At 61.0% G+C, this 52,757-nt stretch carries 41 protein-coding genes, 3 tRNA genes, 1 pseudogene and 1 riboswitch (1 of these 46 running past the window's edge); of the genes and pseudogenes, 23 read left to right on the top strand and 22 right to left on the bottom strand.

Features of this window, described 5'->3' with window-relative positions; all coding sequences use genetic code 11:
* Positions 1–265 precede the first annotated feature (265 nt).
* Positions 266–476: riboswitch (cobalamin riboswitch) on the top strand.
* 98 nt (positions 477–574) lie between these two features.
* The 6 genes from cobW to K5E37_RS21190 all read left to right on the top strand — a co-directional run bounded on the left by cobW (position 575) and on the right by K5E37_RS21190 (position 10,754).
* On the top strand, positions 575–1,648 hold the full coding sequence (gene cobW / locus K5E37_RS21215; RefSeq protein ID WP_007960272.1) for a cobalamin biosynthesis protein CobW: 1,074 nt from the start codon (positions 575–577) through the stop codon (positions 1,646–1,648).
* 3 nt (positions 1,649–1,651) lie between these two features.
* Positions 1,652–5,500, top strand: coding sequence for a cobaltochelatase subunit CobN (cobN, locus tag K5E37_RS21210; RefSeq protein WP_221535054.1), 3,849 nt, complete (start codon positions 1,652–1,654; stop codon positions 5,498–5,500).
* Between the two features lie 8 nt (positions 5,501–5,508).
* Positions 5,509–6,510, top strand: a complete 1,002-nt coding sequence (locus K5E37_RS21205) for an ATP-binding protein (RefSeq protein WP_221535053.1) — start codon at positions 5,509–5,511, stop codon at positions 6,508–6,510.
* Positions 6,511–6,512: 2 nt separating this feature from the next.
* Positions 6,513–7,175: a VWA domain-containing protein gene (locus tag K5E37_RS21200; protein ID WP_311776190.1), complete on the top strand. Its 663-nt coding sequence runs from the start codon at positions 6,513–6,515 to the stop codon at positions 7,173–7,175.
* Positions 7,176–7,215: 40 nt separating this feature from the next.
* Complete coding sequence (locus K5E37_RS21195; RefSeq protein WP_221535052.1) at positions 7,216–8,862, top strand: phospholipase D-like domain-containing protein; 1,647 nt, start codon at positions 7,216–7,218, stop codon at positions 8,860–8,862.
* 335 nt (positions 8,863–9,197) lie between these two features.
* Positions 9,198–10,754, top strand: coding sequence for a TerC family protein (locus K5E37_RS21190; RefSeq protein WP_179694738.1), 1,557 nt, complete (start codon positions 9,198–9,200; stop codon positions 10,752–10,754).
* Positions 10,755–10,759: 5 nt separating this feature from the next.
* Here the strand turns inward: K5E37_RS21190 and K5E37_RS21185 are convergent, their stop codons facing one another.
* From K5E37_RS21185 to K5E37_RS21160, 6 genes are all read right to left on the bottom strand, one after another.
* Complete coding sequence (locus K5E37_RS21185; protein WP_007960261.1) at positions 10,760–11,836, bottom strand: GGDEF domain-containing protein; 1,077 nt, start codon at positions 11,834–11,836, stop codon at positions 10,760–10,762.
* On the bottom strand, positions 11,820–12,698 hold the full coding sequence (locus tag K5E37_RS21180; RefSeq protein ID WP_221535051.1) for a DUF4434 family protein: 879 nt from the start codon (positions 12,696–12,698) through the stop codon (positions 11,820–11,822). Before K5E37_RS21180 ends, K5E37_RS21185 begins: the two co-directional genes overlap by 17 nt.
* Positions 12,698–15,856: an NfrA family protein gene (locus tag K5E37_RS21175; RefSeq protein ID WP_221535050.1), complete on the bottom strand. Its 3,159-nt coding sequence runs from the start codon at positions 15,854–15,856 to the stop codon at positions 12,698–12,700. Before K5E37_RS21175 ends, K5E37_RS21180 begins: the two co-directional genes overlap by 1 nt.
* Positions 15,853–18,027: a cyclic di-3',5'-guanylate-activated glycosyltransferase NrfB gene (nrfB, locus tag K5E37_RS21170; protein WP_221535049.1), complete on the bottom strand. Its 2,175-nt coding sequence runs from the start codon at positions 18,025–18,027 to the stop codon at positions 15,853–15,855. The genes K5E37_RS21175 and nrfB overlap by 4 nt, the downstream gene beginning before the upstream one ends.
* Positions 18,024–19,178, bottom strand: coding sequence for a non-hydrolyzing UDP-N-acetylglucosamine 2-epimerase (gene wecB, locus K5E37_RS21165; RefSeq protein WP_221535048.1), 1,155 nt, complete (start codon positions 19,176–19,178; stop codon positions 18,024–18,026). Before wecB ends, nrfB begins: the two co-directional genes overlap by 4 nt.
* A gap of 174 nt (positions 19,179–19,352) precedes the next feature.
* Positions 19,353–19,784: a co-chaperone YbbN gene (locus tag K5E37_RS21160; protein WP_221535047.1), complete on the bottom strand. Its 432-nt coding sequence runs from the start codon at positions 19,782–19,784 to the stop codon at positions 19,353–19,355.
* Positions 19,785–20,122: 338 nt separating this feature from the next.
* Here K5E37_RS21160 and K5E37_RS21155 point away from each other — a divergent pair, with 338 nt between their 5' ends.
* From K5E37_RS21155 to K5E37_RS21120, 8 genes are all read left to right on the top strand, one after another.
* Complete coding sequence (locus tag K5E37_RS21155) at positions 20,123–20,971, top strand: transporter substrate-binding domain-containing protein (RefSeq protein WP_085603277.1); 849 nt, start codon at positions 20,123–20,125, stop codon at positions 20,969–20,971.
* Between the two features lie 51 nt (positions 20,972–21,022).
* Positions 21,023–21,685 carry an amino acid ABC transporter permease gene (locus K5E37_RS21150; protein WP_221535046.1) on the top strand — a complete coding sequence of 221 codons (663 nt, stop codon included), beginning with the start codon at positions 21,023–21,025 and terminating at the stop codon, positions 21,683–21,685.
* 9 nt (positions 21,686–21,694) lie between these two features.
* On the top strand, positions 21,695–22,357 hold the full coding sequence (locus K5E37_RS21145) for an amino acid ABC transporter permease (RefSeq protein ID WP_007960241.1): 663 nt from the start codon (positions 21,695–21,697) through the stop codon (positions 22,355–22,357).
* Positions 22,354–23,151, top strand: a complete 798-nt coding sequence (locus K5E37_RS21140) for an amino acid ABC transporter ATP-binding protein (RefSeq protein WP_007960239.1) — start codon at positions 22,354–22,356, stop codon at positions 23,149–23,151. Before K5E37_RS21145 ends, K5E37_RS21140 begins: the two co-directional genes overlap by 4 nt.
* A gap of 31 nt (positions 23,152–23,182) precedes the next feature.
* A complete protein-coding gene (locus tag K5E37_RS21135; RefSeq protein WP_007912330.1) occupies positions 23,183–23,572 on the top strand; it encodes a RidA family protein in 390 nt (129 codons plus the stop codon).
* A 78-nt stretch (positions 23,573–23,650) separates the two neighbouring features.
* Entirely contained in the window at positions 23,651–24,415 is a 765-nt protein-coding gene (locus K5E37_RS21130; protein WP_085603279.1) for an IclR family transcriptional regulator, read from the top strand.
* Between the two features lie 39 nt (positions 24,416–24,454).
* On the top strand, positions 24,455–25,675 hold the full coding sequence (locus tag K5E37_RS21125) for an amino acid deaminase (protein ID WP_085603281.1): 1,221 nt from the start codon (positions 24,455–24,457) through the stop codon (positions 25,673–25,675).
* Entirely contained in the window at positions 25,675–26,607 is a 933-nt protein-coding gene (locus tag K5E37_RS21120) for a sugar kinase (protein ID WP_085603283.1), read from the top strand. Before K5E37_RS21125 ends, K5E37_RS21120 begins: the two co-directional genes overlap by 1 nt.
* A gap of 157 nt (positions 26,608–26,764) precedes the next feature.
* On the opposite strand, the gene K5E37_RS21115 is transcribed toward K5E37_RS21120, so the two are convergent.
* Both K5E37_RS21115 and K5E37_RS21110 read right to left on the bottom strand, forming a co-directional pair.
* Positions 26,765–27,040 carry a peptidylprolyl isomerase gene (locus K5E37_RS21115; RefSeq protein WP_007952044.1) on the bottom strand — a complete coding sequence of 92 codons (276 nt, stop codon included), beginning with the start codon at positions 27,038–27,040 and terminating at the stop codon, positions 26,765–26,767.
* Between the two features lie 50 nt (positions 27,041–27,090).
* Positions 27,091–29,628 (bottom strand): PAS domain-containing protein, encoded by a 2,538-nt coding sequence (locus tag K5E37_RS21110; RefSeq protein WP_221535045.1) that lies wholly within the window; start codon positions 29,626–29,628, stop codon positions 27,091–27,093.
* Positions 29,629–29,755: 127 nt separating this feature from the next.
* On the opposite strand from K5E37_RS21110, the gene K5E37_RS21105 reads away from it, so the two are divergent.
* On the top strand, positions 29,756–30,865 hold the full coding sequence (locus K5E37_RS21105; protein WP_221535044.1) for a PilT/PilU family type 4a pilus ATPase: 1,110 nt from the start codon (positions 29,756–29,758) through the stop codon (positions 30,863–30,865).
* A gap of 6 nt (positions 30,866–30,871) precedes the next feature.
* Here K5E37_RS21105 and K5E37_RS21100 read toward each other — a convergent pair whose 3' ends face one another.
* The 10 genes from K5E37_RS21100 to K5E37_RS21055 all read right to left on the bottom strand — a co-directional run bounded on the left by K5E37_RS21100 (position 30,872) and on the right by K5E37_RS21055 (position 43,716).
* Complete coding sequence (locus tag K5E37_RS21100) at positions 30,872–32,827, bottom strand: acetoacetate--CoA ligase (RefSeq protein ID WP_221535043.1); 1,956 nt, start codon at positions 32,825–32,827, stop codon at positions 30,872–30,874.
* A 63-nt stretch (positions 32,828–32,890) separates the two neighbouring features.
* Positions 32,891–33,664, bottom strand: a complete 774-nt coding sequence (hbdH, locus tag K5E37_RS21095) for a 3-hydroxybutyrate dehydrogenase (protein WP_085603292.1) — start codon at positions 33,662–33,664, stop codon at positions 32,891–32,893.
* A gap of 7 nt (positions 33,665–33,671) precedes the next feature.
* A complete protein-coding gene (locus K5E37_RS21090) occupies positions 33,672–35,063 on the bottom strand; it encodes a GntP family permease (protein ID WP_085603294.1) in 1,392 nt (463 codons plus the stop codon).
* Positions 35,064–35,336: 273 nt separating this feature from the next.
* Positions 35,337–36,752, bottom strand: coding sequence for a sigma-54-dependent Fis family transcriptional regulator (locus K5E37_RS21085; protein WP_221535042.1), 1,416 nt, complete (start codon positions 36,750–36,752; stop codon positions 35,337–35,339).
* Positions 36,753–36,792: 40 nt separating this feature from the next.
* On the bottom strand, positions 36,793–38,367 hold the full coding sequence (locus tag K5E37_RS21080) for an ABC transporter ATP-binding protein (protein WP_221535041.1): 1,575 nt from the start codon (positions 38,365–38,367) through the stop codon (positions 36,793–36,795).
* 13 nt (positions 38,368–38,380) lie between these two features.
* The gene (locus K5E37_RS21075; protein WP_007952058.1) at positions 38,381–39,403 is read right to left on the bottom strand and encodes an ABC transporter permease; all 1,023 of its coding nucleotides are present in this window, start codon (positions 39,401–39,403) and stop codon (positions 38,381–38,383) included.
* Entirely contained in the window at positions 39,403–40,464 is a 1,062-nt protein-coding gene (locus tag K5E37_RS21070; protein WP_007952064.1) for a microcin C ABC transporter permease YejB, read from the bottom strand. Before K5E37_RS21070 ends, K5E37_RS21075 begins: the two co-directional genes overlap by 1 nt.
* On the bottom strand, positions 40,464–42,332 hold the full coding sequence (locus K5E37_RS21065; protein WP_221535040.1) for an extracellular solute-binding protein: 1,869 nt from the start codon (positions 42,330–42,332) through the stop codon (positions 40,464–40,466). Before K5E37_RS21065 ends, K5E37_RS21070 begins: the two co-directional genes overlap by 1 nt.
* A 135-nt stretch (positions 42,333–42,467) precedes the next feature.
* On the bottom strand, positions 42,468–42,749 hold the full coding sequence (locus K5E37_RS21060) for a peptidylprolyl isomerase (RefSeq protein WP_007952068.1): 282 nt from the start codon (positions 42,747–42,749) through the stop codon (positions 42,468–42,470).
* A gap of 97 nt (positions 42,750–42,846) precedes the next feature.
* Positions 42,847–43,716 carry a triacylglycerol lipase gene (locus tag K5E37_RS21055; protein WP_221535039.1) on the bottom strand — a complete coding sequence of 290 codons (870 nt, stop codon included), beginning with the start codon at positions 43,714–43,716 and terminating at the stop codon, positions 42,847–42,849.
* Positions 43,717–44,050: 334 nt separating this feature from the next.
* Here K5E37_RS21055 and K5E37_RS21050 point away from each other — a divergent pair, with 334 nt between their 5' ends.
* Positions 44,051–45,172 carry a hypothetical protein gene (locus K5E37_RS21050; protein WP_221535038.1) on the top strand — a complete coding sequence of 374 codons (1,122 nt, stop codon included), beginning with the start codon at positions 44,051–44,053 and terminating at the stop codon, positions 45,170–45,172.
* A 64-nt stretch (positions 45,173–45,236) separates the two neighbouring features.
* Here K5E37_RS21050 and K5E37_RS21045 read toward each other — a convergent pair whose 3' ends face one another.
* Positions 45,237–46,307 (bottom strand): 3-deoxy-7-phosphoheptulonate synthase, encoded by a 1,071-nt coding sequence (locus K5E37_RS21045; protein WP_221535037.1) that lies wholly within the window; start codon positions 46,305–46,307, stop codon positions 45,237–45,239.
* A 649-nt stretch (positions 46,308–46,956) separates the two neighbouring features.
* Between K5E37_RS21045 and K5E37_RS21040 the strand changes: the two genes are divergently transcribed.
* The 7 genes from K5E37_RS21040 (at position 46,957) to K5E37_RS21010 (ending at position 51,127) form a co-directional block, all read left to right on the top strand.
* Positions 46,957–47,400 carry an N-acetyltransferase gene (locus tag K5E37_RS21040; RefSeq protein ID WP_221535056.1) on the top strand — a complete coding sequence of 148 codons (444 nt, stop codon included), beginning with the start codon at positions 46,957–46,959 and terminating at the stop codon, positions 47,398–47,400.
* Positions 47,401–47,527: 127 nt separating this feature from the next.
* Positions 47,528–48,169: a UvrY/SirA/GacA family response regulator transcription factor gene (gene uvrY / locus K5E37_RS21035; protein WP_032829778.1), complete on the top strand. Its 642-nt coding sequence runs from the start codon at positions 47,528–47,530 to the stop codon at positions 48,167–48,169.
* 2 nt (positions 48,170–48,171) lie between these two features.
* The gene (gene uvrC, locus K5E37_RS21030) at positions 48,172–49,995 is read left to right on the top strand and encodes an excinuclease ABC subunit UvrC (protein ID WP_085603310.1); all 1,824 of its coding nucleotides are present in this window, start codon (positions 48,172–48,174) and stop codon (positions 49,993–49,995) included.
* 32 nt (positions 49,996–50,027) lie between these two features.
* A complete protein-coding gene (gene pgsA / locus K5E37_RS21025; protein WP_007958898.1) occupies positions 50,028–50,588 on the top strand; it encodes a CDP-diacylglycerol--glycerol-3-phosphate 3-phosphatidyltransferase in 561 nt (186 codons plus the stop codon).
* 60 nt (positions 50,589–50,648) lie between these two features.
* Positions 50,649–50,724, top strand: a tRNA-Gly gene (locus tag K5E37_RS21020).
* A gap of 47 nt (positions 50,725–50,771) precedes the next feature.
* A tRNA-Cys gene (locus K5E37_RS21015) sits at positions 50,772–50,845 on the top strand.
* 195 nt (positions 50,846–51,040) lie between these two features.
* A tRNA-Leu gene (locus K5E37_RS21010) sits at positions 51,041–51,127 on the top strand.
* Positions 51,128–51,209: 82 nt separating this feature from the next.
* On the opposite strand, the pseudogene xerC reads toward K5E37_RS21010, so the two are convergent.
* The 3 genes and pseudogenes from xerC to K5E37_RS29495 all read right to left on the bottom strand — a co-directional run.
* Positions 51,210–52,241: pseudogene (gene xerC / locus K5E37_RS21005) on the bottom strand (tyrosine recombinase XerC).
* A 1-nt stretch (position 52,242) separates the two neighbouring features.
* Complete coding sequence (locus K5E37_RS21000; protein ID WP_221535036.1) at positions 52,243–52,449, bottom strand: DUF4224 domain-containing protein; 207 nt, start codon at positions 52,447–52,449, stop codon at positions 52,243–52,245.
* A 209-nt stretch (positions 52,450–52,658) separates the two neighbouring features.
* Positions 52,659–52,757: the 3' portion of a hypothetical protein gene (locus K5E37_RS29495; RefSeq protein WP_258711813.1), read on the bottom strand. 60 nt of this gene lie beyond the right edge of the window; only the last 99 of its 159 coding nucleotides appear in the window; its start codon lies beyond the right edge, outside the window; its stop codon occupies positions 52,659–52,661.

Genomic DNA, 52,757 nt, shown 5'->3' with positions numbered 1-52,757 from the left:
GCAGCGCCGTGCGGCGCAGCCGCATACATCGAGAGGAGGTGCAGCGAAGCAAACCGTAGGCGATGCCCCCTGATGGACACCGTAGCGAGGGAACACTGAGCCTAAGCGAAGTGCCGTACGCCGGGGCAAAAGCCTTTTGGTTCCTTTTTGGCGTTTGAAAAAGGGACTCGCTGTAAGAGCGAAACCATAAGAAGCCGTTACCGCAGCAACGGATATGCCCACAAAACCAAAAAGCACCAACCATTGACCCATCCCCACACCCTGCGTAGCCTTGCGCTTTCGAGGTTCTTCGGCCCACGCCGAAGCTAAGAAGGGAACGCGGTCCAAGCCGCGGCTGCCCCCGCAACTGTGAACGGTGCCGTTCGCTGCCACGCCACTGCCAACTCAATCCAGAGCCAGCGGGAAGGCGCAGCGAATACCGGGCCAAGGCCCGAACACCGTCAGCCAGGAGACCTGCCTCGTCACAGATTCTCACTTTCAACCGGGCGGGGTGATCCGGTGGCGAACTCTCCAGGCACGCACCCGCGTTGCCGGTCTCGTCCCGTATGCCCGCCACCTTGCCAAAGGGCATCCGATGAAAACACTGGCCAAACTCCCCGTCACCATCGTCACCGGCTTCCTCGGCTCGGGCAAAACCACCTTGCTGCGGCACATGCTCGACAACGCTCAGGGCCGCCGCATCGCGGTGATCGTCAACGAGTTTGGCGAGCTGGGCATCGACGGTGAAATCCTCAAACAGTGCACCATCGGCTGCACCGAAGAAGAAGCCACCGGCCGCGTCTACGAACTGGCCAACGGCTGCCTGTGCTGCACGGTTCAGGAAGAGTTCTTCCCGGTGATGCGCGAACTGGTGGCCCGTCGCGGCGACCTCGACCACATCCTGATCGAGACCTCGGGCCTGGCCCTGCCAAAACCGCTGGTGCAAGCCTTCCAGTGGCCGGAAATCCGCAGCGCCTGCACCGTTGACGCGGTGATCACCGTGGTCGACAGCCCGGCCGTGGCCGCCGGTACCTTCGCTGCGTTCCCCGATCAGGTCGATGCCCAGCGCAAACTCGATCCGAACCTGGACCACGAATCGCCGCTGCACGAACTGTTCGCCGACCAACTGGCCAGCGCTGACCTGGTGATCCTCAACAAGGCCGACCAGACCAGCCCTGAAGACCTCGCGCGCGTCCGTCTGGAAGTCGCCGAAGAACTGCCGCCAGCGGTAAAAATCATCGAAGCCAGCAACGGTCGCCTGCCGCTGGACGTGCTGATCGGCCTCGGTGCCGGTTCCGAAGAACACATCGACAGCCGCCACAGCCATCACGATCACCACCACGGTGAAGGCGATGACGATCATGATGACCACGATCACGATGCTTTCGACTCGATCTCCATCGAACTGCCGCAAGCCGACGAAAGCCTGTTGCTCGACGCGCTGACGCAACTGGTGGTTCAGCACGGCATTCTGCGGGTCAAAGGCTTCGCGGCGATCCCGAACAAGCCGATGCGCCTGCTGATCCAGGGCGTGGGTACACGTTTCGACAAGCACTTCGACCGTCAGTGGGGCGCCGATGAGGCGCGCGTGACACGTCTGGTGTTGATCGGTCAGGCACTGGACGCGGCCCAGCTCGAAGCGCAACTGCGCGCCGCGCTCAGCGTTTAAGCCATGCATCTGCTCAGGACCCAGCCCGGCGGTTTTGTGTCGGATGACAACATTGCCGACCTTGGACAAACCCCCGCCGAGCTGGTGATCCTGTGCAGCGGTGATTCCAGCCTCGCGCTGCTCGCCGAAGCGGCGCAGCAACTGCCCGAGGATTACCCGAGCGTGCGGCTGGCCAACCCGATGCAGGTGCAGAACCATGCGTCGGTCGACCTGTACGTCGATGAAGTGCTGCGCCACGCCAAGGTCATTCTGATTTCGCTGCACGGCGGCATCGCTTATTGGCGCTATGGCGTCGAGCGGCTGGTCGAGTTGTCCGAGCGTGGCGTGCAGGTCATTCTGGTGCCGGGCGATGACCGTCCCGACCCGGAGCTCAGCGACCTCAGCACCGTGGGCGCCGAGGATCGCGACCGGCTCTGGCAGTTTTTGCGTCAGGGCGGCATGGGCAATGCGCTGGACTTTTTCCGTTGCCTGGCCAATCGCTGGCTGGCGCGGGATTACGTGTGGGGCGAGCCGCAGACGCTGCCGCGCACGGCGATTTACCACCCGAATAAAAGCACCGCCGCACTGAGTGACTGGCAAGCCGACTGGCTGCCCGGTCAACCGGTCGCGGCGGTGTTGTTTTATCGCTCGCATTTGCAAGCGGCGAACACGGCGTTTATCGACGTGTTCTGCCAACGGTTACAGGCTGCCGGACTCAATCCGCTGCCGATCGCCGTGGCCAGTTTGAAAGAGCCCGGCTGCCTGTCGGTGGTCGAGGACTGGCTGGATGAGGTCGAGGCCTCGGTGATTTTGAACACCACCGGTTTCGCCCAGTCCAGCCCGGAAGCGCCGCATCTGCGGCCGTTTCGTCGCAACATTCCGGTGATTCAGGCGATCTGCGCCCAGGACAATGAACCCGGCTGGCGCGAGAGCGAGCAGGGCCTCGGTCCGCGGGATCTGGCGATGCACATTGCATTGCCGGAGCTTGATGGCCGGATCATCAGCCGGCCGATCAGCTTCAAGGATCTGGCCTGGCGCAGCGAGCGCAGTCAGTCCGACGTGGTGTGTTATCGGGCCCAGCCCGAGCGCATGGATTTCGTCGCCGAACTGGCGCGGCGCTGGGTCGATCTGGCGCGGGTGCCGAACGCTGAAAAGCGCATCGCCCTGATCCTCGCCAACTACCCGACCCGGGACGGGCGCATCGGCAACGGCGTCGGCCTCGACACGCCGGCCGCCGCGCTGAATATCCTGCGAGCGTTGCAGGCTGAAGGTTATCCGTTGCCGGCCGAACTGCCGGACAGCGGCACCGAACTGATCCAGCAATTGCTCGGCGGCGTCAGCAATGACCTCGACACCCTGGATCAGCGCCCGTGCCAGCAAAGCCTGGCGATGGACGATTACCTCGCGATGTTCAACGCATTGCCAGAAGCCAATCGCGCAGCGGTGCTGGAGCGCTGGGGTTCGCCGCAAAACGATCCGATGTGCCGTGACGGGCGAATGATGATCGCCGGCCTGCGGTTTGGCCTGACCTTCGTCGGGATTCAACCGGCGCGGGGTTATCAGGTCGATCCGAGCGCGGTGTATCACGACCCGGATCTGGTGCCGCCGCACGCGTACCTCGCGTTCTATTTCTGGCTGCGCCAGACCTACGGCGCTCACGGCGTGATTCATGTCGGCAAGCACGGCAACCTCGAATGGCTGCCGGGCAAAGGCGTGGGTCTGTCGGAGAACTGCTGGCCGGACGCATTGCTCGGGCCGCTGCCGAATATCTACCCGTTTATCGTCAACGATCCGGGCGAGGGTGCCCAGGCCAAACGTCGCACCCAAGCGGTGATCATCGACCACTTGATGCCGCCGCTGACTCGTGCCGAAACCTACGGTCCGCTGCGCAATCTGGAACTGTTGGCGGACGAGTATTACGAAGCTCAGTTGCTCGATCCGCGCCGTGCCCGTGAGTTGCAGCGCGACATTCTGCAACTGGTGCGTGACACGCAGATCGATCGCGAATTGCAGCTGGATGCCGCCCTCGACAGCGATGCCGATGCGGCGATCTGGCTGCCGCGTCTGGATACTTATCTGTGTGATTTGAAGGAATCGCAGATCCGCGATGGCCTGCATGTTTTCGGTGAGTCGCCGACCGGGCGTTTGCGCATCGACACCTTGCTCGCGTTGCTGCGGATTCCGCGTGGCGATGGCAAAGGTGCGCAGTCGAGTTTGTTGCGGGCGTTGGCCAAGGCGTTTCAGTTGGGGTTCGATCCGCTGGATTGTGCACTTGCCGAACCCTGGACTGGCCTGCGCCCAATGGAACTGCAATCGCTGAGCGATGAAGTCTGGCGCACGGCGGGAGATACCCGCGAGCGCCTGGAGCTGTTCGCCACCCAGTTGATCTCGCAGTCACTGCCATCCCCCTGTGGGAGCGAGCCTGCTCGCGATAGCGGTGGGTCATTCAAAACGGAATGGCCTGACCTGACGCCATCGCGAGCAGGCTCGCTCCCACAGGAGCCGCGCTGGGTTGAAGTCAGCGCGATCATTGAGAACCTGCGCGAAGTGATCGCCCCGCGTCTGGACGCCTGCGGCCCGGCCGAAATGCACGGCTTGCTTGATGCCCTCAGCGGCCGTTTCGTCCCGGCCGGCCCGAGCGGAGCGCCAAGTCGCGGCCGCCTCGACGTACTGCCCACCGGACGCAATTTCTATTCGGTGGACGTGCGCAATCTGCCGACCACCACGGCATGGCGCATCGGCTTCCAGTCGGCAACCCTGATTCTCGAACGACACCTGCAGGACCACGGCGATCACCTGCGCCAACTCGGTCTTTCTGTGTGGGGCACCGCGACCATGCGCACCGGCGGCGATGACATTGCCCAGGCCATGGCGCTGATGGGCGTGCGTCCGGTGTGGGCCACCGGCAGTCAGCGGGTCGATGATTTCGAGATTCTGCCGCTGAGCCTGCTCGACCGGCCTCGGGTGGATGTCACGCTGCGGGTCTCCGGATTTTTCCGCGATGCGTTCGCCAACCTGATCCGCCTGTTCGACGCTGCCGTACAAGCCGTGGCGGAACTGGACGAGCCGGACGATCTCAATCCGCTGGCCGCAAAAGTGCGTGCCGAGCGTGAGGCGTTACTGCAATCGGGTCTGGATGAAGACGCGGCGCGACGTCAGGCTGGCTGGCGGATCTTCGGTGCCAAACCCGGCGCTTATGGCGCCGGCGTACAGGGCGCCATCGACGGACGCCTCTGGCAAACCCGAGAAGATCTGGCCGAGGTCTACCTGAACTGGGGCGCCTACGCTTACGGCGGTTCCGACGAAGGCACCGCCGCCCGCGAGCAATTCGTCCAGCGCCTGAGCCAGGTGCAGGCGGTGCTGCAAAACCAGGACAACCGCGAGCATGACCTGCTCGATTCCAACGACTATTACCAGTTCCAGGGCGGCATGCTCGCCGCCGTGGAAAGCCTGCGCGGCGAAGCAGCGGCCAGTTATCACGGCGATCACAGTCAGCCGGATTTGCCGAAAATCCGCACCTTGAAGGAAGAGCTGAACCGTGTCATCCGCTCAAGGGCGGCGAATCCGAAATGGATCGACGGGGTCAAGCGCCACGGCTATAAAGGCGCGTTCGAACTGGCGGCGACAGTCGATAACCTGTTTGCCTTCGACGCCACCACGCAACTGATCGACGATCACCAGTACGCCTTGCTGGCCGATGCGTATCTGCTGGACCCGGCGACCCGCGACTTTGTGCGCGAGCATAATCCCCACGCCTTGCGCGACATGACCGAACGCATGCTCGAAGCGCAGCAGCGCGGGATGTGGCAGGAACCGGGCGCCTACAAAGAAGCCCTGGAAAACCTGCTGCTGGACATAGAAGAAGAGAGCTGAGACTGAACATGACCGACACCCCGCATTTCCCGCTCTCCGCCGTGGTCGGCGCCGATGACCTGAAACTGGCGCTGTACCTGACGGCCATTGATCCGAAGATCGGCGGCGTGCTGATCGAGGGCCCGCGCGGTATGGCCAAGTCGACGCTGGCCCGGGGTCTGGCGGATCTGTTGGCCAGCGGTCAGTTCGTCACCTTGCCGTTGGGCGCGACTGAAGAACGGCTGGTCGGCACGCTGGATCTGGACGCGGCATTGAGCGATGGGCGCGCGCAGTTTTCTCCGGGTGTGCTGGCCAAGGCTGACGGCGGCGTGTTGTACGTCGATGAAGTGAATCTGTTGCCGGATCATCTGGTGGATCTGCTGCTGGATGTGGCTGCCAGCGGCACCAACCTGATCGAGCGTGACGGGATTTCCCATCGGCATTCGGCGAAGTTCGTATTGATCGGCACGATGAACCCGGAAGAGGGTGAGTTGCGTCCGCAATTGCTGGATCGGTTCGGCCTCAACGTCGCCCTGAGCGGTCATACGGCGCCGGCCGAGCGCGGGCAGATCATTCGTCGTCGGCTGGATTTCGACAGCGATCCGCAGGCGTTCTGTGCGCAGTGGGAGGCTGAGCAGCAAGCTCTGCGTCAGCGCTGCGAGAACGCCCGCAAGGTTTTACCGGGTATTCCGCTGGATGATGCGGCGTTGGCGCAGATCACCGAGCGCTGCTTCGCGGCTGGCGTCGACGGTTTGCGCGCCGATCTGGTCTGGTTGCGTGCCGCGCGGGCGCATGCTGCGTGGCGGGGGGCTGAAGCCATCGCCGAGCAGGACATCGATGCCGTGGCTGAGTTTGCATTGCGTCATCGTCGTCGCGAACAGTCTCCGACCAGTACGCGGCCACCGGCGCAATCGCCGTCCGGCACTAACGCCGAACCGAGCGAAGGGCAGGGGCAGTGGGGTGAAATGCCGGCGCCGGCACTCGCCACCGGTGCCCGCCGCGAAGTGCCTGTCTGGCCAAAAAAGCCCTAGGCATTCGCCCCCGATCCGACGCGGGGGCGAATGCCAGACCCCGCGCCGGACGCCTCGATAATGGTCGCCAGGGGAAGCGTCACGCGGCTCGCAGCGGCTCGGTGAACTGGCCCGGAACCTTGCTCAATGGCCGTCCGAAAACCCGGGCGGATCTACTGTTTCAACTGCGTACCCGCACGCCCCATGAACTGTGGCTGGTGATCGTCGACGCCTCCGCTTCGACCCGTCGCCATCAGGCATTGAGCGATGCCAAGGGCGTGCTCGCGCAACTGTTCGACGACGCTTACCGGCAGCGCGCGCGCCTGGCGTTGTTGACTGCGAGCGGCGCGGCGCCGAAATGGCAGGTGCAAGGGTTGAAGGCCTCCAGCGGTTTGCGCGCGTGGCTCGATGGATTGGGCGCGGGGGGCGGCACGCCTCTGTTGGCAGCGCTGACGGAGGCCGGGCATTGGCTGGCGGTGCGGCGCAAGCGTTTCCCCTCCGAACAACAACGGTTGCTGGTGATCACCGATGGCCGTTTGAAAGACAGTCCGGAACTGCCAGCGCTGGCGTGTCCCGGCCTGTTGATCGATATCGAGCGCGGGCCGATTCGCCTAGGCCGCGCGAAACAATTGGCGACAGCACTGGACGCCGATTACCGGCATATCGACGAGTTGTTGTCGGTCTGAGAGCTATGCTGCAGTGAGGCCAAATCACAGGGAGTGAATCATGCGCGTACTGGTCGCCAATCCGCAGGACGATTTTCGCGTCAAGGCCTACGCCGGCACCAACGGCGTGCTGCTCGCCATGGACCTCGCCGAACCCCGCCGCAAAGGTCTGCTGGGGTTTGCCATCGAAAAGCAGCAGGGCGACAAACCGTGGCTGTTCCTGTTCAACAGCCTGACTTTTCCCGGCAAGGTTCACACCTTCCCGCAGTTTCACGCCACGCCGAGCGACAAGGCGCCGCTGCAGAAATTTCGCTGGGCCGATTACGCGGTCAATCCCGGCATGACGATTCACTATCGCGTGCACCTGGCCTATGGCACGCCGGATGCGCCGCAACTCGGTGAAACGCTGGAACTGACAATCCGCTCCGACGACGGTCATCCCGCCAACCAGGGCGTGATCTTTAACCGTGCCGTGGCCGCCAGTCAGGCGTTTCAGCGCAAGTTTCCCGATCTCGACGCACAGATCAGCGCCAACAAAAACATGCCCATCGAAGCCTGGCCCGATGCGGCGCGTCAGTGGCTGGAGAACGGTCTGCTAGGGCGCCTGCAAGGGTTTATCGAGCGTGCAGTCGACGGCCAGTGGGCGCTGGACATCGCGATCTACGAATACCAGTTGCAAGCCATCATCGACACGGTGAACGCGGCGTTCGATCGAGGTGTTCAGGTGCGTGTGCTGTATCACGCCCGGCCCGACGACGAAGACACGACGATCAACGAAGCAAGCCTTGCGAAACTGCCCGCGACCAGCAAGCGCGGGCGGGTCACTCACAACATTTTCCATAACAAGTTCATCGTCCTCAGCCGCCTGGACGGAGGCGGTGAGCGCCAGCCGCAAGCGGTGCTGTGCGGCAGCACCAACTTCACCGCCAACGGCGTGTACCGCCAGGCCAACGTGGTGCATGTGCTGGACGATTCGGCGGTCAGCGCGAGTTACCTGAAAACCTTCGAACAGATCTGGGCCGAGCCGGCGGACGTCGGCACCACGCGCGACTGGATCACCCAACACAACCCGATGAATCCGGCGCAACCGGTGTTCGCCGGGTTTTCACCGCGTACCGGCGGCGCCGATCTGCGGGAGTTCGTCGATATCATCGAGGGGGCGAAAAAAGACCTGCTGTTCGTCACCGCATTCGCCTTGCCGGACGCGATTCTCAACGCATTGCTCGGCCAGCCCCACGACGACATCCTGCGTTACGGCCTGCAAAACACCGTCAGCCGCATCACCGGGTTTCACGCCGACCGAACTGCCGAATTCGCCGCCACCGCGTTGCTCAACACCGGGCTGGAAGGCTGGCTGCGGGAGAACATGAAGGGCCAGAAAGGCAACCTGCTGGTGCACACCAAAGCGGTGGTCACCGACTTCACCAACGACAGCCCGACCCTCATCAGCGGCAGCCACAACCTCAGTTCCTCGGCCAGCAACGGCAATGACGAGAACTACCTGATCATTCGCGGCGACACCGATCTGGCGGACCGTTATGGCCTGGAACTGCTGCGGTTCTACGAGCATTACCGTTTTCGCTACTTCGCGAAGAAACTGGCGTTGAAGCAGGTACAGCCGTTGGCGGCGGATGACAGCTGGACCAACGACTACTACGTCGAGGGCGATCTGCGCCGGTTGTCTCGCCTCAGGTTTGCCGGGCGTTAGCCCTTACACATCCGTTGGTTGCCGATGCTGACGGGGACGGCGATAAGCTGGCGGCGTACAGATTTTGAAATGATTTCCAGCTTTAGGAAAAGTCATCTGAGCCTGTACGCTTCAAGGCCTTTTTTCATTCAGGATTTGCATGAACACCCTCTCGGAGCCTCCCAGTTCTATTCCAGGAACCCCGTTCCCCTCGCGCCACGGCGCGGTCTTGACGCACTTTCAGCATCCAGTCTTCCGACTACCGACTATCGTTGTTGGCGCAGCCTTCGAGCTTTCGCGCCGCACTTTGCCGTGCCCGGCAGCCTGAATTCACTGACGAGAGATAGAGACAGATTATGGAATGGTTAGCGGATCCCACGGCATGGTTGGGCTTGTTGACACTGATCGTGCTGGAACTGGTACTGGGTATCGACAACCTGGTGTTCATCGCGATCCTGGCGGACAAACTGCCGCCGCATCAGCGCGACCGCGCACGCATCATCGGCTTGAGCCTGGCGCTGATCATGCGTCTTGGCCTGCTGGCGAGTATTTCCTGGCTGGTTACCCTCACGGCACCGTTGTTCGAAGTGTTCGGCAAGAGCTTCTCCGGCCGTGACCTGATCATGCTGTTCGGTGGTGTGTTCCTGTTGTTCAAGGCGACCATGGAGCTGCACGAGCGGCTGGAAGGCCATATCGGCGAGCGCTCGACCAACACCGCTTATGCGCTGTTCTGGCCGATCGTGGCGCAGATCGTCGTGCTCGACGCGGTGTTCTCCCTGGACGCGGTGATTACGGCCGTGGGCATGGTCGATGAACTGGCGGTCATGATGATCGCGGTGGTCGTGTCCATCGGTGTGATGATCGTGGCCAGCAAGCCGCTGACCCGCTTCGTCAACGCCCACCCGACAGTGATCATGCTGTGTCTGGGCTTCCTGATGATGATCGGTTTTGCCCTGACGGCCGAAGGCCTGGGCTTCCACATTCCGAAAGGTTATCTGTACGCCGCCATTGGTTTCTCGATCCTGATCGAGATCTTCAACCAGATCGCCCGCGCTCGTCGCAAGCGCTCGATGCAGGGCTTGCGCCCGATGCGCGAGCGCACGGCTCATGCGGTGATGCGTCTGTTGGGCGGTCGCAAACTGGCGGTGGAAGAGGTCGGCGAGGAGATTTCCGACTTGCTGGATAACGGTGAAGCGCCGAGCGCGGAGCTGTTCGACCGTCGCGAGCGGGTGATGATCAGTGGCGTGCTGCAATTGGCCGAGCGACCGATTCGCGCCTTGATGACGGTACGTGCCGATGTCGATCACATTGATCTGGCGGACGACGCCGAGGCTATTCGTACGCGATTGATGCACTCGTCCTACTCGCGCTTGCCGTTGATTCGTAACGGCGCGGTGGATGAGCCACTGGGCTTTGTGCACAAGAAGGAACTGCTCAAGGAATACCTGGCCGGCAACGAGCCGAACCTTGAACACCTGGCGCGCAAGACCGTCAATCTGCTGGACAGTTATTCGATCCTCAACGCACTGGAACAAATGCGTGCGGCCTCGACCCACATTGCCTTTGTGGTCAACGAGTTCGGCGACTTTGTTGGCGTGTTGACCATGACCGACATTCTCGAATCGATTGCCGGCGAACTGCCGGACGCCAGCGAAATCGCCGGCCCGGACGTGGTCGAGGAGCAGGGCGGGTTCATCGTCAATGGTGCGCTGAACCTGACTCGCATCCGCGAGCACACCGGTTTTCGCGCCGAGCCGACCGAGGATTACCAGACCCTCGCCGGGCTGGTGATGAGCCTGCTGGATCGCCTGCCGATGAAGGGCGATCGACTGGAACATGAAGGTTGGGGCATGACCGTGATGGCAGTCGAAGAGCGTCGCGTGACGCGGGTGTTGCTGGTGCGTGAGGCCTGACGGCCTCACTGATGAAAAGTGTACCGGTCCTTGCCGGTATGCTTTGACTCGTACAGTGCTTCATCGGCCTTGATCAGGGCCTGGTTTAGGGTGTCGCCATCTTCGACCCGGGCCAGACCGATGCTGATGGTCACCGGGTGCCGGGTCGGCTGTTCACGCACCACCCGGCACAATTCCCCGGCCAGCGCCTCGACATCCTCGCGGCGCACACCAGCCAAATAGATTGCAAACTCCTCACCGCCCAATCGTGCGTACTCGAAACGTGACATCACGGTTTTGATGTCCGCCGCGATGCGCTTGAGCACCTCATCGCCGATGTCGTGGCCGTACACATCATTCACTTTCTTGAAGTTGTCGATGTCGATCATCGCTAGGTAATGGTCGTGCTCGCGCGGCACGGCTTGCAGGGTTTTTCCGGCGCGGGTCATGAACGAGCGACGGTTGGGGATTTCGGTGAGGGTGTCGTTGTAGGCCTGGTCCAGCAACAGCTTGGACATGATGTAGTTGTAGAGCTTGGCCTCGCGCAGCTTCAAAAACGTATAGATCGTCAACCCGCAGAGAAACACGGCGTACGCGATGGTCATCACGCCTTTGAGTTCGAAAAGGCCGACTTCGGTACCAAAAAACGGATTGAGCACCAGCCAGATCACCCCTTGCGAGGTGTAAAACGACCAGCGGCTGATGGGCAGAACCGAAATGCTGTAAAGCATGCTCGAGGCGCCCAGCACCAGCCACGCAGGTTGAAAACTGGCGGGCAGGCCGTCGATCAGCAGTCGCACGCCAACGGTCATGGCAACGACGAACAGGATGTTCAGGATGTCGAAATGGGCGGCTTTTCGCGTGAACAGCAGAATGACCGCCTGAATCGAAAACACCGTCAGAAACACCATCGATCGCCAGGTAAAACCTTGCCCGCCCAGGAAACTGACGATCAGATCGAAGACAATCCAGACACTGATGCTTGCCAGATAAATCAGCAGGCAGAATGTGTGCAGCCGCTCGAATTCATGCTGGATGAACTCGCTCCACAGTTCGGCAGGCGCGGTCTTCTTCAGGACTTCGTCTTCAATGGTTTTGTACATTGCTGCCCGGATGCCTGCGTTGGTTATCGAGGATGACCGAGCCCCACGGACGATAGCGCAGGGAAAACACCGCGTTCCGATGGCAGCCGGTCGAGGTCGCATCCGGGTTGGCCGGTTCGGCACGGAAGGGCTCGCCCTCGCGGCTGACCTGCCGGAAGGCTTCGCGCACGATACCCACGGAGCAGGGCAGTGCACTGGCGTAACCGTTGCGCACCAGTGGTGACAAACGACCGGTGCCCGCGCCGTCCTGCCACCAGAGCTGTGCGCCGGCCGCCGTCAGTTCGCCCAGCCATTGACCGTTGATCGCCGGGGCCAGCTTGCCGGCACTGAAGGCGCTGACATGCAGCGGTGCATCCAGCTTCGCGGCGAAGTCCTTCAACTGACGCTCAAGCGTGGCCCGTCGATCTGCTGCCAGAAAGTGCAGGTCGTCCAGTTCCAGCGGCAGATACCAGCCGCTGACCGGCAGCTTCCAGTCCTGGCGCAGCTTCTGCTGCTGAGCCAGTGACTGACCCAGTTGTGCCTGCCAGTAAGCGCCGAGGCCGGCGCTGTCCAGTTCATCGATGCGCTTGTAGTAGGCCGGGTCCATCGCCAGGCCGAGCACCAGTTGCAGACCTTGTCGTTGAGCGAGTTTCAGGCTGTTGGCGAGCCAGCCATTGGCGCCGCCGAAGTCCGAGTCGCCATAGGCCGTCCACTGCACGATCACGGTTCGCGTGCCTTGTTTCGCGGTGTCTTGCCAGACTTTCTGCCACTGCGCCTGAGTCAGGCCGGCATCGACATTCAGCGGCTGATAGAAGACACGCTCATCGGCCTTGGCGACAGTGGCACTCATCAGCAGGCACAAACACAACATCCATCGAGCCATCAGAAATTCCACTCCACGCCCAGCAGCACACCGTTGCCACCTTCATACAGATTGCCGCCCAGCGACTGTTGATATTCGGTGCGAACCGTCAGTTTCGAACGGTAGGCGTTGTAGCGATCCTCGTCGTACCACCATTGCCAGCGCAGACCGACACCGGTGCGCAGGTCCTGGCGCCAGTCGTTGCTCGGGTCCTGGCTGGCAAACTCGAGGAAGCCGTAAGGCATGATCGTCTGGGCGCCACTGTTGGGCAGTTTCCAGGCGTGACCTTGTTGGAAGCGCGACAACCATTGGTGATCGCCGGCCTTGGTCCACCACGCGGCGTCGAGGTAAAGGAAACGCTCGTCCCATTCGTTTTCGTCGACCCGCCAGTCGTTGCGGTATTTGCCCTGATCAAGGAATGAGGCGGTGGCGCGCAGCAGGTAGTCGGTGGTGGTGTGGCCGTCCTTGCGGTGATCGTTGACCTGATCGAACAGCTTTTCCGGCACCAGCATCTGGCCGAGGCTCAGGCTGTGACTGTCGTCATCGTCGAACTGACTCTGCTTGTAGATCTCGCCGTAGAAGTTGATGTTCTGTGTGCCCCACGGTTTGTAGCGCAGGCCGACCCCAGCGGCGAGGGATTCGGCGTAACTGGAGCGACCTTGTCCACCCAGCAGCACGCGACCGTACACCGACAGCGTGCTGCCGGCGCGGCTTGGTTCTTCGCCCAGGGCGTGATCCCACATTGCCAATTGCACATTCTGCGAATCCGAGCGACGGCGCGAGCCTTTACTGTCGTCCGGGCGCACGAAGTCGTTGGTCGAGATCCCGGCCGGCGACCAGGTGCTGGCAATCGTACGGCTGTCGCGACGAGACAAGGTTTCATGGGCACGGCGCTGGCGATAACGGCGGGCCTCCATGCTGCCGTCTTCGTCATCGGCCGCCACCGGGTTCTGCTCCAGATCGATCACCCGACGCAGTTCCTTGCGTGCGGAGGCGCTGTCTTCGACTTCGTCGTAGCGCCAGGCCAGGGTTTCGCCCAAGCGGTAATCCTCGGGGAAATCGCGGGTCGCCTGTTGCAGATACGGAATCGCCGTGGCGCGCTCTTCGCGGGTTTCGGCACCGGACAGACGCATGCCGTAGTCGGCGCGATAACGCGGGTTGTTCGGCTCGCGGCGTACCGCTTCGGCCAGCCACGCGGTGCTTTGTGGCAAGTCTCCGGCCTTTTGCGCGGTGACCGACGCGGCGTAGAATTGTCCGGCATCCGGTGCCTGCTGCAGGGCCTGACGCTGACGTTGCAGTGCCTGGACGTGATCACCCCGCGCGTCGGCGATGGCTGCGCCGAGGGCCCACTCATTGGCGCCGCGAGTGGTGCTTTGTTGCCAGTAGGTTTCGGCGGTCTGGCTGTCGCCGACATTCAGCGCGCTGCGACTGGCCGTCAGGCGTGCGTTGTCGCTGAGTTCGGCGGTCGGGATGCTGCGCCAGATCGTCAGCGCACCGGCAGAATCACCGGCCGCTTCCAGGGCATAGGCCAGCGGCAGACGACTGCCGCGATCACCGAGTTTTTCAGCCTGCTGGTAATAGACGACGGCTTCACCCGGGCGATCAGGCATGGCGCAGCGACCGAGCGCGCGGTAATCGCCAGCCGCTTGCGGGTGGCTGCCGATGGCTTGCTGCACGGCGTCGCACTGGCCGGTCTCCGCGAGTTGCGCGAGCAGTTGGCCGCGCGTGGCGCCGTCCACCCGGTTGAGCAGCAGCGCCATGCGCCGCTGTTGCTCTGGTGTCGTTGTTGGCGCAGCGGCATACAAACCGGCCAGGCGCTGCAACGCCGTCGCTGGCAAACGCCCGTCATGGCGATCGAACGCAGATTCCAGCAACTGTTGAGCGTGCGCGTGATCGCCGGCATTTACCGCCAGGTAAGTGGCCTGATTGAGCGAGGAAAGATTGCCGGTTTGCCGGTAATGCAGTTCCCACAGGGTTTCCGCTTCGATCATTCGCCCCATGCGCTGCGTCAGCTCCGCCCGGCGCTTGACGATATCGGGCGTCTGCTTCTGACCGGCCAGCCAGGCGTTGACCTCGGCGCTGCGACCTTGCTTCTGCCAGATGTCGAGCACCTGCGTTTGCCGACGGCTATCCCAAGGCTCCGGTAGACGGGTACTTTGCAATTGATCCGTGGCTTGCAGGCGCTGGGCGAGTACCAGCCAGGTCTGAGGATCGTCCGTCGGTGTACAGCTGCGCAGTTGCTTGAGCGCCGCTTCCGGATCCTGGCGCGACAGCCATTCGGCGGTTTCCAGGCAAGGCCGTTGCAAATCGTTGCTCAGGCGCTGCACGGTGGGCACGTCTTCGGTCTTGCGCGCCAGTTCCCACAAACGTTGACGTTGCGCCGGGTCGGCGAGGTCGCTCGCCGGTAGCGACTGCATCCAGCGTAGGGCCTGTTGCTCGTGGCCCATGGCGATGGCGCGGTCGACCATCGCCAGGCGAATGTTGCGCGCGGCCTCGGGACTCGGCGCCTGTTGCAGCAGTTGCTGCAGCGGCTTTTCATCGAGGCGCTGCACGTAAGCGTTGGCCAGCCGTTGCCAGCCTTCGGCGTCCAGTTGTTTGCGCGCGGCCAGTGGCGCCAGTTGTTCGATGGTGCCGCTCCAGTCGCGCAGTTGCTCCGACCAGTTGGCGCGGGCCAGGCGCAGGATGTTGTCGTCACCCTTGGGCGCCAGTTGTGCCAGCCAGTCATGGGCCTTGGCCGCGCCGCCGAACTTGGCCAGGCTCAGGCTGTAAGCCTGCCACAGGCGCACGCGGTCATTCAGGTTGCTGGTGGCCATCCAGCTTTCAACTTGCGTGCTGGTTGGCGGATCCTGTTCGATCCAGGTCAGGCGCAGGTCGAGCAGGGCGTCGCTGTTGTCCGGCAACGCTTGCAGCGCTTCCTTGTAACGGCGTTGCTTGGCCAGGGACTCCACCAGCAATGCCCGGGCCTCGTCGTTCTTAGGAACCTTTTCCAGCAAGTGGCGCATCAGTCGTTCGACTTCCTTCCAGTTGCCCTTTTTCGCCTCGCGATAGCTGCGGTCCATGTAGGGGTAGCTGCGGAACTGTTCAAAGTCACTCAGCGGTGCCGCTTGCAGCGGATACGCGGTGCTCAGGCCCAGCAAAAGGCTGCCCATCAGCAGGGTTTGACGATGCACAGGCTTCATGCGACCTCCCGGACGATGCGGTAGGCGGCTTGCTGTTCGCTGGCCTGATCGGCCAGGGCCTGTTCCAGTACTTCCGGGGTAATCATGCCCCGGGAAATCAAATGCTCGCCAAGTGACATGTTCTCGGCATCGAAGTCGATCAGCGCCTGATTGAACAGGGTTGGCGGCACCATGCCGCGCACCTGCAACAGATTGCCCAGCAGCACCTGATGGCGGCTGACCCGTTCCAGCAAGGCTTCATCGTCCTGATGGCGCTCAAGCACTTCGAGCATATGACGCACTTCCTCATTCTGGCGGGGGCTGGCGTACCAGTAACGAATCCCCAATGTGACGCGGCCCTGAGGTGCGAGACGGCTGCGCACCGGGCGTTTCAATTGACGGCTGATGGCGCCCAGCGAGACCTGGCTGACCGGGCCTTCGGAGGCCAGGATCAGGGTGTCGCCTTCTTCGGCCACCGGCAAAATGCCGTAATGGGAGGCGACCCGGCGCGGTACGGCATCGATCAGGCGTTTGTCGAGTTTGAACGGATTCAGTGGCGCCCATTCCAGATCAAGCTGCTCGGCGAGGGTTTGAACCAGTTGAGTGCTGTCGATGTACTCACGCAGCAACAGTTCGCGGCCCAGTCGACGGCGCACGGGGCTGGTGATCGCCGCTTCCAGCTGTTCTTCGGTAAGCAGGCCTTTTTCCACCAGTCGATGGCCGAGCGGAGTACGTTGCGCCTTGGTCAGCGCCGGGAATTCGTGGGTAGTCTTGTCCCAGGCCACGCGTCGTGAATCGCCCATTTCCATGACCTGACGCAGGGCACGCAGGTTGGCGAAGAAGTTGACGAAGTTGCTCCACATCATTCGCGGCGCCGACAGCAGACCTTCGACCAGACCGTAATAACGAGTGACGAACCAGCCGCGCTGGAACAGGCGGTTGAGCAGCATCAGGCCGTTGAGCCACAACAGCACCGAGAGCAGCGAGCTGTCGGCGAGGATCGAGGGATAGCGCCACGAGTCCGGGGAAATGATCGTCACCGCCCACATCGCCAGCAGCACCAGGAACAGCAGGTTCACCAGAAAGCTCAGCAGGTAGGCGATCAGCCCGCGACGATCACGCCACAGGAAGTAGTTGAGCAGACCCTTGCGGCTCCAGCCGAGGTTCTTGGTGCCCTGGAACACGATGCCGACAATCCACCGCGATTTCTGCCGGATTGCGTGTTGCAAGTCACGTGGGAAGTGTTCCCGGACGCAGATCACCTGGGAAAATTCGCGGTTCATGCCGAACACCCAGGGTTGCTCCAGCGCCAGTTTCGGATCGCTGACCGAATAACGGGCGAAGATGCATTTCATGCCTTTCTGCTTGAGGCGGAAACCGATGTCGTAGTCCTCGGTGAGACTCTGCACATCGAAGGCAATGCCGTCGCCGTCTTCCAGCAGGGCGCTGATGGCTTTACGGCTGAAGCAAGTGCCAACGCCGGCGCTGGGCACCTGGCCGGTGAGGGCTTCGCGGACGATGACGTCCTTGCCGTGGTTCTCGGCGAACTCGTCGACGTAGTGCCCGGCGGTGAAGCCTTTCCACTCCGGCGCGTAGGGGTAGACCGGAATCTGGATCAGGTCCTTGTTGGGCAACAGGTAGTTGTAGAGGCGCAATTCCATCGGCGAAATCACGTCTTCGGCGTCGTGCAGGATGAACCCGGCGAACTGGATTTTCGCCTCGCTCTCGAAGCGCAGGATCGCGTCGATGATGTTGTTCAGGCAGTCGGCCTTGCTGGTCGGGCCAGGGCGGGCGCACACCACTTTGTGCACGTTGGGGTAGTGCTGGCAAACCGCGTCGACATCAGCTTGGGTTTCGGCGTCGTTGGGGTAGGTGCCGACGAAAATCTGATAGTTCTCGTAGTCGATGGTCGAGGCGGCCAGACGCGCCATTTCGCCGACCACGCCGACTTCGTTCCACGCCGGCACCATGATTGCCAGCGGCTTCTCGGGAATCGAATACAGACGCTCCTCGTCGGCACGCTTGAATTTCTCGTAGACCCGCCAGCGCCGGATGAACTTGCGGCTCCAGTAGACGAGGTCGATGAACAGGTCATCGAGCCCGAGGATGAACATCAGCAGGGCGAGGGCAATCGCCACATATTTGAGACCGAACAGCACATACGCGAAGAAATCGACCCAACCCAGACTCATACCCCTTTACCCGCCGCCGAGCGTGCGCTCAGCCAGGCGTGGAGGCGGGTGGCGATCAGTTCGCTGGCGTGACCGTCGCCATAGGGGAAGTGCACGCGGCTCATGCGCGCGTAGGTGTCCGGGTCGTCCAGCAGTTGGCGGGCTTCCTTGACGATGCGCGCCTTGTCGGTGCCCACCAGCAGCATCGTGCCGCTCTCGAGCACGGACGGCCGCTCGGTGACGTCGCGCAGTACCAGCAGCGGTTTGCCGATCGCCGGGGCTTCCTCCTGGACGCCGCCGGAGTCGGTCAGGATGAAGTGCGCGCGGCCCATCAGCCAGACGAAATTCGGATAGTCCTGCGGTGGCACCAGATAGATATTGGGTTTGTCGGCCAGCATGCCGTACACCACCTCCTGCACTAGCGGGTTGAGGTGCACCGGATAAACGAATTGCACGTCCGGGTATTGCTCGGCCAGTTCGGCCAGCGCCTGGCAGATATTGCGGAAACCGTCGCCGAGATTTTCCCGTCGATGGCTGGTGACCAGAATCATCCGGCGCTGGTCATCCAGCGCCGCGAGGGGCGAATCGGCAGGCGGATGCCAATCGATCTCCTGCTGGTGCTTGCGCATCCACAGCAAGGCATCGATCACGGTGTTGCCGGTGATTTCAATGTTGTCTTCGGGTACGCCTTCGCGCAGCAGATTGGCGGCGGACTTGGAGGTCGGCGGGAAATGCAGATCGGTAATCACGCCGGTCAGGCGTCGATTCGCTTCCTCGGGCCAGGGCGCGCGCAGGTTGCCGGTACGCAAACCGGCTTCGACATGACCGATGGGTAACTGGCGATTGAAGGCGGCGAGGGCGGCGATGAAGCTGGTGGTGGTGTCGCCGTGCACCAGCACGATGTCCGGTTTGACCCGTTCGTAGGCCTGATCGAGCTGGGCGAGCAGATGTTGCGACAGACTGTTCAGGGTCTGGCCCTGGGTCATGACTTGCAGGTCTTCGTCGACCGTCAGTTCGAACGCTTCCAGCACCTGGGTGAGCATTTCCCGATGCTGGCCGGTCGAGCAGATGTTGAGTGTGATGTCGGGCCACTGACGCAGAACCCGGGCCAGCGGGGCCATTTTGATGGCCTCCGGGCGAGTACCGAAAACCATCATGACATTAAAGGACATTGACCCCTCCTGGGACGAAGCAAGGCCGCGGCCAAAGGCCGGCAGCACTTATCTCTTTCTGAGAAATAAAGAAAAGCAGCCGGATGGGAGCTTGTCCAATCCGGCTTCGAGGCTAGTTGTTACAGATCAATTGGAACTACGGTGCCATTACCTGATGGCTCTTAGGTGGCACTTTCAGGAAAAGTTCCATCGTTTTGCGCGGGGGATGGTGCAGAGGGTGCTGAGGGTGTGGCGCAGCCAGTTCAGATCATGGGTCGGTTTGCACGGTGCAGCGCAGGATCTGGGTTTGCCGAGGTGTTGGGTGAAGTCTTGCAGAAGGGAATCTTCCGTACCGATGCCTTTCAGTATTTTGATCAGAACGCCTTCCTTGTAGAACAGCACCGTCGGTGTGCCCTTGACATCCGGATGCCGACACGACTGTGCGGTATCGAGCATGAAGATATCCATCCAGGGCCGAAAGGGCTTGGCTATCTCGAGAAAAACGGGGCTGGAAAACACGCAGGCACCGCAGTGCTCGTTGAAGAAATACAGGACGACAAGACGCCTGGCTTTCAAGACCTTCCGGTACGTCGGGGGCAGCGCTGAATATCGAGTCGGTGTCGTCATTGGAGCCTCCTTTATTCGATGTGCTGGACAGTACGACGTTAGGGGAGCGGCGGCCATTGCCGCAACTGTCAGAGTTGACAGGTGCAGCCCGCGCCCAATCGTGCATCGCGCACCAGGATGTGGCCCGGCTACCCGCCATGTGTGGCGCAAAGTAGCGAGTTGCGGAATCACTTTTGGTTACACCGCACCATGGGTTACTTCCATCTCTTTGATTCAAAACAAATTTCGATCCATTGCAGATTCCCCGCGAATCCTGTGGCACACTTTCTGCTGTCTATTCCGTAGTAACAAACCGTGTTCCGGTATAGCGGAATAAACAATCCTTTGGAGTGCTTGCCATGCATCGCCGACCTTCCTTGTTCAAAGCGTGTGTTTTTGTTCTCGCGGCTTCGTCCGCTGTCATGGGCATGGCCCAGGCGGCCGACAGCAAGCTCGACAGCGTCCTGGCTCGTGGAAAGCTGATTGTGGGCACCGGCAGCACCAATGCGCCGTGGCACTTCCAGGGCGCGGACGGCAAGTTGCAGGGCTTTGATATCGACATCGCGCGGATAGTGGCCAAAGGTCTGTTCAATGACCCGAGCAAGGTCGAGTTCGTGGTGCAGTCGTCCGATGCGCGGATTCCCAACCTGCTGACCGACAAGGTCGACATGAGCTGCCAGTTCATCACCGTCACCGCCAGCCGTGCACAGCAAGTGGCGTTCACCCTGCCGTACTACCGCGAAGGCGTCGGCCTGCTGCTGCCGAACAACAGCAAGTACAAGGAAATCGAAGACCTGCAGGCCGGTGGTGACGGCGTGACCGTAGCCGTGTTGCAGAACGTGTACGCCGAGGAGCTGGTGCATCAGGCGCTGCCCAAGGCCAAGGTCGATCAGTACGACAGCGTCGATCTGATGTATCAGGCCGTGAACTCGGGCCGTGCCGACGCCGCCGCCACCGACCAGTCTTCGGTCAAATACCTGATGGTGCAGAACCCTGGCCGCTATCGCAGCCCGACGTACGCCTGGAGCCCGCAGACCTACGCGTGCGCCGTCAAACGTGGCGATCAGGACTGGCTGAACTTCGTCAACACTGCGCTGCATGAGGCCATGACCGGCGTGGAGTTCCCGACCTACGCCGCCTCGTTCAAGCAATGGTTCGGCGTCGATCTGCCATCGCCTGCCATCGGTTTCCCTGTCGAATTCAAATGATCCCGTGAGAGTGGGGCGCCCTGATGCGCCCCGCTCAAGGTACTGCCGACCATGAACTATCAGTTGAACTTTGCCGCCGTGTGGCGCGACTTCGACACCTTGCTGACGGGGCTCGGTCTGGGTCTTGAACTGGCGCTGGTGTCGATCGCCATCGGCTGCGTGATCGGCCTGCTGATGGCGTTTGCCTTGCTGTCCAGGCATCGCGCCTTGCGGGTGCTGGCATCGGTGTATGTGACGGTGATCCGTAACACGCCGATTCTGGTGTTGATTCTGTTGATCTACTTTGCGTTGCCGAGCCTGGGGATCCGGCTGGACAAGATCCCGTCGTTCATCATCACCCTGTCGCTGTATGCCGGGGCGTACCTGACCGAAGTGTTCCGCGGCGGTTTGTTGAGCATCCCCAAGGGCCAGCGCGAAGCGGGGTTGGCGATTGGTCTCGGCGAGTGGCAGGTGAAGGCCTACGTCACCGTGCCGGTGATGTTGCGCAACGTGCTGCCGGCGTTGTCGAACAACTTCATTTCGCTGTTCAAGGACACCTCGCTGGCCGCCGCGATCGCGGTGCCGGAGCTGACCTATTACGCGCGCAAGATCAACGTCGAAAGCTACCGGGTGATCGAAACCTGGCTGGTGACCACGGCGTTGTATGTCGCGGCCTGTTACCTCATTGCCATGCTGCTGCGTTACCTCGAGCAGCGTCTGGCAATCCGCCGATAGGAGGCTGCGATGTACGAATCCCCCAGTTGGTTGCATGAGTTGTGGATTGCCCGCGAAGCCTTGTGGCAAGGCTTTCTGACCAGCGTGCAAGTGTCGGCGCTGGCCATTCTGTTCGGCACGGTCATCGGCGTATTCGCCGGGCTGGTGCTGACCTACGGCAAGTTCTGGATGCGCGCGCCGTTCCGCTTTTATGTCGACCTGATTCGCGGCACGCCGGTGTTCGTGCTGGTGCTGGCGTGCTTCTACATGGCACCGGCGCTCGGTTGGCAGATCAGCGCGTTTCAGGCCGGCGCACTCGGGCTGACACTGTTTTGCGGCTCCCACGTTGCCGAGATCGTGCGCGGTGCATTGCAGGCGTTGCCACGCGGGCAGATGGAAGCCGGCAAGGCTATCGGCCTGACGTTCTATCAATCCCTCGGTTACGTGCTGTTGCCTCAGGCGCTGCGGCAGATCCTGCCGACCTGGGTCAATTCGTCCACGGAAATCGTCAAGGCCTCGACCTTGCTGTCGGTGATCGGTGTAGCCGAGCTGTTGCTCAGCACCCAGCAGATCATCGCCCGGACGTTCATGACCCTGGAGTTTTACCTGTTCGCCGGTTTTCTGTTCTTCGTCATCAACTACGGCATCGAATTACTCGGCCGGCACATTGAAAAGCGGGTGGCCCTGCCATGACTCAAGCTCAAGTTTCCAACGTCCAGAACGGTCAGCCCCTGCTGGACATCCGTGGCCTGCACAAACAATACGGCGCGGTCGAAGTGCTCAAAGGCGTCGACCTGAGCATGCAGCGCGGCAACGTAGTCACACTCATCGGCTCCAGCGGCTCGGGCAAGACCACGCTGCTGCGTTGCGTGAACATGCTCGAGGAATTCCAGGGCGGGCAGATCCTGCTCGACGGCGAATCCATCGGCTATGACGAACTCAACGGCAAACGCGTGCGCCACCCGGAAAAAGTCATTGCCCGTCATCGTGCGATGACCGGCATGGCGTTCCAGCAATTCAACCTGTTCCCGCACCTCACCGCGTTGCAGAACGTCACCCTGGGTTTGCTCAAGGTGAAAAAGATGCACAAGGACGAAGCCGTAGTCCTGGCCGAAAAATGGCTGGAGCGGGTCGGCCTGCTGGAGCGGCGCAATCACTTTCCCGGTCAGTTGTCCGGCGGTCAGCAGCAGCGCGTGGCGATTGCCCGGGCGATTGCGATGAACCCGAGCCTGATGCTGTTCGACGAAGTCACCTCGGCCCTCGACCCGGAACTGGTCGGTGAAGTGCTCAACGTGATCAAGGGCCTGGCCGAGGACGGCATGACCATGTTGCTGGTGACCCACGAAATGCGTTTTGCGTTCGAGGTCTCGGACAAGATCGTTTTCATGAATCAGGGGCGCATCGAAGAGCAGGGGCCTCCGAAGGAGCTGTTCGAGCGTCCTCAATCGCCGCGGCTGGCGGAATTTCTCAAAAGCACGCGGTTCTGACTTTTCACTTTTTCAATCAGGAGAAACACCCATGAGCATTACTCGTTACGGCACCGGCAGCACCGCCGCTGGCGGCCAGCCTCGTCCATTCGCCCGCGCCGTTGAAGCCGATGGCTGGCTGCACGTTTCCGGGCAGGTGCCGGCGGTGGATGGCGAGATCATTGTGGGCGGCATCGTCGAGCAGACGCACCAGACCATGAAGAACCTGATCGCGATTCTCGAAGAGGCCGGTTATGGCCTGGAAGACGTGGTACGCGCCGGCGTGTGGCTGGACGATCCGCGGGATTTCAGCAGTTTCAACAAGGTCTTCGGCGAGTACTTCAAGCCCGAACACGCACCGGCCCGGGCCTGTGTGCAGGCAAGCATGATGGTCGACTGCAAGGTCGAGATCGACTGCATTGCGTACAAGAAAAAGGCTTGAGTATCGACCGCTCCCGCGCAGAGCGTGGGAGCGATCTTTCGCGATAAACTCCCGGCACTTTGAATGGGAACCACTGAAATGACCGAAGACACCATCAAGCGCCGGGCACGCGGTCTGGACCGGGCGTTCGATATCCTCGATTTCCTCAAGGAAATCGGCCAGCCACTGCGTCCGAACGACATCGCCAACGGCATAGGCAGCCCGAAATCCACGGTCTACGAACTGGTGGCCTCGTTGCTCGAACGGCGGATTCTGGAGCCGGTGGGCAAGGACGGTCATGTCTATCTCGGTCGTCAGTTGTACTTCCTGGGCCAGGCGCATTTGCGTCACTTCGACCTCAGTCGCGAAGCCGATCACGCCTTGCAGGAGATCGTCAGTCAGACCCGGGAAACCGCGCAGATGTGCCTGCTCAACGGGCGCAAATACACGGTGGCGCTGATGAAGGAGGGCGAGCGGCATTTCCGCATTTCTTCCGATATCGGCGAAAACGCGCCGATCCCGTGGACCGCCTCCGGTCGCCTGCTGCTGGCGCACTTGAGCGATCAGCAGATCAGCGACCTGATCGACCCTGACGACTTCATCCTGCCGGGTGGCGAACGCCTGCCGATGGAGACGTTTCTGGCGGAAATCCGTCAGGCCGGCATCGACGGTTTCTTCTCCTTCGACAGTGTCGCCGACACCTTCACCCATTGCTTCGCCGCCCCGGTCAAAGACCCTCAAGGCGTGGCCATCTGCACCCTGTGCATCGTCGCCCCGCGCGCTGATGCCAAAAACAATTACAACGACTATCGCCGGGTCTTGATCGAGAGCGCCAACAGCCTCGCCCGGCGAATCAACGAATAACCGCGCCCGCGAGCGGGCGCGACTGTGAGGAGTTCGACCATGACGACTGCCAACAACACTGCTGCCGTGGAAAAGGGCGATGCTGCCCTCGGCGCGCAACTGGTGCGTGACATCAGCCTGCCGGCGCTGGTGCTGCATCGCGAAGCGCTGGAACACAACATCCGCTGGATGCAGAAATTCGTCAGCGACAGCGGCGCCGAACTCGCGCCCCACGGCAAGACCAGCATGACCCCGGCGCTGTTTCGTCGTCAGCTCGACGCCGGCGCGTGGGGCATTACCCTGGCCAGCGCCACCCAGACCCGCGCCGCTTACGCCCACGGCGTGCGCCGAGTGTTGATGGCCAACCAACTGGTCGGCACGCCGAACATGGCGCTGATTGCCGATCTGCTGGCGGCCGATTCCGGCTTCGATTTCTATTGCATGGTCGATCACCCGGACAACGTCGCCGATCTGGGCGCTTACTTTGCGTCCCGTGGCGTGCGTCTGAATGTAATGATCGAATACGGCGTGGTCGGCGGCCGTTGCGGTTGCCGCAGCGAGCAGGAAGTCATCGAGCTGGCCAAGGCCATCGGCGCACAACCGGCGCTGGCCCTGACCGGCATCGAAGGTTACGAAGGCGTGATTCATGGCGATCACGCCGTCACCGGTATCCGTGAATTCGCCGCCTCGCTGGTGCGCCTGGCGGTGCAGTTGCAGGACAGTGGCGCGTTCGCCATTGCCAAGCCGATCATCACCGCGTCGGGTTCGGCCTGGTACGACCTGATCGCCGAATCGTTCGAAGCGCAGAACGCAGGCGGGCGTTTCCTCAGCGTGCTGCGTCCTGGCAGTTACGTGGCGCACGACCATGGCATCTATAAAGAGGCGCAGTGCTGCGTGCTCGACCGTCGCAGCGACCTGCACGAAGGCCTGCGTCCGGCGCTGGAAGTCTGGGCTCACGTGCAGTCGATGCCGGAGCCGGGCTTTGCCGTTATTGCCCTGGGCAAGCGTGATGTGGCGTTCGATGCCGGGATGCCGGTGCCATTACTGCGTTACAAGGCCGGTGTGCTGCCGGCGGTGGGCGACGATGTCGGCGCCTGCAAAGTGACGGCGGTGATGGACCAGCACGCGTTCATGACCGTGGCGCCGGGCGTGGAATTGCGCGTTGGCGACATCATTTCCTTTGGCACTTCGCACCCGTGCCTGACCTTCGACAAGTGGCGCGTAGGGCTGCTGGTGGACGAGCAGCTGTCGGTGATCGAAACCATGGAAACCTGTTTCTGATGAACACGCTCAGTCCATTGGGTCCGAACACCCCGCGTATCGCCCTGATCGGCGAATGCATGATCGAACTCCAGCAACGTGCCGATGGCAGCCTGCAACAGAGCTTTGGCGGTGACACGCTGAATACGGCGGTCTATCTGTCCCGCGCCATGGGCGACAAGGCGCAGGTCGATTACGTCACGGCGCTGGGTGACGACAGCTTCAGTGACGCGATGTGCCGCATTTGGGCCGACGAAGGCATTGGTCTGGATCTGGTCCAGCGCTTGCCCGGTCGTTTGCCGGGCCTGTATTGCATCCAGACCGATGCTGCCGGGGAGCGCCGCTTCCTTTACTGGCGCAACGAAGCCGCAGTGCGCGACTGCTTCACTACGCCAGCCGCCGCACCGATTCTGGCGGCGTTGCCGGATTACGACGTGCTGTATTTCAGCGGTATCACGCTGGCGGTACTCGGCGCTCAGGGGCGGAAGAAACTGATTCAGACCTTGATTGAGGCCCGCCAGCGTGATGCGCGGATCGTCTTCGACAACAACTATCGGCCACGCCTGTGGGCTTCAGTGGAGGAGGCGCGGGCCGCTTATCGCAGCGTGTTGCCCCATGTCGATCTGGCGTTGCTGACGGTTGACGACGAGCAGGCGCTGTTCCATTTCGAAGACTGTGACGCGGTGTTTGAAGCGTACGCGCAGATCGGCACGCCGGAAGTGGTGCTCAAGCGCGGGGCGGAAGCGTGTCTGATCCGTTGCGACGGGGAAGCGTTCGAAGTCCCGGCGCAGAAGGTCGAGAAGGTGGTGGACACCACGGCGGCGGGGGATTCGTTCAGTGCGGCGTATCTGGCGAGTCGCTTGTCCGGCGCAAGCCCGACGGAAGCGGCGCAGGCCGGCCATCTGCTAGCGAGCCAGGTTATTCAAGTACCCGGAGCTCTGATTCCGAAGTAATCGGTGAATGGCCGATTGCTGCGCAATCGGTTCGCGGGCAAGCCCGCTCCCACAAGGATGACTGTTGTGAATGCTATCGATGCCACACAGCAGAATCTTGTGGGAGCGGCGGTGCGACGATTCGACTTGCCCGCGAAGAGGCCCTGAAGCCAAACACTTAATCTCGGTAAAACACCTGCACCAGGTGATACCCGAATTTGCTCTTGATCGGCCCGTGCACAGTGCGCAGCGGTTTCTTGAAGATCACCGCGTCGATCGCACCGACCATCTGCCCCGGCCGCACTTCACCCAGATCGCCGCCACGCTTGCCGGACGGGCAGGTCGAAAATTTCTTCGCCAGCACATCGAACGCTTCACCGTTGGCGATGCGTTGCTTGAGTTTTTCAGCCTCTTCGGCGGTCTTCACCAGAATGTGGCGGGCTTGGGCTTTCATCGTGCAATACCTGTAGCGGGGTGACGGCGGGGCGCGGATTATGCCTCAAGTCACGGGTTTTGGCTGATCATCGTGCGGATCTTGCCGGCCAGCTGTTCGATGGAAAACGGCTTGGCGACCATGTCCATGCCGTCTTCGAGAAAGCCCTGGCGCTCGGCGGCTTTCTGCGCGTAACCGGTCATGAACAACACTTTGAGCCCCGGACGATGCTGCCGGGCGATCTCCGCCATTTGCCGGCCGTTCATGCCCGGCAGCCCGACATCGGTCACCAGCAGGTCAACCCGCAGGTCGGACTCCAGCAACGGCAAGGCGCCCTTGGCATCTTCGGCCTCATGGGCGCGATAACCCAACTCCTTGAGCAGGTCCATGACCAGCATGCGCACCGCCGGATCGTCCTCGACCACCACCACGGTTTCGCCGGTGGCGACAGCGGGGGCCTCGGTGACCGTTTCGATGAGCGGCCGCTCCGGTTCCAGTGCATACAAACGCGGCAAGTAGAGGCGCACGCAGGTGCCCTGACCCGGCAGGCTGTCGAGGCTGACGTGCCCGCCCGATTGCTGGGCAAAACCATAAATCATCGACAACCCGAGCCCGGTGCCCTGGCCGATCGGTTTGGTGGTGAAAAACGGATCAAACGCCTTCGAACGTACCGAAGGCGTCATGCCGGTGCCGTTGTCGCTCACCGCGAGCATCAGGTAATCCCCGGCCTTGACCGGTTCAAGGGTGGTGATGTCGTTGCCGTCGAGATAGACGTTGGCCGTTTCGATCAGCAGTTCACCGCCGTCCGGCATGGCATCGCGGGCGTTGATCACCAGGTTGAGCAGGGCGTTTTCCAGTTGGCTGACATCGGTGCTGACCGACCATATGTTGTCGGCCAGGCGCAACTTGAGCTCGATCGGATCACCCTTGGTGCGGCGGATCAGGTCTTCCAGCGAGTGGATCAGCTCGTTGACGTCGATGGTTTTGCGATCCAGCGACTGACGCCGGGAGAACGCCAGCAGACGGTGGGTCAGTGCCGCCGCGCGGTTGGCCGAGGACACCGCCGCGTCGGTGAACCGGCCGATCTCATCGGCGCGGCCACTGGCGATGTAGCGCTGCATCAAATCGAGGCTGCCGATGATGCCGGTCAGCATGTTGTTGAAGTCATGGGCGATGCCGCCAGTGAGCTGGCCGACCGCTTCCATTTTCTGCGCATGTCGCAGAGCGTCTTCGGCGCGTTCGCGTTCGAACATCTCGTTCTGCAAACGCTGGTTGGCCTGGGCCAGTTGTTCGGTGCGCGCGCTCACGCGTTCCTCAAGGGTTTCATTGAGGTTGCGCAGCGCTTCTTCGGTCTTTTTGCGTTCGGTTTCGTCGATCACGAAGATGTAGAAACCGTTCACCGCACCGTCCGCACCGTGGCGCGGCAGGTAGTTCATCAGGGCGTGCCGCTGGCTGCCGTCGCGGTGCGGCGTGTACAGGCTGAACGAGCAGGGACGACCGGCCAGCGCTTCGGCGATGTACGGCGCCCGCAGGAAATAGGCCTCTTCGCCGATGACCTCGCGGATCGTGCGACCGTACAACTCTTGAGGTGTGAGCCCGTACCAATCGAGGTACGCGGCGTTGTTCAGCCGAAAGCGTTCCTCATGGTCGACATAACTGATCAGAATCGGCATGGCGTTGATGATCAGTTGCAGCTCGGTCTGGCTTTGGCGCAGTGCCTGTTCGGTGTGCTTGCGCTCGGTCAGATCCAGCGCGGCGCCGAGAAAACGCATCGGCCGGCCGTGATGATCCTTGTAGCAGCGCCCGCGGGCGAACACCCAGCGCAGCTCGCCATTGGCTTGCAGCAGGCGGTATTCCTCGGCGTATTCGGTGCCGTGGGTGATGCAGTGCTTGATGCTGCGGGCAATCATCGCGCGGTCTTCGGGGTGCACGCCTTGCAGGTATTCGCTGATCGGCAACTGACCGGCCAGCGCCGGATCGACACCGTGCAACTGGGCGAAATGCGCATCGGCGATGAAGCGGTCTTCGCCGATGTCCCAATCCCAGGTGCCGACCGCATCGGTGGCCGCCAGCGCCAGTTGCAGGCGCTCTTCGCTTTCGCGCTGGGCCTTGAGGCTGTCTTCGGAGCGCTGCTGCAGTTCCAGGGCGATGCGCCGGCGTTCGTTGGTTTCGATGGCGGTGACCAGAATCCCGGCCACTTGAGCGCTTTCGTCGCGGATCGGGCTGTAGGTCAGATCCAGCCAGAAGTCGGAATCCTGGCCGTCCCGTTGCAGGGTAAAGCGGCGTTCGCTGTAGGTTCGCACCTGGCCTTGTAGGACCGCGCTGTAAATCGGGTCGGTAAAGTCTCGAAGTTCCGGCCATATCTGGTGCGCCGGTTGTCCGAAAGCGTGCGGATGCTTGCTCCCGGCGAGCAACGCGAAGCCGTCGTTGTAGATCTGGGTCAGGTGCGGGCCCCACAACAGCAGCATCGGCATCGGCGAGTGAATCACGATGTCCACCGCGGTGCGCAGGCTCTGTGGCCAGGTGCCAGCGGCGCCCAGCGGGCTGCGGCTCCAGTCGGTGCGGGCAATCAATGCCTGGGCGTCGTTGGTGTTCGGTACAGCGTTCATCACATCAATCCTGGGCGTCGGTCGGTGAGGCGGCGTCTACTATCCTATTGCGGTAGACGCTGTAAGGCCCGTCGCGTCACGACGCACGGTCTTAAGTTCATTGAAAGCTTCGCAGGTGCTTTTGGCCATGGAAATCGATGCATTGCTCAAACAACTGGCGAGCCGCCACGGTTCGGATCTGTTCCTGTCCACGGGCGCGCCACCCAGTGCGCGGTTTGACGGGGTGCTGACGCCGCTGAGCGATCAGCCCTTCAAGCCCGGCGAAGTGGCGACTGTCGCTGCCTCCCTGATGGACGCCGAGCAGCGCCGGGAGTTCGACCGGGATCTGGAAATGAACCTGGCGATTTCCCGCACGGGCATCGGTCGCTTCCGGGTCAACATCTTCAAACAGCGCAACGACGTGTCGATCGTGATCCGTAACGTCAAACTCGACATTCCGCGATTCGAAGACTTGAAACTGCCGTCGGTATTGCTCGAATCGGTGATGCTCAAGCAAGGCCTGATCCTGTTCGTCGGCGCCACCGACTCGGGTAAATCCACGTCGCTGGCGGCGCTGATCGACCATCGTAATCGCCACAGCAGCGGGCACATCATCACCATCGAGGATCCGGTGGAATACATCCATCGCCACAAAAAATCGATCATCAACCAGCGTGAAGTCGGTGTCGATACCCGCAGCTTTCACGCCGCGCTGAAAAACACCCTGCGTCAAGCCCCGGACGTGGTGCTGATCGGCGAAATCCGTGACCGCGAGACCATGGAACATGCGCTGGCCTTCGCCGAAACCGGGCATCTGGTGCTGTCGACATTGCACGCCAACAACGCCAATCAGGCGCTGGACCGGATCATCAATTTCTTCCCCGAAGAGCGCCGCCCGCAATTGCTGCATGCCTTGGGCAATCACCTCAAGGCGTTCGTCTCCCAGCGTCTGGTGCGAACCCGGGACGGTCAGCGCCGGGCCGCCGCCGAGGTTATGCTCGGTACGCCGACGATTGCCGATCTGATCCGGCGCAATGACTTTGGCGAGCTGAAAACCATCATGGAAAAATCGGCGGAACTGGGCATGCAGACCTTTGACGGTGCACTGTTCGCGTTGGTGGAAGAAGGGGTGATCGATGAAGACGAGGCGCTGAAAAATGCAGATTCGGTCAACAACCTGCGTCTGCGTCTGAAGCTGCACGCCGACACCATGCCGTCCCCACCGCCCTCGACCGGCGAGTGGGGACTGATGGACTGACAGGCTTCAGTCGCGAAGTTCGACCCGATTGCGAAACTGCTCAAGCGCTTCAGGATTGGCCAGCGCATCGGTGTTTTTCACCGGTTCACCGTGCACCACATTGCGCACGGCCAGTTCCACCACTTTGCCGCTGATGGTGCGCGGAATGTCGGTGACCGCGACGATCTTCGCCGGCACATGGCGCGGTGTGGTGTTGGCGCGGATCACCTGGCGGATCTGCTGTTGCAGTGCGTCATCCAGCGCTACGCCTTCCTTGAGGCGCACGAACAGCACCACCCGGACGTCGTCCTGCCACTGTTGGCCGATGGCGACGCTGTCCAGCACTTGCGGGACTTTCTCCACCTGACGGTAGATTTCCGCCGTGCCGATGCGCACGCCGCCGGGGTTGAGCACGGCGTCGGAGCGGCCGTGAATCAGCATTCCGCCATGGGGCAGTTGCTCGGCGTAGTCACCCTGGGCCCAGACGCCGGGGAACTGGCTGAAATAGGATTTGCGCAGCTTCTCGCCGTCGGGATCGTTACAGAGTCCGATGGGCATCGCCGGGAATGCTCGAGTGCATACCAACTCACCTTTTTCGCCGATCACCGGTTGCCCGGCGTCGTTCCATACTTCCACCGCCATGGCCAGGCTCTTGCCCATGATCTCGCCCCGGCGGACCGCTGACATCGGGTTGCCGTTGACGAAGCAGGACACGATGTCCGTGCCGCCGGACATCGAGGACAGGCAGACGTCCGGTTTGAAGTCGCGATAGACGAAGTCGTAACTCTGCGGCGACAGCGCGGAGCCGGTGCAAAGCAGGGTTTTCAGGTGGCTCAAATCGTAGCTTTCGCGCGGTTTGATGCCGCTGCTTTCCAGGGTCGCGAGGAATTTCGGGCTGGTGCCGAACACGCTGACCTGCTCGTCGTCGAGCAGCTCCAGCAATCGCTCGTTGTCCGGATAAAACGGTGAGCCGTCATACAGCACCACCGCACTGCCGACCGCCAGTGCCGAGACCAGCCAGTTCCACATCATCCAGCCGCAGGTGGTGTAGTAGAACAACCGGTCGCCGGGGCCGAGGTCGACATGCAGCCCGTGTTCCTTGGCGTGTTGCAGCAACACGCCGCCGGTGCTGTGAACGATGCATTTCGGCACGCCGGTGGTGCCGCTGGAATAGAGCACGTACAGCGGATGATCGAACGGCACCGGGACGAATTGCGGCTCATCGCCCGGCTCATAGAAGTCGTCCCACAACGTGACGTTGGCGGGTGTCCGGTAATCCGTGGCATGGGCGTGGGGGCGCGCGTAAGGCACGATGATCAGCTGTTGCAGAGACGGCAGCTGTTCGAGGATTTCGTTGATCTTGACGGTCTGGTCGATCTCTTTGCCGGCGTAACGGTAACCGGCACAGGTGATGAGTACTTTCGGTTCGATCTGGCCGAAGCGGTCGATCACGCCGTGGGTGCCGAAGTCCGGCGATGAGCACGACCAGATCGCCCCGAGACTGGTGGTCGCGAGCATCGCCACCAGGGTTTGCCAGGTGTTGGGCATGCACGCGGCAACCCGGTCGCCGAGCACAACACCGGCCGCTTGCAGGCTGGCCTGGAAGCCGGCGACCTGTTGGGCCAGTTCGGCCCAGGTCAGCAGTTCACGCTGGCCGTTTTCGCCGATAGCGATCACGGCGATGGCATCGTCGCGGCGACTCAGCAGGTGTTCGGCAAAATTCAGGGTAGCGCCGGGAAACCACTCGGCGCCCGGCATTTTCAGGCCGCCACGCAGAACGGCGTCCGGTTGGGTGTGAAAACTGATGCCGAAGAAATCCACGATCGCTTGCCAGAACGCTTCACGCTGGTCGATGGACCATTGATGCAGGGCCGGGTAGTCGTCGAGCTTCAGGTGGTGGCGCTGATTGATGAAGCGCCGAAAGCCGTCCATGCGGGACCGGGCAATGCGTTTGGCATCGGGCTGCCAGAGAATGTCGGACATGGTTTGCCTCTTATTGTTGGTCAGAAAGCTCCCACTGTGGCGTGGGAGCGATCAGTTACGAACTTACTGCGCCAGCCACCCACCATCGATATTCCACGCGGCGCCACGCACTTGGCTGCCGGCCTCGCTGCACAGAAACAGCACCAGTTCACCCAGATGCGCCGGGGTGACGAACTCCAGCGACGGCTGCTTCTCGGCCAGCAGATCGTGTTGCGCCTGCTGCGGGTCGACACCTTTGGCCGCTCGATCATCAATCTGTTTCTGCACCAGCGGCGTCAGCACCCAGCCCGGGCAGATCGCGTTGCAAGTGACATTGCTGGCGGCGGTTTCCAGGCCGACCACCTTGGTCAGGCCGATCACGCCATGCTTGGCCGCCACATACGCGGCTTTGCCGGTGGAACCGACCAGACCGTGCACCGAAGCGATGTTGATGATCCGCCCCCAACCCTTGGCGCGCATGCCCGGCAAACTCAGGCGAGTGCTGTGAAACACCGATGACAGGTTGATCGCAATGATCGAGTCCCAGCGCTCCACCGGAAACTCTTCCACCGTCGCGACGTGCTGGATGCCCGCGTTGTTGACCAGAATGTCCACGCCGCCGAACTCGCGTTCGGCGTAGGCGATCATGTCGGCGATCTGCGCCGGGTCGCTGACGTCTGCCGGGTGATGGCCGACCTTGCCGCCGAACTGCTCGACTTCGGCGATCACCTTCGACGCATCGCCAAAACCGTTGAGGATCAGGTTGGCCCCAGCCTTGGCCAGCGTCAGGGCGATGCCCAGCCCGATGCCGCTGGTGGAGCCGGTAACCAGTGCGGTCTTGCCAGAAAGAGTCGTCATCAATACCTCACACAATGCCAGTGGCGTAGAAAGTGCCGATCACCACGAAAACCGCCAGGGTCTTGATCAGCGTAATACAGAAAATGTCCTTGTAGGCCTCACGGTGAGTCAGGCCGGTGACGGCGAGCAGGGTAATCACCGCGCCGTTGTGTGGCAGGGTGTCCATGCCGCCGCTGGCCATCGCGGCCACCCGGTGCAGCACTTCCAGCGGAATGTTGGCGGCGTGGGCGGCGCTGATGAATTGTTCGGACATCGCCGCGAGCGCGATGCTCATGCCACCCGAAGCGGAACCGGTGATACCGGCCAGCAGGGTCACGGTGATTGCTTCGTTGACCAGCGGATTGGGAATGTTTTTGAGCCAGTCGGCCAGCACCAGGAAACCCGGCAACGAGGCGATGACCGCACCGAAACCATATTCCGACGCAGTGTTCATCGCCGCCAGCAGCGCACCGCTGACTGCGCTTTTGCTGCCTTCGGCGAGCTTGCTTTTGATCGCTTTAAAACCGAACGCCAGCACCATCAGGATGCCCACCAGCAATGCTGCCTGTACCGCCCAGATCGCGGTCAGTTTGGCAATTTCGGTGGTAACCGGCGCGGCCATGCCCGGCAGTGCGAGGCTGTGGGTCTTGCCGTACCACTGCGGAATCCACTGGGTGAACAGCAGGTTCATGATGCCCACCGCCAGCAACGGCGACAGGGCGATCCACGGGTTCGGCAGTTTCAGGTCTTCGGCGGTTTCCGGTTCGTTGCGCAGTTCGGTGCCGTAGCCTTCACCGGCACGCTGCGCCTTGTTGCGCTGGCGCTGCAGGAACAGCATGCCGGCGCAGAACACGAAAATCGTGCCGATAACACCCAGCCACGGCGCCGCCCACGCGGTGGTGTTGAAGAAGGTGCTGGGGATGATGTTCTGGATTTGCGGCGTGCCGGGCAGGGCGTCCATGGTGAACGAAAACGCGCCGAGGGCGATGGTTGCCGGGATCAGGCGCTTGGGGATGTTGCTCTGGCGGAACATTTCCGCTGCGAACGGGTAGACCGCAAATACCACCACGAACAGAGAAACGCCGCCATAGGTGAGCAGGGCGCAGACCAGCACGATCACCAGCATCGCCTGGCGGGTGCCGAGCAAGCGAATCGCTGCCGCGACGATCGAGCGGGAGAAACCCGACAGCTCAATGAGCTTGCCGAACACGGCGCCGAGCAGGAACACGGGAAAGTAAAGTTTGATGAAACCGACCATCTTCTCCATGAACACCCCGGTGAAAGCAGGGGCAACGGCGGACGGGTCGGTGAGCAGGACGGCACCGAGGGCGGCGATCGGGGCAAAAAGGATAACGCTGTAGCCACGGTAGGCCGCGAGCATCAGCAGCGCGAGGGCTGCCAAGGCGATGATCACACTCATGGTGTGCTCCTTCGATTGTTATTTTTGTGGGTGGAACGGGTGTGGGAAGGGCTATAGCGAGATCTGTGCCAGATGGTTAAGTTATTGAAATAAAAGGAATTAATTTGATGTTTGGCGGTGGTTTTCGGGGTTTTGTCTCTGTTTGGAGACTTCTATGGCTGTGAGGACGCTTTCGCGGGCAAGCCCGCTCCCACATTCGTATGCATTTCCCTGTGGGAGCGAGCTTGCTCGCGAAGCTTTTGATCTTGTCCCTTTATGGAGAATTGAGTCTCTTTATTGAGACTCTACGATCCCGAGCGCAATCATCTTCTTGTATAGCGTCGAGCGCCCAAGCCCCAACCGCTGAGCAGCCTCGATCACCTTGCCCCCGCATTGCGCGAGGGTGGATTGAATCAATTGCCGGTCAAACCGCTCGCGGGCCTGACTAAAGGTCTCGTTTATTGTTGGTTCTGAAAGAGGCGCCAGCGTTCGCTCAACCGGTGTAAACGTGCCAATCGCCGCACGAATGTCATCCGCCGTCAGCATCAAGTCATCACTGAGCAACGCCGCTCGTTCCAGCACATTGCGCAACTCGCGGATATTCCCCGGCCAAGCGTGCTGACCCAACAGCTCAAGCGCTTCGCGGTTGAGTTCGTGCTGGCTGCGCAACTCCTCAAGAATTGCCTCACTGAGCGCCGGCAGATCGTCCAGCCGTTCCCGCAATGGCGGCACCTGAATCGGCAGCACGTTGAGCCGGTAGTACAAATCCGCGCGAAACTCTCCGCGCTTGATCGCCGCCTCCAGATCCGTCGAGGTGGCTGCAATCACCCGCACATCGCTCTGGATCACGTCGTTGGAGCCTACGGGCTCGAATTCCTTTTCCTGCAACACTCGCAGCAATTTGCTTTGCAGCGGCAGCGGCATGTCGCCGATCTCGTCGAGAAACAGCGTCCCGCCCTGAGCGATCTGCAATTTGCCGGTGCGACCCTTGCGATCGGCACCGGTGAAGGCGCCGGGGGCAGTGCCGAAGAACTCGGCTTCAAGCAACGCCTCTGGAATCGCCGCGCTGTTGATGCTGACGAACGCTTTGTGCGCCCGAGGCGAAGCGCCGTGGATGGCCTGGGCCAGCAATTCCTTGCCGCTGCCGGTTTCGCCCAGCAACAGAACCGGCGACTCGGCGCTGGCGCTGCGGCGGGCGCGGCGTTTGACTTCCAGGCTGGCAGCGCTGGTGCCGATGAAATGGGCGAAGTTGTATTTGGTCTGGCGGGCGCGCAGCAGCGAGCGGGTCGAGGCCAGCTCTTCCTGCATGCTCAGGTAGCGCTTGAGCATCGGCGACAGGGTGCGCAATTCGTCGAACAGCGCAAAACCGATGGCGCCGATCACCGCCCCGGCGTCGTCATGGATCGGCAGGCGCATCACCACCAGCGGTTCTTTCGGGGTGTCCTGCATGTCGAGCAGAATCGGCCGCCCGGTGCGCACCACTTCGCGCAGCAGGCTGCCGGGGATCACGCTTTCGCAGGGTTTACCAATGGCCCCGGCGGCGGAGTCGAGCCCGAAGCGCCGGGCATAGCGCTCGTTCATCCAGACGATGTTCGCGTCGCGGTCGACAATCACCGTGCCTTCACTGGATTGCTCGATGATCTCGAACAACGAACGGATCGCCAGCGTGCGAACCCGTTGGTAATCCTTGAGGCTTTCGGTGGTGTTCATGGCGGCGTCCATTGGCGGAAGTCAGGTGGCGCGATTATGCCTATCCCGGATGCGCCGCCGCCAACAGCTCTTTGGTATAGGGATGCTGCGGTGAATCGAATACGTCGTGGCTGGCGCCGCGTTCGACCACCTTGCCGTCCTTGATCACGATCATGTCGTGGGCCAGTGCGCGTACCACTGCAAGGTCGTGGCTGATGAACAGATACGTCAGGCCATGTTTTTCCTGAAGCTGTCGGAGCAGGGCGACCACCTGTTTCTGCACAGTGCGATCCAGTGCCGAAGTCGGCTCGTCGAGCAGGATCAATGCAGGCTTCAAGACCAGCGCCCGGGCAATCGCGATGCGTTGGCGCTGGCCTCCGGAAAATTCATGGGGATAGCGATGACGGCTTTCAGGGTCGAGCCCGACTTCCTTGAGCACGCGGATCACCTGGTCGTCGCACTCGTCGGCAGTGGACTGGCAATGCACCTCCAGCCCTTCGCTGATGATCTGCGCCACCGACATGCGCGGGCTGAGGCTGCCGAACGGATCCTGGAACACTACCTGCATCTGTCGGCGCCATGGCCGCATCTGCTTCTGGTCGAGACCGTCGAGTGCCGTGCCCTGGAAGCGAATGCTGCCCTTGGAGTCGAGCAGGCGCAGGATCGCCTGACCGAGGGTCGACTTGCCCGAACCGGACTCGCCGACGATGCCCAGCGTCTTGCCGCGCTGGATGTTCAGGCTGATTCCATCCACCGCGCGCAGGTATTGCTTGCGCTGGAACAGCCCGCCGCCGACGGTGAAATCAACCCGCAGGTCATCGACTTCCAGCACGTTCTCGCGTTCGTCCCGGGGCAGTGCTTCGCCTTCCGGTTCAGCGTTGAGCAACACGCAGCTGTAAGGGTGTTTCGGCTCGGTGAACAGGGTTTCGCACGGCGCCTGCTCGACGATCTCACCGGCCTTCATCACGCACACCCGTTGGGCGATGCTGCGCACGAGATTGAGGTCATGGCTGATCAGCAGCAGCGACATGCCCAGGCGCCGTTGCAGGGACTTGAGCAGCAACAGGATCTTGCGCTGCACGGTCACATCGAGGGCGGTGGTCGGCTCGTCGGCGATCAGCAGTTCGGGCTCGCAGGCCAGGGCCATCGCGATCATCACCCTTTGACGCTGGCCGCCGGACAGCTGATGCGGATAAGCCTTCAGCCGTTCTTTCGGTTTCTGGATGCCCACCAGTTCGAGCAGTTCGAGGATCCGCGCCTGAGCTTCCTTGCCGCCGAGGCCACGGTGCAGCAACAGGGTTTCGCCGATCTGCTTTTCAATCGTGTGCAACGGATTGAGCGAGGTCATCGGCTCCTGGAAAATCATGGCGATGCGGTTACCCCGTAGGTCGCGCAGGGTCTTGGGATCGGCGCCGACCAGTTCCTGCCCACGATAGCGGATGCTGCCGGTGGTCCGGGCATCGCATTCGGGGAGCAGTTGCAGGATCGAATGAGCCGTCACAGACTTGCCCGAGCCCGACTCGCCGACCAGTGCCAGGCACTCGCCGGGGCGGATGTCCAGGCACAGGTTGCGAACCACGGCCTGGCCATGGAAGGCGACGCTGAGGTCACGGATTTCGATCAGATTGTCAGTCATATCAAGGTTCCGTTCATGAGCGCGGGTCAAAGGCATCGCGCAGCGCTTCGCCGATGAATACCAACAGGGAAAGAATCAGCGCCAGGGTGAAAAACGCGGTCAACCCGAGCCACGGCGCTTGCAGGTTCTGTTTGCCCTGACCGATCAACTCGCCCAGCGATGCGCTGCCGGCGGGCATGCCGAAACCGAGGAAGTCCAGCGCAGTCAGGGTAGAAATCGCCCCGGTCAGAATGAAGGGCAGATAGCTCAGGGTTGCGTTCATCGCGTTGGGCAGGATGTGCCGGACAATCACTTTGCGATCGCTCAAGCCCAAAGCCCGGGCAGCCTTGACGTACTCCAGGTTACGGCCGCGCAGAAACTCGGCGCGTACCACGTCCACCAGCGCCAGCCAGGAAAACAGCGCCATGATCCCCAGCAGCCACCAGAAGTTCGGCTCGACGAATCCCGAGAGGATGATCAGCAGGTACAGCACCGGCAACCCCGACCAGACCTCCAGCAATCGTTGGCCGAGCAGATCGACCCAGCCGCCGTAATAGCCCTGCAGGGCGCCGGCCGCGATACCGATCAGGGCGCTGACGAAGGTCAGCATCAGGGCGAACAGAATCGACACCCGGGCGCCGAAGATTACCCGAGCCAGTACGTCGCGCGCCTGATCGTCGGTGCCCAGCCAGTTGACCGAAGTCGGCGGGCTCGGCGCCGGTTTGTTGAGGTCGTAGTTCGGAGTGTCGTCACTGAACGGAATTGGCGGAAACAGCAGCCAGCCACCGTCCTTGCGGATCAGCTTCTGCACGTAATCGCTGCGGTAATCGGCCTGAAACGGCAGTTGTCCGCCGAACTCCTGTTCGGTGTGGCGTTTGAACACCGGGAAGTACCACTGGCCCTGATAACTGACGACCAATGGCTTGTCGTTGGCGATCAGTTCGCCGCCGAGACTAAGCAGAAACAGGCCGATAAACAGCCACAGCGACCACCAGCCCCGGCGGTTTTTCTTGAAACGTTCGAAGCGGCGACGGCCCAGAGGCGAGAGCTTGAACATCAGGCGTTCCTCGCGGCGAAGTCGATGCGCGGGTCGACCAGCGTGTAGCACAGGTCGCCGATCAGTTTTATCAGGAGGCCGAACAGCGTGAAGATGAACAGCGAGCCGAACACCACCGGATAGTCCCGGGACACCGCCGCTTCGTAACTCATGCGCCCAAGGCCGTCGAGGGAGAAGATCACTTCGATCAGCAATGAGCCGGCAAAGAATACGCTGATGAACGCCTGGGGAATGCCCGACACCACCAGCAGCATTGCGTTGCGGAACACGTGTCCGTAGAGCACCCGGTTTTCGCTCAGGCCTTTGGCACGCGCGGTGACCACGTATTGGCGAGTGATTTCATTGAGGAACGAGTTTTTGGTGAGGATGGTCAGGGTGGCGAAACCGCCGATGACCAATGCCGTGACCGGCAATACCAGGTGCCAGAAATAGTCGGTGATCTTGCCCAGCGTCGACAGGGATTCGAAGTTGTCGGACACCAGCCCGCGCACCGGAAACCAGTTCAGCGAGGTGCCGCCGGCGAACACCACGATCAGGAACATCGCGAACAGGAATGCCGGCATGGCGTAGCCGATGATGATCGCCGTGCTGCTCCAGATATCAAAATGGCTGCCGTGGTGCACGGCTTTGCGGATGCCCAGCGGGATCGACACCAGATAAGTGATCAGCGTCGCCCACAGCCCGAGGGAAATGGTCACGGGCATTTTCTGCAGGATCAGGTCGGTGACCGTGGCGCCACGGAAGAAGCTTTTGCCGAAATCCAGCTGCGCGTAGTTCTTGAGCATCAGCCACAGGCGTTCATGGGCGGGTTTGTCGAAGCCGTACTGTTTTTCGATGTCCTTGATCAGTTGCGGATCGAGGCCACGGCTGGCGCGGGACGTGCCGCTCATGGTCTCGCTCGCGCCGCCGCCGACGCTGGCGCCGCCAATGCCTTGCAAGTGGGCGATGGCCTGTTCCACCGGACCACCCGGCGCGGCCTGGATGATCACGAAGTTGACCAGCAGAATGATCACCAGCGTCGGGATGATCAGCAGCAGGCGCCGCAGTATGTAAGCCCACATCAGTGCGGCCCTCCGGGTCTGCCACGGTTGATTTTCTCGGCCGTCATCTGCTGGTTGGTCAGCGGCGTGCTGCTGATTTCCCACCAGCTCTCGATCGCCTCGTCATTGCTCGCCTGCACGGTGGGAATGCCGAAACGGTTCCACCACACGGTCGACGTGCCCGGCGGGTAATAGTTGGGAATCCAGTAGTAGTTCCATTGCAGCACCCGGTCCAGCGCATGGGCGTAACGCAGCATGTCGGCCTGGGTCGAGGCGCGGATCAGGCCGTTGATCAAGGTGTCGACCGCCGGGTTCTTCAGCACCATGTAATTGTTGGCGCCCGGGTCGTTGGCCGATGCCGAACCGAAGTAGTTCAACAGTTCGCCGCCGGGGGAGGTGGTGACCGGGTAGCCGGTGACGATCATGTCGTAGTCACGACTCATCAGGCGATTGACGTACTGCGAGGAGTCGATGCGACGGATGTCGAGGTTGATGCCGATCTGCTTCAGCGTGCGCTTGTACGGCAGCAGCAGGCGGTCCATGCCGTTCTGGCTGACCAGGAAGGTGAAGCTCAACGGCTCGCCACGGTCGTTGACCAACTGGTCGCCATCGGGTTTCCAGCCGGCCTGTTCCAGCAGCTCCAGCGCTTGCAGTTGTTTGTCGCGGATGATGCCGCTGCCATCAGTCTTCGGTGCTTCGAACACCTGGGTGAATACCTCGTCGGGAATCTGTCCGCGCAAGGGTTCGAGAATCTTCAGTTCGGCGGCGTCCGGCAGTTTGCGGGCGGCCAGATCAGTGTTGGAAAAGTAACTCTGCTGGCGGATGTACATGTTGCGCATCATCTGCCGGTTGCTCCATTCGAAATCCCAGAGCATGGCCAGTGCCTGACGAACGCGGCGATCCTGGAATATCGGCTTTTGCAGATTGAACACGAAGCCCTGGGCCGACTGCGGCGCTTCGGTGGCCAGGTGAGCCTTTTGCAGACGACCGTCGCTCAGGGCCGGGCTCTCGTAACCGATGGAGTAGCCGGTGGCGGAGAATTCACGGTTGTAGTCATAGGCGCCGCCGCGCAGGACCTGGCGGGCGACGTCGGTGTCGCCGAAGTACTCGATACTGAAGTGATCGAAGTTGTACAGGCCACGGCTGACCGGCAGGTCCTTGCCCCACCAGTCGGGATTGCGTTCAAAGGTGATGCTGCGTCCGGAGTCGACCTTGCCGACTCGATACGGGCCGCTGCCCAGCGGCGGTTCATAGCCGCCACCACCGGCGAAATCACGGGTCTTCCACCAATGCTCGGGAAACACCGGCAGCGTGGCGATGTCCAGCGGCAGGGTGCGGTTTTCGTTGCTCTTGAAATCGAAACGCACGGTGAGCGGGGCTTCGACTTCGACGCCTTTGACGTCGGCGAACTGGGTGCGATAACGCAGGCTGCCCTGGGTCATCAGCAAGTCATAGGTGTAGCGAACGTCTTCGGCGGTGATTGGCTTGCCATCGGCAAAGCGGGCCTTGGGGTTGATAAAGAAGCGCAACGACAGGCCGTCCTCCGATCGCTCCATTTTCTGCGCTACGAGGCCGTATACGGTGTAGGGCTCGTCCATCGAACGCTGGGCCAGCGGGGAATACAGCAGGCCGTCGATCTGGCTGACGCCGATGCCTTTGTCGATATACGGCAGGACGTGGTCGAAGTGGCCGATCTCGATGGCCGAGCGGCGCATCGTCCCGCCCTTGGGCGCCCGGACGTTGGTGTAATCGAAGTGACTGAAGCCGGGCGGGTACTTTGCCGGTTCGCCATAGACGGTCATCGCATGCTGGGGTGCGGCGTCCACACCGGTGATCCCAAGCAGCAGGGTCACGGCAGTGAACATCAATGTCGGGAAAGCCAGTCGCATTGTCAGCCTTAAAGCCGGGTAATCGATAAGCGCAATTTGTACGCGAGCGGCGCGCCGTTCGCCAGCGGTGTGGTGTAACCAAAACAAAACGGCCCGCCATCAGGCGAGCCGTTGCACAGCAGGTCGGGCTGAATATCAGTCCTGACGGCTGGTGACTTCCAGCAGGTGGTAGCCGAACTGGGTCTTCACCGGGCCTTGCACGACGTTGATCGGCGCGCTGAATACCACGGTGTCGAATTCCTTGACCATCTGGCCAGGACCGAACGAACCCAGGTCGCCGCCCTGACGGCTGGACGGGCAGGTGGAGTTGGCCTTGGCCACTTCGGCGAAATCAGCGCCACCTTCGATCTGGGCCTTGAGTTCGTTGCACTTGGCTTCGCTGGAAACCAGGATGTGGCGGGCAGTGGCTTTAGCCATGGGGAAACTCTCCAATCAAATCAGTAAAGGGGGGAGCCTACCGGATTCAGTGGCCGATTTCTCGGCAAAGTTCCATTCGCTCGTCTGATACCGGTCGCTACAGATTAGCTGCTTGCAGGCGCAACGCGTGTTCGACATAGAGCTCGACAGGATCGTTTTCCGTGGTGCGCTGACCGATGCCCCGACGCAGGCTGCGCAAATGGTCGAGCGGATAATCGGAGCGGATCACGGTGCCGAGGTGAGAACTGAAGCGGCCGACAAAACCGTCGTTCTGCGCGGGTTCTGTAATGAAATATTCCGACAGGGCGAGGCAGATGCCCTGTACCGGGTCGAGGGCCTGCACGGTCAACTCCGGCACAACACCACTCCACGAATAATAGCGAACGCCATCGACCCGCTCGGCACCCTGGCCACCCCAGGTTTCGGGAAGACCCTGCGGGTATTTGTCATTGAATTGGCCGACACCTTCCGTCGTCAGCGCATTGAGTGCTGCCAGTGCATGGCGAGGCAGTGTTTTGTGCCCGCTGAGCAGAGATAAAAAGTTGGAAAACAACGTAGCTACGTTCTGGGCCACGGTCTCCGGCAGCCGTCCGGGGATCAATGCCTTGCGCAGGAAGTCAGCCAGCTCGGAACCGTGATTGGGACCGCTGACCGAGGTCACGGAAGCGACCTTGTGTGGCGCAAGCGCCGCAGCATACCGAGCCGTCAGTGCGCCCTGGCTGTGTCCGATCAGGTTGACTTTTGTCGCGCCTGTGCCTCGGAGCACGGAGTCGATCTGCGAAAGCAATTGGTCGCCTCGCACTTCGTTGTCATGAACCGCCGACAAGTGCGGCACGAATACCTGCACGCCGGCGGCCTTGAGTGCCTGCTTGACGTCATGGAACAGTTCGAAAGGGCCTATGCGCTCGAATCCGAACAGACCATGCACCAACAGTACGGGATAGAGAGTTGTGGCATTTCGTTGCATTTTTCGTCCTTGATCGCAGAGATTCATCGATGTTGTCTGCGTGCCACTCTAAAACAGTCGTTGCGCAGGCGATGCCTGAAGAGTCTTTCTAGTGGGGTGGAAACTGGATCAGTGTGCGTATGAAATTTCACTTTTGAATGAAATCCGGTTCTGAATATTTAGAGGGGTCTAGCCTCGGCGAATGTGTTTTCCCCATTTTTGCCTACTCCATCCAGTGCCTTTAGCTCTGTCTCGCCGGGTGCCCGGCTGACATCGTGGAGGCGATGAAACGCGTTAAATAGAGGCTCTTTGACGCAGCCCGCCGGCGTGTCATTTCCAGGGAATGGAGCAGCGAATGAACATGACGGATGAACGGGTAACGGCTTCGCAAGTGCGAGGCATGGGGATGGATGCTGAACGGGTCGGGGTCTTCGGACATTGTCGGACACGCGAACACGCTTTATCGCTGCCCGAACCCGCAATCGATTCGCTGGAGGGTACAGTTCTTGATCCCTCTCTGAATCGGGTAGTCGTGCGGATCGCCCCCTATCCAGGAATGGCCTGTGGGGACAGGGTCGTGTTGAGCTGGTGCGGCTACGATATCGAAGGTATGCCGTATCAACATGAAATCACGCGATTTGTCAGCGAAGCCCAGTTGGGCAGGGAGATCGTTCTGGTCGTTCGGGGCAATCACATCGCGGCGCTGGACGGAGGTTCGCTGGAGGTGTTCTGGACATTGACCAGTGCCTCGCATCCGGAGCCACTGATTTCCTTGCGCAGGCAACTGGATGTCGGAGATGTTCGTTACAGCCTCATGCCGGTCACCCTCGAGGACGCTGTCGGGGGCAGTCTCGACCCCGCGCGCGTCATCGACGGGACCTCGGTCACGCTTCAGCCTTATGCCGGAATGTGTGTCGGCGACCGGGTGCGGTTGATCTGGGAGGGGCCGGTGCATGACAAATCACTTCGAGACACGCTGATAGTCGAGTCCTTTGCTGTCGGTCGGCCTCTGGTGCTGGGGATCGCACCTGAATTCATCACGCCGCATCTCGGCGGGGAAGTGGTGATTCGATACTGTGTCGAACAGCAAAGCGGAGCGATTCGCGAGTCAGGTGTGACGCGGATCAGCATTGCTCCTCTTGAAAGAGGTGAGCTGGTGGCACCCCAGGTGCTCGAAGCCAATGACGGGGTGCTCGATGTGCAGGATGCAATCGACGGTGTCAGTGTATTGATCAGTGATGCGCGGGTCGAAGAGGGTGAGCTGGTTTATCTCAAGTGCGACGGCGAGTCATTCTTTCACCGCGATGACCGCGAAATAATCAGCGGAATGGCCATGCAACCTTTGGTCTTCATCGTGCCGTATCGATTCTGGCGCGAACATGTGGACACCCTTGTGCAAGTGTCCTATTCGGTCGAGAGGCTTGATGATGTGAGTCAGATGTCCAGCGTGACCCTGCTGCGGGTAGTGCAGGGTTGATGCGTCGACGTTGAGCGTCGGCTGGCCCTCCGGGTGAATCACGCACCGGAGGGCGGCTTGACTGTCAGGCCTGTTGTCGAATGCGTTGCGCGGCGTCCAGCAACAGGCGTTCTGTTGCATCGAATCCGAGGCAGCCATCAGTCACCGAAACGCCATAACGCAGCGACTCGCTCAGGGGCTGGCATCCTTCGAACAGATGCGACTCGAGCATCATGCCGATCAATGAACGATTGCCTTGCAGTCGTTGTTCCAGCACATCGTTGAACACGCCCGGCTGGCGGAGCGGGTCCTTGCCACTGTTGGCATGGCTGCAATCGACCATGATCCGGCTCGGAATTTTCAGGCGGTTCAAATCGGTATTGATGACGGCAACGCTATCGCGGTCGTAGTTCGGCCCTTGGTGACCACCACGCAGCACCAGGTGGGTGTCCGGGTTGCCCGCGGTCTGGATGATTGCCGGGTGGCCCTGGCTGTCAACGCCGAAATGGCGATGGGCATGCGCTGCCGAACGCATTGCGTCAACGGCGACGGTCACACCGCCATCGGTGCCGTTCTTGAAGCCAACCGGCATGCTCAGTCCGCTGGCCATTTCCCGGTGGATCTGGGATTCGGTCGTGCGGGCGCCAACGGCGACCCAGCTCAGCAAGTCATCGAAGTACCCGGCAGCCATGGGCTGCAGCAATTCGGTGGCAATCGGGAGCCCGAGGCGGATCATTTCCAGCATCAGTTCGCGCGACAGCGTGAGGCCGGCCGCCATGTCGTCGCTGCCATTCAGATGAGGATCGTAGGCGAGGCCTTTCCAGCCGACGGTGGTGCGAGGCTTTTCGACGTAGGCACGCATCACGAGCAGCATGTCATCACGGACTTCTTCGGCCAGACGCGCCAGTTTGCTGGCGTATTCGAGCGCGGACTCGGGATCGTGTATCGAGCAGGGGCCGACGATCACCAGCAAGCGCGGGTCATGGCCATCGAGAATCGCGCGGACCGCCTGGCGGTGGGCGGCGACCTGCTGGTTCAGCGCATTGCTCAGAGGCAATTGCTGTTTGAGTTGCAGCGAACTCGGCAGACGCAGGGTCAATGCTTCGTTGGCAGGGTTCAGGGTGGACAGTGGCAGAGCAGAAACGGACGAGTTCATATTCGGTCTTCCTGGGCGGATGGCGGGGGCGTCCCGCTCACTCGGCCCTACTGGGGTGTTCGACAATTGGCCGGATTGGCTACGTGTGTTGGCTTGCCACCTGTGGGTGACCGATCGGAGGCGGCAGGCTGTCCCGAGCGGAGGCTGGTAAATCGCCAAGCGGTAAAACTGTCGTAACGGTAATAAGTGGCGTAGTTCATTGGTTGAATCCTCAAAGTGTCTGGTGTGTTGCTGAAAAAGTCAGGGCCTGAAAAAACAAAACCCCCGGTCGGGAGGCCGACCGGGGGTTGAGAAATCTCTGGTAGGCGACCCGTTCAAATGGGCGCCGTGTGGGTATCAGGCGCGCCAGTGGCTAAACCAATACCCAAAATAAAAGCTTGCAGGAGCAGCGCAGACGCCGTTCACCCGGGCAGCCGCAACCGAGCGCGAGGCGCTGGCGGTACGAAGCTGTGAGAGGGTATTGAACATGAGCTGTCTCCAAAGAATGCGCCGAGCTTACTAGAGGCGGCTGCGCGTCAGCAATCAGAAATTGCTATCGGAGGCACAAGAGGGCCTCTATGTGTTGAGCGCCCGCCAAGGTGTGACACACTCTGCTTTCTGAACGTGTGCTCAAGGAACGGGCGTGAATTTGAAGAAGATCGAGGCAGGAATGAGTTTTGAGCTGCGCCAGGCAACCTCCGCCGACCTGTCGTTTGTACGAGAGCTGACTTGCCGAAACATGCTCCGCTACTACATTCACTATGAGTTGCTGTGGCAGGACGAGGCGTTTGATGTTGCCTGGGCCGGGCGTGAAAACTGGTTGATCCTTCGTGAAAGCGAATTGCTGGGCTATTTCAGTCTGAGTCGTGATGCTCGGGCCGTGTATATCCGCGAATTGCAGATCGTCGAAAGCGCTCAAGGGAAGGGCGCGGGATCCTGGGCGATCGATCAGGTTGTTGCGATGGCTCGGCTGGAGCGTCGCCCGGCGTTGCGCCTGACGGTGTTCAAAAACAATCCGGCGCAAAACCTGTATCGAAGAAAAGGAATGTTTGTGCAAGGCGAGGACGAGTGTTTCCTGCGAATGCAGCTCGATTTCAGTACACCTGTGCTCTGAAACCCACGGCTGGCAAGCCCTCGATGAAGAATTGAAACTTTTTATATGTCGCTTGCCGCTAGGTCTGCCCGGCACTTTTTGCTAAGGTGTCCGGCATCCCAATAAGACCATATCGCGAGGTGTCTGCTTGATTAGGGTGCTAGTGGTCGACGACCATGATCTCGTTCGTACAGGCATTACACGGATGCTGGCCGATATCGATGGCCTGCAGGTGGTAGGCCAGGCCGAGTCCGGGGAAGAATCCCTCATCAAGGCTCGTGAGTTGAAGCCTGACGTGGTGCTGATGGACGTCAAGATGCCGGGCATCGGCGGCCTCGAAGCCACGCGCAAACTGTTGCGAAGTCATCCCGACATCAAAGTGGTCGCGGTCACCGTGTGTGAGGAAGATCCGTTTCCTACACGGTTGTTGCAGGCCGGTGCGGCGGGGTATCTGACCAAGGGCGCCGGGTTGCCGGAAATGGTTCAGGCCATTCGCCTGGTGTTTGCCGGCCAGCGCTATATCAGCCCGCAGATTGCCCAGCAGTTGGCCATCAAATCCTTTCAGCCGACCAATGATTCGCCGTTCGATGCGTTGTCGGAGCGGGAAATCCAGATTGCGTTGATGATTGTCGGCTGTCAGAAGGTTCAGATCATTTCCGACAAATTGTGCCTGTCGCCGAAAACCGTTAACACCTACCGCTACCGCATTTTCGAGAAGCTATCGATCAGCAGCGATGTCGAGCTGACGCTGCTGGCGGTTCGACACGGCATGGTTGATGCCAGCCTCTGACCATGACTGAAGCATTCGATTCGGGCGCCTTTCTTTCGACCGTCAGCGGGCGCCCCGGCGTGTATCGCATGTTCGACAGCGATGCGCGTCTGCTGTACGTCGGCAAGGCCAAGAACCTCAAGAAGCGTCTGGCCAGCTATTTCCGCAAGACAGGCCTGGCACCCAAAACCGCGGCTCTGGTCGGGCGTATCGCCCAGGTCGAAACCACCATCACCTCCAATGAAACAGAGGCGTTGCTGCTCGAGCAAACCCTGATCAAGGAGTGGCGGCCGCCGTACAACATCCTATTGCGCGACGATAAATCCTATCCCTATGTCTTTTTGTCTGACGGGCAATTCCCGCGCCTGAGCATTCATCGCGGGGCTAAAAAGGCCAAGGGCAAGTATTTCGGTCCCTATCCGAGTGCCGGGGCGATTCGCGAAAGCCTCAGCCTTCTGCAGAAGACGTTCTTCGTGCGTCAGTGCGAGGACAGCTACTACAAGAACCGGACCCGGCCGTGCCTGCAATATCAGATCAAGCGTTGCAAGGCGCCCTGTGTCGGGCTGGTCGAGCCTGAGGTTTACGCCGAGGATGTGCGTCACTCGGTGATGTTCCTCGAAGGACGCAGCCATGCGTTGACCAATGAGCTGTCGACGGCGATGGAAGAGGCTGCAATCAACCTCGAATTCGAACGCGCCGCCGAACTGCGTGACCAGATTGCCTTGCTGCGTCGGGTACAGGATCAGCAGAGCATGGAAGGCGGAACGGGTGATATCGATGTGATCGCCGCGTTCGTCAATCCGGGCGGTGCGTGTGTGCACTTGATCAGCGTGCGGGGAGGGCGGGTGCTTGGCAGCAAGAATTTCTTCCCACAAGTCGGGATTGAAGAAGAAGTGGCCGAGGTCATGGCCGCTTTCCTCGGGCAATACTTCATCAGCAGCCCGGAACGCGACTTGCCGAGCGAACTGATCGTCAACGTCGTGCACGAAGACTTCCCTGCGCTGATCGAGGCCATTCAGGCGCTGCGCGGACGTGAGCTGACCATCAGCCATCGGGTACGCGGTACACGGGCGCGCTGGCAGCAACTGGCCGTAACCAATGCCGAACAGGCGCTGGGTGCGCGGCTGGCCAACCGTCAGCACGTTGCCGCACGTTTCGAAGCGCTGGCTGAAGTGTTGAACCTCGATGAGCCGCCACAACGGCTGGAATGCTATGACATCAGCCACTCCAGCGGTGAAGCCACGGTGGCTTCCTGCGTGGTGTTCGGCCCGGAAGGGGCGATCAAGTCGGATTACCGTCGTTACAACATCGAAGGCGTGACCGCCGGCGACGATTACGCCGCCATGCACCAGGCCCTCACCCGACGCTTCAGCAAGCTGAAGGAAGGCGAGGGCAAGTTGCCCGACATCCTGTTGGTGGACGGCGGCAAAGGGCAGCTGTCGATGGCGCGTGACGTGCTCAACGAACTGGCTGTTCCGGATCTGATCTTGCTGGGGGTCGCCAAGGGGGCCACGCGCAAGGCGGGATTCGAGACTTTGTATCTGAATGATGCGGCAAACGAGTTCACCTTGCGGGGTGATTCGCCGGCGCTGCATCTGATCCAGCAGATTCGTGACGAAGCCCACCGCTTTGCGATTACCGGCCACCGTGCACGGCGCGGCAAGACCCGCCGCACGTCGACGCTGGAAGGCGTTGCGGGCGTCGGGCCGACCCGGCGTCGGGACTTGTTGAAACATTTTGGTGGATTGCAGGAGCTGTCTCGTGCAAGCATCGAAGAGATCGCCAAAGCACCGGGGATCAGCAAAAAGCTAGCAGAGTCGATTTATGCAAACCTGCATAGTGAGTAGAATGCCCATTCACCTCGTAGCCAGTTGTGCCGATGAATATCCCTAATCTGATTACCGTTCTCCGCGTCCTGCTCATCCCGATCTTCATTCTGTTGTTCTATCTGCCTTACCAATGGAGCTATCTGGCCTCAAGTTCGGTATTCGCCTTTGCGGCGGCAACGGACTGGCTGGATGGCTACCTCGCGCGACGCCTGGAGCAAAGCACGCCGTTTGGTGCGTTTCTGGATCCTGTCGCTGACAAACTGATGGTCGCTGTTGCCCTGGTGTTGCTGGTGCAAGAGCATGGCAATCTTTGGCTCACTCTCCCGGCTGCTGTCATCATCGGTCGCGAGATCGTTGTCTCGGCATTGCGTGAGTGGATGGCCGAGCTCGGTGCGCGGGCCCATGTGGCCGTGTCGAATCTGGGCAAGTGGAAAACTGCTGCGCAGATGCTTGCACTGGTGATCCTGCTGGCCAATCCCAAGGTTTTCAGTTTCTGGGTTGTCATCGGTTACGCGTTGCTGATGGTGTCGGCAGGCCTGACCCTGTGGTCGATGGTTCAATACCTTCGCGCTGCCTGGCCACATCTGAAGACCGATGTTGAAAAGAAATAAAACTTTTTTGAATCAAAGGGTTGACGGGGCATCTGGAATCTATAGAATGCGCCACACAAAGCGGGAATAGCTCAGTTGGTAGAGCACGACCTTGCCAAGGTCGGGGTCGCGAGTTCGAGTCTCGTTTCCCGCTCCAAGTTTGTACAACGTTTGTTGTTGCGCTACTGACAGCAAATGTTTTGAGGCCGAGTAGCAAAATGGTTATGCAGCGGATTGCAAATCCGCCTACGCCGGTTCGATTCCGACCTCGGCCTCCACTATAAACAAGCTCCGTAGATCCATGATTTACGGAGCTTTTTTATTTGCGTTGCACTGAAAGATTTTGTCTTTGAAACGGCAACTGCAAACTTGCTTCACCGGGAAGTGATGTATATATTTCCCCCTCTGCCGCCGACGTACAGTTCCTGTCAGGACTGTGAATCGTCGTAAGAGCCAAGCAACACCGCGCTACCGCCCGAATGGCGAAACTGGTAGACGCATGGGACTTAAAATCCCCCGCTCGTAAGGGCGTGCCGGTTCGATTCCGGCTTCGGGCACCATCTTAAATCAAGGGTTTGCGAGCGAAAGCTGATGCAAACCCTTGTTTGTTTCCGGGCCGAAATTTTGACAGTGGTCCGCAATTCACTTCGTAGGCATGACTCTTTTGCCTTTGCGATTCCGAATGTACTGCTCGGTCATTACGACGGTGGTATGCCCAAGTTGATCTTTGCCCTGCATGATATCGCCGCTCGATTCCGCTTTGTCGGTACCGGCCTTGGCTCACAGATCACGCATTTGGAATTCGGCCTTTTCGACTCCAGCGGCCTCCCGGGCCACATCAAACCGCCTCTGCAACATCGCCTCCGTCATCGGAGTGCCATCCTCTGTCACGAACAGCCGCGTCGAGCGGACCTTGTGTCCTGCCTTCCTGGCCATGGTTCGATCAATCAAAACCTTCAGCTCGCCAATGACCTCGATTCGCCGTTTGGCTTTCGTTTTCCCCTGCAAAACCCAGATCTGGCCATCCCGGACGTCCCGTTCGTCCATCATTCGGGTGTCTGTGACCCTTTGACCGGTCAGGTAAGCCAGGTCCATCGCATCTTGTAACCCTGGGTCTGCTTTGTCGTAGGCCCGTTTGAACAGTTCGTCTTCGACGTAGGTGTCCCGGCCGGTTTCTTTGTTGCCCCTGATGCCTGAACATGGGTTGGCAAGCGAGGTATAGCCTTTGTCTCGGGCGTAGTTCCAGATCGCACTGAGCAGAGCTTTCTCACGGTTTGCGCGGATGGGTGCGGATTTCCGCCAGGTAAGGTACTGGCGTACGTGCAGGGGCTGGATTGTTTCCAGTGGCGCCGGCGGATCGTCGAAGAATGCCATCAGGTTCTTCAGCTCGCGTGCATTGTCTTTCTGGGTGCTTGCGGCCTTGGTGGGCACCACGTCGACCATGTACTTCTCTGCCACATAGCGGAACGTGACGACCTTGGCGACCAAGTCAACGTCTGTCCGATCCCGCTCCAGCTTGGCGTATTCCATGATTGCCAGGCCGTAAACGCTGCCAAGCGCGATCTCCTTGCGGTCCTTTCCGCCGGTGTTGTAGTAATAGTAGATGCGGCCGCTGGCTTTCTTGCGCTCTCTCACCCGAGCAATTGAGCCCGGCTTGCTAGGTCTTCGTCCCATCTCAACTCGCCTTTCTTGGCGTCCATACTGGTTTTTCAGCTTCGTAGCTTCCAACGGCGGTTACTGCCAACGTTGTCACCGCCGGCCAGCCATTGCGCTTGATCGAGTGCCGGATTCCGTTTTTCTTCAGGTTCAGGATCTGTCCTGCCTTGGTCCGCGCGCCGGTCAGCTCGCAAACTTCTTCGTGCGATAAAAATTGAATGTTCATGAGCTATCCATGCCGCGCGCGGCGGCAGAAGGTGGTTTTTCGGTAGTGATTTGCTGCTAGAGGAGTTCGGCGGGGACTTTGACCGTGGCGCCGCGCTTGGCAAAGACCACGGCGCGGAACACAGCGATGGTTCGGGTTTCGCCGGGCTGGCGGTTGAATGGATCACGGGCCATATCGGCCAACCAGGGTGACTGGTTCCCACGCTCGACTCAGACGCCGTAGTTCGCGATCAGATGCTCAGTGTCGGGCAGGGCGAAGAGGTCCAACTGGCCTGCCACGGGCTGCTGGTCCTCCTCGATCGCGTTGAT

Source organism: Pseudomonas sp. RIT778, assembly GCF_019718735.1.
In the GTDB taxonomy this organism is placed as follows: domain Bacteria; phylum Pseudomonadota; class Gammaproteobacteria; order Pseudomonadales; family Pseudomonadaceae; genus Aquipseudomonas; species Aquipseudomonas aphyarum.
This window is presented reverse-complemented; position numbering and strand designations above follow the sequence as displayed.

Coding starts and splice junctions, on each gene's coding strand:
- K5E37_RS21100 (WP_221535043.1), bottom strand. CDS start 32,827: ATGTCCGACATTCTCTGGCAGCCCGATGCCAAACGCATTGCCCGGTCC.
- K5E37_RS21000 (WP_221535036.1), bottom strand. CDS start 52,449: ATGAACATTCAATTTTTATCGCACGAAGAAGTTTGCGAGCTGACCGGC.
- K5E37_RS21150 (WP_221535046.1), top strand. CDS start 21,023: ATGAACTATCAGTTGAACTTTGCCGCCGTGTGGCGCGACTTCGACACC.
- K5E37_RS21065 (WP_221535040.1), bottom strand. CDS start 42,332: ATGCGACTGGCTTTCCCGACATTGATGTTCACTGCCGTGACCCTGCTG.
- K5E37_RS21195 (WP_221535052.1), top strand. CDS start 7,216: ATGCGCGTACTGGTCGCCAATCCGCAGGACGATTTTCGCGTCAAGGCC.
- K5E37_RS21045 (WP_221535037.1), bottom strand. CDS start 46,307: ATGAACTCGTCCGTTTCTGCTCTGCCACTGTCCACCCTGAACCCTGCC.
- K5E37_RS21085 (WP_221535042.1), bottom strand. CDS start 36,752: ATGAACACCACCGAAAGCCTCAAGGATTACCAACGGGTTCGCACGCTG.
- K5E37_RS21050 (WP_221535038.1), top strand. CDS start 44,051: ATGAACATGACGGATGAACGGGTAACGGCTTCGCAAGTGCGAGGCATG.
- K5E37_RS21090 (WP_085603294.1), bottom strand. CDS start 35,063: ATGAGTGTGATCATCGCCTTGGCAGCCCTCGCGCTGCTGATGCTCGCG.
- cobW (WP_007960272.1), top strand. CDS start 575: ATGAAAACACTGGCCAAACTCCCCGTCACCATCGTCACCGGCTTCCTC.
- K5E37_RS21190 (WP_179694738.1), top strand. CDS start 9,198: ATGGAATGGTTAGCGGATCCCACGGCATGGTTGGGCTTGTTGACACTG.
- K5E37_RS21130 (WP_085603279.1), top strand. CDS start 23,651: ATGACCGAAGACACCATCAAGCGCCGGGCACGCGGTCTGGACCGGGCG.
- K5E37_RS21040 (WP_221535056.1), top strand. CDS start 46,957: ATGAGTTTTGAGCTGCGCCAGGCAACCTCCGCCGACCTGTCGTTTGTA.
- K5E37_RS21135 (WP_007912330.1), top strand. CDS start 23,183: ATGAGCATTACTCGTTACGGCACCGGCAGCACCGCCGCTGGCGGCCAG.
- K5E37_RS21080 (WP_221535041.1), bottom strand. CDS start 38,367: ATGACTGACAATCTGATCGAAATCCGTGACCTCAGCGTCGCCTTCCAT.
- K5E37_RS21105 (WP_221535044.1), top strand. CDS start 29,756: ATGGAAATCGATGCATTGCTCAAACAACTGGCGAGCCGCCACGGTTCG.
- K5E37_RS21185 (WP_007960261.1), bottom strand. CDS start 11,836: ATGTACAAAACCATTGAAGACGAAGTCCTGAAGAAGACCGCGCCTGCC.
- hbdH (WP_085603292.1), bottom strand. CDS start 33,664: ATGACGACTCTTTCTGGCAAGACCGCACTGGTTACCGGCTCCACCAGC.
- K5E37_RS21180 (WP_221535051.1), bottom strand. CDS start 12,698: ATGGCTCGATGGATGTTGTGTTTGTGCCTGCTGATGAGTGCCACTGTC.
- cobN (WP_221535054.1), top strand. CDS start 1,652: ATGCATCTGCTCAGGACCCAGCCCGGCGGTTTTGTGTCGGATGACAAC.
- K5E37_RS21060 (WP_007952068.1), bottom strand. CDS start 42,749: ATGGCTAAAGCCACTGCCCGCCACATCCTGGTTTCCAGCGAAGCCAAG.
- K5E37_RS21120 (WP_085603283.1), top strand. CDS start 25,675: ATGAACACGCTCAGTCCATTGGGTCCGAACACCCCGCGTATCGCCCTG.
- K5E37_RS21070 (WP_007952064.1), bottom strand. CDS start 40,464: ATGTGGGCTTACATACTGCGGCGCCTGCTGCTGATCATCCCGACGCTG.
- K5E37_RS21110 (WP_221535045.1), bottom strand. CDS start 29,628: ATGAACGCTGTACCGAACACCAACGACGCCCAGGCATTGATTGCCCGC.
- K5E37_RS21145 (WP_007960241.1), top strand. CDS start 21,695: ATGTACGAATCCCCCAGTTGGTTGCATGAGTTGTGGATTGCCCGCGAA.
- pgsA (WP_007958898.1), top strand. CDS start 50,028: ATGAATATCCCTAATCTGATTACCGTTCTCCGCGTCCTGCTCATCCCG.
- K5E37_RS21205 (WP_221535053.1), top strand. CDS start 5,509: ATGACCGACACCCCGCATTTCCCGCTCTCCGCCGTGGTCGGCGCCGAT.
- K5E37_RS21175 (WP_221535050.1), bottom strand. CDS start 15,856: ATGAAGCCTGTGCATCGTCAAACCCTGCTGATGGGCAGCCTTTTGCTG.
- wecB (WP_221535048.1), bottom strand. CDS start 19,178: ATGTCCTTTAATGTCATGATGGTTTTCGGTACTCGCCCGGAGGCCATC.
- K5E37_RS21075 (WP_007952058.1), bottom strand. CDS start 39,403: ATGTTCAAGCTCTCGCCTCTGGGCCGTCGCCGCTTCGAACGTTTCAAG.
- K5E37_RS21140 (WP_007960239.1), top strand. CDS start 22,354: ATGACTCAAGCTCAAGTTTCCAACGTCCAGAACGGTCAGCCCCTGCTG.
- K5E37_RS21125 (WP_085603281.1), top strand. CDS start 24,455: ATGACGACTGCCAACAACACTGCTGCCGTGGAAAAGGGCGATGCTGCC.
- K5E37_RS21160 (WP_221535047.1), bottom strand. CDS start 19,784: ATGACGACACCGACTCGATATTCAGCGCTGCCCCCGACGTACCGGAAG.
- K5E37_RS21115 (WP_007952044.1), bottom strand. CDS start 27,040: ATGAAAGCCCAAGCCCGCCACATTCTGGTGAAGACCGCCGAAGAGGCT.
- K5E37_RS21155 (WP_085603277.1), top strand. CDS start 20,123: ATGCATCGCCGACCTTCCTTGTTCAAAGCGTGTGTTTTTGTTCTCGCG.
- nrfB (WP_221535049.1), bottom strand. CDS start 18,027: ATGAGTCTGGGTTGGGTCGATTTCTTCGCGTATGTGCTGTTCGGTCTC.
- uvrC (WP_085603310.1), top strand. CDS start 48,172: ATGACTGAAGCATTCGATTCGGGCGCCTTTCTTTCGACCGTCAGCGGG.
- K5E37_RS21055 (WP_221535039.1), bottom strand. CDS start 43,716: ATGCAACGAAATGCCACAACTCTCTATCCCGTACTGTTGGTGCATGGT.